At 62.9% G+C, this 55,418-nt stretch carries 55 protein-coding genes, 2 tRNA genes and 3 pseudogenes (1 of these 60 running past the window's edge); 20 read left to right on the top strand and 40 right to left on the bottom strand.

From position 1 onward, the window contains the following. From MESS2_RS08325 to msrB, 5 genes are all read left to right on the top strand, one after another. A protein-coding gene (locus tag MESS2_RS08325) for a GNAT family N-acetyltransferase (protein ID WP_008873736.1) crosses the window boundary here: on the top strand, positions 1–33 show its end. 414 nt of this gene lie to the left of the window's left edge; only the last 33 of its 447 coding nucleotides appear in the window; the start codon falls outside the window, past its left edge; it ends in the stop codon at positions 31–33. A gap of 21 nt (positions 34–54) precedes the next feature. Continuing rightward, positions 55–219, top strand: coding sequence for a type II toxin-antitoxin system HicA family toxin (locus tag MESS2_RS30765; RefSeq protein WP_083918433.1), 165 nt, complete (start codon positions 55–57; stop codon positions 217–219). Positions 220–230: 11 nt separating this feature from the next. Further along, on the top strand, positions 231–632 hold the full coding sequence (locus MESS2_RS08320) for a type II toxin-antitoxin system HicB family antitoxin (protein WP_008873735.1): 402 nt from the start codon (positions 231–233) through the stop codon (positions 630–632). 5 nt (positions 633–637) lie between these two features. Continuing rightward, positions 638–1,828: a vWA domain-containing protein gene (locus MESS2_RS08315; protein WP_008873734.1), complete on the top strand. Its 1,191-nt coding sequence runs from the start codon at positions 638–640 to the stop codon at positions 1,826–1,828. A gap of 199 nt (positions 1,829–2,027) precedes the next feature. Next, positions 2,028–2,432: a peptide-methionine (R)-S-oxide reductase MsrB gene (msrB, locus tag MESS2_RS08310; RefSeq protein ID WP_008873732.1), complete on the top strand. Its 405-nt coding sequence runs from the start codon at positions 2,028–2,030 to the stop codon at positions 2,430–2,432. Positions 2,433–2,505: 73 nt separating this feature from the next. Here msrB and MESS2_RS08305 read toward each other — a convergent pair whose 3' ends face one another. Further along, positions 2,506–2,847 (bottom strand): hypothetical protein, encoded by a 342-nt coding sequence (locus MESS2_RS08305; protein WP_008873731.1) that lies wholly within the window; start codon positions 2,845–2,847, stop codon positions 2,506–2,508. 183 nt (positions 2,848–3,030) lie between these two features. On the opposite strand from MESS2_RS08305, the pseudogene MESS2_RS08300 reads away from it, so the two are divergent. Beyond that, positions 3,031–3,539 (top strand): annotated as a pseudogene (locus MESS2_RS08300) (arsenate reductase ArsC). 51 nt (positions 3,540–3,590) lie between these two features. On the opposite strand, the gene MESS2_RS08295 reads toward MESS2_RS08300, so the two are convergent. The 12 genes and pseudogenes from MESS2_RS08295 to MESS2_RS08240 all read right to left on the bottom strand — a co-directional run bounded on the left by MESS2_RS08295 (position 3,591) and on the right by MESS2_RS08240 (position 18,125). Continuing rightward, entirely contained in the window at positions 3,591–4,040 is a 450-nt protein-coding gene (locus MESS2_RS08295) for a hypothetical protein (protein WP_008873729.1), read from the bottom strand. A gap of 51 nt (positions 4,041–4,091) precedes the next feature. Next, the gene (locus tag MESS2_RS08290; protein WP_006204859.1) at positions 4,092–4,352 is read right to left on the bottom strand and encodes a DUF2312 domain-containing protein; all 261 of its coding nucleotides are present in this window, start codon (positions 4,350–4,352) and stop codon (positions 4,092–4,094) included. A 156-nt stretch (positions 4,353–4,508) separates the two neighbouring features. After that, the gene (pyc, locus tag MESS2_RS08285; RefSeq protein ID WP_008873728.1) at positions 4,509–7,967 is read right to left on the bottom strand and encodes a pyruvate carboxylase; all 3,459 of its coding nucleotides are present in this window, start codon (positions 7,965–7,967) and stop codon (positions 4,509–4,511) included. Positions 7,968–8,142: 175 nt separating this feature from the next. Further along, the gene (locus tag MESS2_RS08280) at positions 8,143–9,261 is read right to left on the bottom strand and encodes a branched-chain amino acid ABC transporter substrate-binding protein (protein ID WP_008873727.1); all 1,119 of its coding nucleotides are present in this window, start codon (positions 9,259–9,261) and stop codon (positions 8,143–8,145) included. 139 nt (positions 9,262–9,400) lie between these two features. Then, positions 9,401–9,748 (bottom strand): DUF6867 family protein, encoded by a 348-nt coding sequence (locus tag MESS2_RS08275; protein ID WP_008873726.1) that lies wholly within the window; start codon positions 9,746–9,748, stop codon positions 9,401–9,403. A gap of 17 nt (positions 9,749–9,765) precedes the next feature. Next, positions 9,766–10,494 carry an ABC transporter ATP-binding protein gene (locus tag MESS2_RS08270; RefSeq protein ID WP_006327597.1) on the bottom strand — a complete coding sequence of 243 codons (729 nt, stop codon included), beginning with the start codon at positions 10,492–10,494 and terminating at the stop codon, positions 9,766–9,768. Next, a complete protein-coding gene (locus MESS2_RS08265) occupies positions 10,494–11,999 on the bottom strand; it encodes an ATP-binding cassette domain-containing protein (RefSeq protein WP_008873725.1) in 1,506 nt (501 codons plus the stop codon). The genes MESS2_RS08270 and MESS2_RS08265 overlap by 1 nt, the downstream gene beginning before the upstream one ends. Further along, positions 11,999–13,510, bottom strand: a pseudogene (gene livM / locus MESS2_RS08260) (high-affinity branched-chain amino acid ABC transporter permease LivM); the annotation flags it as partial. The gene MESS2_RS08265 and the pseudogene livM, both read right to left, overlap by 1 nt. Before the next feature lie 88 nt (positions 13,511–13,598). Further along, positions 13,599–14,501, bottom strand: a complete 903-nt coding sequence (locus MESS2_RS08255; protein ID WP_008873723.1) for a branched-chain amino acid ABC transporter permease — start codon at positions 14,499–14,501, stop codon at positions 13,599–13,601. 335 nt (positions 14,502–14,836) lie between these two features. Continuing rightward, positions 14,837–15,838, bottom strand: coding sequence for a 4-hydroxyproline epimerase (locus MESS2_RS08250; RefSeq protein WP_008873722.1), 1,002 nt, complete (start codon positions 15,836–15,838; stop codon positions 14,837–14,839). A 12-nt stretch (positions 15,839–15,850) separates the two neighbouring features. Beyond that, entirely contained in the window at positions 15,851–17,188 is a 1,338-nt protein-coding gene (locus MESS2_RS08245) for an NAD(P)/FAD-dependent oxidoreductase (protein WP_008873721.1), read from the bottom strand. 43 nt (positions 17,189–17,231) lie between these two features. After that, a complete protein-coding gene (locus tag MESS2_RS08240; RefSeq protein WP_008873720.1) occupies positions 17,232–18,125 on the bottom strand; it encodes a dihydrodipicolinate synthase family protein in 894 nt (297 codons plus the stop codon). Positions 18,126–18,194: 69 nt separating this feature from the next. On the opposite strand from MESS2_RS08240, the gene MESS2_RS08235 reads away from it, so the two are divergent. Further along, positions 18,195–18,881, top strand: coding sequence for a GntR family transcriptional regulator (locus MESS2_RS08235; protein ID WP_083918431.1), 687 nt, complete (start codon positions 18,195–18,197; stop codon positions 18,879–18,881). Positions 18,882–18,957: 76 nt separating this feature from the next. On the opposite strand, the gene MESS2_RS08230 is transcribed toward MESS2_RS08235, so the two are convergent. From MESS2_RS08230 to MESS2_RS08215, 4 genes are all read right to left on the bottom strand, one after another. Further along, positions 18,958–19,272 (bottom strand): hypothetical protein, encoded by a 315-nt coding sequence (locus MESS2_RS08230; protein WP_008873718.1) that lies wholly within the window; start codon positions 19,270–19,272, stop codon positions 18,958–18,960. Positions 19,273–19,508: 236 nt separating this feature from the next. After that, positions 19,509–19,925, bottom strand: coding sequence for a type II toxin-antitoxin system VapC family toxin (locus MESS2_RS08225; protein WP_008873717.1), 417 nt, complete (start codon positions 19,923–19,925; stop codon positions 19,509–19,511). Beyond that, on the bottom strand, positions 19,922–20,323 hold the full coding sequence (locus MESS2_RS08220) for a DUF7662 domain-containing protein (RefSeq protein WP_244439911.1): 402 nt from the start codon (positions 20,321–20,323) through the stop codon (positions 19,922–19,924). Before MESS2_RS08220 ends, MESS2_RS08225 begins: the two co-directional genes overlap by 4 nt. A 155-nt stretch (positions 20,324–20,478) precedes the next feature. Beyond that, positions 20,479–21,975: a CoA-acylating methylmalonate-semialdehyde dehydrogenase gene (locus tag MESS2_RS08215; RefSeq protein ID WP_008873715.1), complete on the bottom strand. Its 1,497-nt coding sequence runs from the start codon at positions 21,973–21,975 to the stop codon at positions 20,479–20,481. Between the two features lie 379 nt (positions 21,976–22,354). Here MESS2_RS08215 and MESS2_RS08210 point away from each other — a divergent pair, with 379 nt between their 5' ends. Continuing rightward, positions 22,355–23,236, top strand: a complete 882-nt coding sequence (locus MESS2_RS08210; RefSeq protein WP_008873713.1) for a LysR family transcriptional regulator — start codon at positions 22,355–22,357, stop codon at positions 23,234–23,236. Between the two features lie 417 nt (positions 23,237–23,653). Here MESS2_RS08210 and MESS2_RS08205 read toward each other — a convergent pair whose 3' ends face one another. The 8 genes from MESS2_RS08205 to rsfS form a co-directional block, all read right to left on the bottom strand. After that, the gene (locus tag MESS2_RS08205; RefSeq protein ID WP_341872352.1) at positions 23,654–24,982 is read right to left on the bottom strand and encodes a D-amino acid dehydrogenase; all 1,329 of its coding nucleotides are present in this window, start codon (positions 24,980–24,982) and stop codon (positions 23,654–23,656) included. 36 nt (positions 24,983–25,018) lie between these two features. Beyond that, positions 25,019–26,170, bottom strand: coding sequence for an alanine racemase (alr, locus tag MESS2_RS08200; RefSeq protein ID WP_008873711.1), 1,152 nt, complete (start codon positions 26,168–26,170; stop codon positions 25,019–25,021). 86 nt (positions 26,171–26,256) lie between these two features. After that, positions 26,257–26,781 (bottom strand): RNA pyrophosphohydrolase, encoded by a 525-nt coding sequence (locus tag MESS2_RS08195; protein WP_040592512.1) that lies wholly within the window; start codon positions 26,779–26,781, stop codon positions 26,257–26,259. A gap of 2 nt (positions 26,782–26,783) precedes the next feature. After that, positions 26,784–27,953 carry a divergent polysaccharide deacetylase family protein gene (locus MESS2_RS08190; RefSeq protein ID WP_040592522.1) on the bottom strand — a complete coding sequence of 390 codons (1,170 nt, stop codon included), beginning with the start codon at positions 27,951–27,953 and terminating at the stop codon, positions 26,784–26,786. 233 nt (positions 27,954–28,186) lie between these two features. After that, positions 28,187–29,512 (bottom strand): S41 family peptidase, encoded by a 1,326-nt coding sequence (locus MESS2_RS08185; RefSeq protein ID WP_008873708.1) that lies wholly within the window; start codon positions 29,510–29,512, stop codon positions 28,187–28,189. Position 29,513: 1 nt separating this feature from the next. Next, complete coding sequence (locus MESS2_RS08180; protein WP_008873707.1) at positions 29,514–30,842, bottom strand: murein hydrolase activator EnvC family protein; 1,329 nt, start codon at positions 30,840–30,842, stop codon at positions 29,514–29,516. A 130-nt stretch (positions 30,843–30,972) separates the two neighbouring features. Further along, positions 30,973–31,455, bottom strand: coding sequence for a 23S rRNA (pseudouridine(1915)-N(3))-methyltransferase RlmH (gene rlmH, locus MESS2_RS08175; protein ID WP_040592511.1), 483 nt, complete (start codon positions 31,453–31,455; stop codon positions 30,973–30,975). A gap of 106 nt (positions 31,456–31,561) precedes the next feature. Next, positions 31,562–31,939 (bottom strand): ribosome silencing factor, encoded by a 378-nt coding sequence (gene rsfS / locus MESS2_RS08170; RefSeq protein WP_023678068.1) that lies wholly within the window; start codon positions 31,937–31,939, stop codon positions 31,562–31,564. A gap of 241 nt (positions 31,940–32,180) precedes the next feature. On the opposite strand from rsfS, the gene MESS2_RS08165 reads away from it, so the two are divergent. Next, positions 32,181–33,038, top strand: a complete 858-nt coding sequence (locus MESS2_RS08165; RefSeq protein ID WP_008873704.1) for a mechanosensitive ion channel family protein — start codon at positions 32,181–32,183, stop codon at positions 33,036–33,038. Between the two features lie 9 nt (positions 33,039–33,047). On the opposite strand, the gene MESS2_RS08160 is transcribed toward MESS2_RS08165, so the two are convergent. The 5 genes from MESS2_RS08160 to obgE all read right to left on the bottom strand — a co-directional run bounded on the left by MESS2_RS08160 (position 33,048) and on the right by obgE (position 38,789). Then, a complete protein-coding gene (locus MESS2_RS08160) occupies positions 33,048–34,346 on the bottom strand; it encodes an MFS transporter (protein ID WP_008873703.1) in 1,299 nt (432 codons plus the stop codon). A 100-nt stretch (positions 34,347–34,446) separates the two neighbouring features. Next, positions 34,447–35,079 carry a nicotinate-nucleotide adenylyltransferase gene (locus MESS2_RS08155; protein ID WP_008873702.1) on the bottom strand — a complete coding sequence of 211 codons (633 nt, stop codon included), beginning with the start codon at positions 35,077–35,079 and terminating at the stop codon, positions 34,447–34,449. A 205-nt stretch (positions 35,080–35,284) separates the two neighbouring features. Next, on the bottom strand, positions 35,285–36,571 hold the full coding sequence (locus MESS2_RS08150; protein ID WP_008873701.1) for a glutamate-5-semialdehyde dehydrogenase: 1,287 nt from the start codon (positions 36,569–36,571) through the stop codon (positions 35,285–35,287). Between the two features lie 3 nt (positions 36,572–36,574). Then, on the bottom strand, positions 36,575–37,756 hold the full coding sequence (gene proB / locus MESS2_RS08145) for a glutamate 5-kinase (protein ID WP_008873700.1): 1,182 nt from the start codon (positions 37,754–37,756) through the stop codon (positions 36,575–36,577). Position 37,757: 1 nt separating this feature from the next. Next, entirely contained in the window at positions 37,758–38,789 is a 1,032-nt protein-coding gene (obgE, locus tag MESS2_RS08140; RefSeq protein ID WP_008873699.1) for a GTPase ObgE, read from the bottom strand. Positions 38,790–38,963: 174 nt separating this feature from the next. Here obgE and MESS2_RS08135 point away from each other — a divergent pair, with 174 nt between their 5' ends. Then, positions 38,964–39,833, top strand: coding sequence for an endonuclease/exonuclease/phosphatase family protein (locus tag MESS2_RS08135; protein WP_008873697.1), 870 nt, complete (start codon positions 38,964–38,966; stop codon positions 39,831–39,833). Between the two features lie 152 nt (positions 39,834–39,985). Here MESS2_RS08135 and MESS2_RS08130 read toward each other — a convergent pair whose 3' ends face one another. The 3 genes from MESS2_RS08130 to MESS2_RS08120 form a co-directional block, all read right to left on the bottom strand. After that, positions 39,986–40,573 (bottom strand): GNAT family N-acetyltransferase, encoded by a 588-nt coding sequence (locus MESS2_RS08130; protein WP_008873696.1) that lies wholly within the window; start codon positions 40,571–40,573, stop codon positions 39,986–39,988. A 116-nt stretch (positions 40,574–40,689) separates the two neighbouring features. Continuing rightward, positions 40,690–40,959: a 50S ribosomal protein L27 gene (gene rpmA / locus MESS2_RS08125; protein ID WP_006327539.1), complete on the bottom strand. Its 270-nt coding sequence runs from the start codon at positions 40,957–40,959 to the stop codon at positions 40,690–40,692. 100 nt (positions 40,960–41,059) lie between these two features. Further along, the gene (locus MESS2_RS08120) at positions 41,060–41,767 is read right to left on the bottom strand and encodes a 50S ribosomal protein L21 (RefSeq protein ID WP_008873695.1); all 708 of its coding nucleotides are present in this window, start codon (positions 41,765–41,767) and stop codon (positions 41,060–41,062) included. A 359-nt stretch (positions 41,768–42,126) separates the two neighbouring features. Here MESS2_RS08120 and MESS2_RS08115 point away from each other — a divergent pair. The 6 genes from MESS2_RS08115 to MESS2_RS32185 all read left to right on the top strand — a co-directional run bounded on the left by MESS2_RS08115 (position 42,127) and on the right by MESS2_RS32185 (position 48,759). Then, a tRNA-Ser gene (locus tag MESS2_RS08115) sits at positions 42,127–42,216 on the top strand. A 257-nt stretch (positions 42,217–42,473) separates the two neighbouring features. Continuing rightward, on the top strand, positions 42,474–44,249 hold the full coding sequence (locus tag MESS2_RS08110; protein ID WP_008873693.1) for a type I secretion system permease/ATPase: 1,776 nt from the start codon (positions 42,474–42,476) through the stop codon (positions 44,247–44,249). Further along, entirely contained in the window at positions 44,246–45,577 is a 1,332-nt protein-coding gene (locus MESS2_RS08105) for an HlyD family type I secretion periplasmic adaptor subunit (RefSeq protein ID WP_008873692.1), read from the top strand. The genes MESS2_RS08110 and MESS2_RS08105 overlap by 4 nt, the downstream gene beginning before the upstream one ends. A 94-nt stretch (positions 45,578–45,671) precedes the next feature. Beyond that, on the top strand, positions 45,672–46,967 hold the full coding sequence (locus tag MESS2_RS31945; protein ID WP_008873691.1) for a calcium-binding protein: 1,296 nt from the start codon (positions 45,672–45,674) through the stop codon (positions 46,965–46,967). A gap of 478 nt (positions 46,968–47,445) precedes the next feature. Next, positions 47,446–48,648, top strand: coding sequence for a calcium-binding protein (locus MESS2_RS30180; protein WP_008873689.1), 1,203 nt, complete (start codon positions 47,446–47,448; stop codon positions 48,646–48,648). Between the two features lie 8 nt (positions 48,649–48,656). Beyond that, positions 48,657–48,759 (top strand) — tRNA-Ser (locus MESS2_RS32185). 83 nt (positions 48,760–48,842) lie between these two features. Here the strand turns inward: MESS2_RS32185 and MESS2_RS08090 are convergent. The 4 genes from MESS2_RS08090 to MESS2_RS08070 form a co-directional block, all read right to left on the bottom strand. After that, positions 48,843–49,337 carry a hypothetical protein gene (locus tag MESS2_RS08090; RefSeq protein ID WP_157357646.1) on the bottom strand — a complete coding sequence of 165 codons (495 nt, stop codon included), beginning with the start codon at positions 49,335–49,337 and terminating at the stop codon, positions 48,843–48,845. 665 nt (positions 49,338–50,002) lie between these two features. Beyond that, positions 50,003–50,524: a DUF2726 domain-containing protein gene (locus tag MESS2_RS08080; protein WP_008873686.1), complete on the bottom strand. Its 522-nt coding sequence runs from the start codon at positions 50,522–50,524 to the stop codon at positions 50,003–50,005. Positions 50,525–50,725: 201 nt separating this feature from the next. Beyond that, positions 50,726–51,148: a type II toxin-antitoxin system VapC family toxin gene (locus MESS2_RS08075; protein WP_008873685.1), complete on the bottom strand. Its 423-nt coding sequence runs from the start codon at positions 51,146–51,148 to the stop codon at positions 50,726–50,728. Further along, positions 51,145–51,399, bottom strand: coding sequence for a FitA-like ribbon-helix-helix domain-containing protein (locus MESS2_RS08070; RefSeq protein ID WP_008873684.1), 255 nt, complete (start codon positions 51,397–51,399; stop codon positions 51,145–51,147). The genes MESS2_RS08075 and MESS2_RS08070 overlap by 4 nt, the downstream gene beginning before the upstream one ends. Before the next feature lie 134 nt (positions 51,400–51,533). On the opposite strand from MESS2_RS08070, the gene MESS2_RS32180 reads away from it, so the two are divergent. Then, entirely contained in the window at positions 51,534–51,671 is a 138-nt protein-coding gene (locus MESS2_RS32180; RefSeq protein WP_008873683.1) for a hypothetical protein, read from the top strand. 64 nt (positions 51,672–51,735) lie between these two features. On the opposite strand, the gene fhuF is transcribed toward MESS2_RS32180, so the two are convergent. Both fhuF and MESS2_RS08055 read right to left on the bottom strand, forming a co-directional pair. Then, the gene (gene fhuF, locus MESS2_RS08060; RefSeq protein WP_008873682.1) at positions 51,736–52,482 is read right to left on the bottom strand and encodes a siderophore-iron reductase FhuF; all 747 of its coding nucleotides are present in this window, start codon (positions 52,480–52,482) and stop codon (positions 51,736–51,738) included. After that, positions 52,479–52,835: an iron chelate uptake ABC transporter family permease subunit gene (locus MESS2_RS08055; RefSeq protein ID WP_008873681.1), complete on the bottom strand. Its 357-nt coding sequence runs from the start codon at positions 52,833–52,835 to the stop codon at positions 52,479–52,481. The genes fhuF and MESS2_RS08055 overlap by 4 nt, the downstream gene beginning before the upstream one ends. A 117-nt stretch (positions 52,836–52,952) precedes the next feature. Between MESS2_RS08055 and MESS2_RS08050 the strand changes: the two genes are divergently transcribed. From MESS2_RS08050 to MESS2_RS30735, 3 genes are read left to right on the top strand one after another with little or no spacing between them, the layout of a single operon-like run. Further along, positions 52,953–53,495, top strand: a complete 543-nt coding sequence (locus MESS2_RS08050) for a Chromate resistance protein ChrB (protein ID WP_040592509.1) — start codon at positions 52,953–52,955, stop codon at positions 53,493–53,495. A 1-nt stretch (position 53,496) separates the two neighbouring features. Then, the gene (locus MESS2_RS08045; RefSeq protein WP_008873679.1) at positions 53,497–54,765 is read left to right on the top strand and encodes an MFS transporter; all 1,269 of its coding nucleotides are present in this window, start codon (positions 53,497–53,499) and stop codon (positions 54,763–54,765) included. 54 nt (positions 54,766–54,819) lie between these two features. Further along, positions 54,820–54,981: a YodC family protein gene (locus tag MESS2_RS30735; protein WP_008873678.1), complete on the top strand. Its 162-nt coding sequence runs from the start codon at positions 54,820–54,822 to the stop codon at positions 54,979–54,981. A gap of 61 nt (positions 54,982–55,042) precedes the next feature. On the opposite strand, the pseudogene MESS2_RS08040 reads toward MESS2_RS30735, so the two are convergent. Then, positions 55,043–55,177: pseudogene (locus MESS2_RS08040) on the bottom strand (HRDC domain-containing protein); the annotation flags it as partial. Positions 55,178–55,418: the final 241 nt, after the last annotated feature.

The following is a 55,418-nucleotide window of genomic DNA, read 5'->3' as shown; positions in this document are numbered from 1 at the left end:
CGCACCGGCTTCATTGAGTATGATCTGCTGTAATGGCAAGCGCGGTCGCGCAAGATTGTCGCGAGGCTTTTACGCGACGGCTGGGCGAATACCGGCGGCGGTAAGCATGAGAAGTATGAGCATCCGGAAAGGCCGGAGGTGACGATCATTGTGCCGCGGCATCGCGAACAGTCTGCAGGCGTCGCGCGATCCATCGCGCGGCTTGCCGGATGGATTTGAGGACAAGCTGCATGACTCATTACGTGGGAATTCTCGACGGCGCCGATGATGTCTGGGGAGTGCGGGTTCCCGATCTCCCCGGTTGCCACGGTGGCGGCGCAAATCCTGAGGAGGCGATTGCCCGACCCGACGTCGGCCATGCGCGAATGGGCCGAGGCGCGGATGGCGAAACACTTGCCCTTGCCTGGCCCGCTACGGTAGCGGAACTGCTGCAACAGGGCGAAATCGACAGTGCCGCCGGCGAATCCGCAGTGATCCCCGTGCTGATCGATTCCGGGCGACCCGTTCGGGCCAATCTGTCGCTCGACGCGGGCCTCTTGGCAGCGATTGACGAAGAGGCAAGCAGGCGTGGTCTGACGCGTTCCGCCTTCATCGCAAGTGCCGCGCGAGAAAAGATCGAAGGGCATAGATAGCAGTCATGTTCATCCCGTTCTTCCTCGAACTGAAAGCAGCACGCGTTCCCGTTTCGCTGCGGGAATATCTGTCGCTGCTGGAAGGTCTGGAAGCCGGGCTGGTCGATTATGACGTCGAGGGTTTTTATTACCTCGCTCGCACCGCCCTGGTGAAGGACGAGCGCCACATCGACCGCTTCGATCAAGTGTTTGCGCACATCTTCCGGGGCGTAGAGGCTCTGGCCGGCGAAAACGCGGTCGATCTCGCCAACATCCCCGAGGAATGGCTCCGCCGGCTTGCCGAAAAGCACCTGACCGACGAGGAGAAAAAGCTGGTCGAGGCGCTCGGCGGCTTCGACAAGCTGATGGAGACGCTGAAGCAGCGGCTGGAGGAGCAAAAAGGCCGCCACCAGGGCGGCTCGAAATGGATCGGCACCGGCGGCACCTCGCCCTTCGGCGCCTATGGCTATAACCCCGAAGGCGTGCGCATCGGCCAGCACGAAAGCCGCCACCGCCGCGCCGTCAAAGTCTGGGACAAGCGCGAGTTCAGGAATTTCGACGACGCCGTCGAGCTCGGCACCCGCAACATCAAGATCGCGCTGAAGCGGCTGCGCCGCTGGGTGCGCGAGGGCGCCGAGGAAGAGTTCGATCTGCCCGGCACCATCCACGCCACCGCCGAGCATGGCTATCTCGACGTCAAGACGCGTCCCGAACGGCGCAACGCCGTGAAACTCCTGATGTTCTTCGATGTCGGCGGCTCGATGGACGACCACATCGGGAGCGTCGAGGAGCTGTTCTCGGCCGCCCGCGCCGAATTCCGCCAGCTCGAATATTTCTATTTCCACAACTGCCTCTACGAGGGCGTGTGGAAGGACAATCGCCGCCGCCATGCCGAGGTGATTCCAACCTTCGATCTCCTCCACAAATATGGTCCAGACTACAAGGTGATCGTCGTCGGCGACGCCTCGATGAGCCCCTATGAGATCGCGCATCCCGGCGGCTCGGTCGAGCACTGGAATCCTGAGGCCGGCGCCGTCTGGCTCGGCCGGCTGCTGCAGCAATGGCCGAATGCGGTATGGCTCAACCCGGAAAACCAGAAGAACTGGGGTTACGCCCATTCGATCGCCATGATCCGCGACATTTTTGGTGGCCGCATGTTTCCGCTGACGCTCGCCGGGCTCGAAGCCGCGACGAAGCAGTTGTCGAGGAAGCATTGAACATTGTTCAAAACCCCGTGCTGGGCAGGCGTGTAACAAATGCCTATGTTGGTACGAAAATGAGCTGCAACGCGCGCATGACCCGAGCCTCGGGTTCGGAAAGGATCATGCGCAAATTCAATGTACTACAGCGTCCTTTGCGCGTCCAAAGGACGCGCGGCGCTGTAGTAACGAGCCGCCAAGGCCGAGGAGATTCTTCATGGACACCCACACCTATCCCGTCACCCGCACAGACGCCGAATGGCGCGCCCGGCTGACACCGGAGCAATATGCGGTCATGCGCGGCCATGGCACCGAGCGGCCGGGAAGCTGCGCCCTGCTCTACGAGAAGCGCGCCGGCACCTTTTCCTGCGTCGGCTGCGACCAGCCGCTTTTCGAATCCAAGCTGAAGTTCGAAAGCGGCACCGGCTGGCCGAGTTTCAACGACCCGGTGCCCGGTTCGGTCGAAACCACAACCGACCGCGGCTACGGCATGGTCCGCACCGAATGCCACTGCGCCCGTTGCGGCAGCCATCTCGGCCATGTCTTCGAGGATGGCCCGCCGCCGACCGGCCTGCGCTACTGCATCAACGGAGTGGCGCTGAAATTCGAGCCGGCCGCCTGAGCATCGTTTTCGATCACCACTTTTGCAGGGGCGGCTTCGGCCGCCCTTTTTCATGCGCGACCGCATATCGTGGTCAGACCACGACAACCAGGATCAGCCACAGCACAGCCCCTATCATCATCAGCGAGGCCTTGAAGCCGCCGGATTTTTCCGCGGTTCGCCAGACGGCGAGAGTGAGAAAGATATTGTAGGGCACCGACGCGAAATGCACGGCGAGAACGAGAGCAAGCGGCATTTTAAGCCCGAGCAGGATAAGCGCCAGCGCTGACGCTGCAATGTTGATCACCGTGCCGACGATGACCAGGTCCCGCCAGAACAGCCGATCGAGCGGCGCCGCGCCCAGCCAGCGCGAACGGAAGAAGCCGGCTGGCTGGCTGGCCTTCTTCGCCGTTTCGGCCGGATCCGAATCGCCCATCGATTGAGCCTCGCTTGCGCTTGTGGAACGCCGAAAATGCCGAACCCTGCCGGTAAAGCAAGGCTCCGCGAAATATGACACGTGCATGACACAGAAATCTGCCAACAACACATTCGCGACACGGAACCTATGATCCGAATAGCCATTCAGTCATTTTGCAACGCCAGCATGGAGGAGTTCTGAATGAGCGATCATGTCTATAATGTTCTCTTTCTCTGCAAGCCAACTCGGCCCGGTCGATCATGGGCGAAGCCATTGTCAACCGCATCGGCGCCGGCCGCTTCAAGGGCTATTCCGCCGGCTCGCAGCCGAAGGGAACCGTCAATCCCTATGCGCTGCAGCTGCTGGAAAGCCTGAAATACGACACATCCTTCGCCCGGTCGAAAAGCTGGGACGAGTTTTCCAGACCCGGCGCACCGGAGATGAACTTCGTCTTCACCGTTTGCGACAGCACGGCAAACGAAAGCTGCCCGATCTGGCCCGGCCACCCGATGACAGCACTTTGGGCGGTGCCGGATCCCGCCAAAGCCGACGGCACCGAGGCTGAGCAGCATCTCGCCTTCGCCGAGGCCTACCGCATGCTCAACAACCGCATCGCGGTATTCACCAATTTGCCGATGGAGTCGCTTGATAACCTGGCACTGCAGCAACATCTCGACGAGATCGGCCGCGACGAACCGAAGCCAAACTGAGGGCGATGCGTTTCGACTGCCGTGCGGTCCGTGCATAAAGGGCGACCGAACTCACGATCGCGCTTCGTCTCCCAGAACCTCGACGACGGCGCGTTCGATGCGCGAAGCCTCCGTCACCAGCCAGTCAGCCATGGCCGGCCAATTGTCCTCGGCAAAGCAGTTCACCCGCCACAGCGAGTTTATGCCCAGCCCCTCGGAACGCTGCTCGGGCCTCAGTCCTAGCTTGGCCTCGATCGCCGGCTGGAACGGCCGCAAGCGCGTCCATGCTTCGGTGGCGCCAAGCTTCTCGTTGCGGCCGAAGAAGACGCCGACATGGTTCTGCGCCGGCGCGACATACATGGAAACGACCAATGCGAAGTCGGGCAGCCCGCGCTGCCAGAACCAGGGTCCTCGCCTCGCCAGCCGAGCCCTTTCCTCCGGATGCCGTTCCGCGAACAACGCCCAGAAGCCACGCTGGCGGAATTCAGAGGCGCGGCGGGCGCCAAAGTCGAATTCGCTCATGGTTCGACCTGTTGAGGGCGCCGCAACCGGCGCCCGGGGCTGTTACCGACCTTAGACCATGCCGAGAGCGGCCTTGTAGAGGTCGAGGATGGACTCTTCCTCCTGGCGCTCCGCCTGATCCTTCTTGCGCAGCCGGATGATCGACCGCATCGCCTTGGTGTCGAAGCCGGTGCCCTTGGCTTCGGCGAACACTTCCTTGATGTCGTCGGAGATGGTCTTCTTTTCCTCCTCGAGCCGCTCGATGCGCTCGATGAAGGCGCGCAACTGGCCGGCGGCAACAGTCTGGCTGGTCTCGGTGATGTCGTCGGCCATTTTCTCTCCGCTTCGTTTTCATGCCGCGACTCGGATGAACAGGCGGCAAATTTGAGCGGGTTCGATGCCCGACCGGACGCGGCGGGTCAAGCCGTTATCGACGCGGCATGAAGGACTGCTGCCAGCCGGAGACAACCTTCTCCCGTAAGGCCTGCCTCATCCAAATGCGATCAGCAGATCTTTCGCATCGATCTGGTCGCCGGCCTTGACCAGCACCTCGGCGATTGTTCCGTCGCGCTCGGCATGCAGCGCCGTTTCCATCTTCATCGCCTCGATCGACAAGAGCACGTCGCCGGCCTTGACCGCCTGGCCTGCGGCAACCGCAAGTGCGGAGACGACGCCCGGCATCGGCGCCCCGACATGCGCCTCGTTGCCAGGCTCTGCTTTGCGGCGCGCCTTGGCCGCGGAGGCGCCATGCGCGCGGTCCGGCACCTTCACGCGTCGCGGCTGGCCGTTGAGCTCGAAGAACACGGTGACCATGCCCTTATCGTCGACGTCGCCGATGGCGAGGCACCGCACCACCAGGGTCTTGCCCTTTTCGATGTCGACGAAGATCTCGTCTTCCGACTTCATGCCGTAGAAATAGGTCGGTGTCGGCAGCACGCTGACCGGTCCATAGGTCTCCTGCGCGGCGGCGAAGTCGGAGAAGACTTTCGGATACATCAGCCACGAGGCGAATTCGAACTCCGAAAGCTTGCGCTCCAGCTTCTCCTCGATCTCCTTGCGGCTCGCCTTGAGATCAGCGGGCTTCAGCAGTGAGCCCGGCCGCACGGTGATCGGCTTGTCGCCTTTCAGCACCTTTTTCTGTAACGCCTGCGGCCAGCCGCCGGGCGACTGGCCGAGATCGCCGCGCAGCATGGAGACGACCGAGTCCGGAAAGGCGATGTCCCGTGAAGGGTTCTCGACATCGGCGACGGTCAGGTCCTGGCTCACCATCATCAGCGCCATGTCGCCGACAACCTTCGACGACGGCGTCACCTTGACAATGTCGCCGAACATCAGATTGACGTCGTGATAGGTCTGCGCCACTTCGTGCCAGCGCGTCTCCAGCCCGAGCGAGCGCGCCTGTTCCTTGAGATTGGTGAACTGACCGCCCGGCATCTCGTGCAGATAGACTTCCGACGCCGGTCCTTTCAGGTCGCTCTCGAACGCGGAATACTGGTTGCGCACCGCTTCCCAGTAGAACGAGATCTTCCGGATCCATTGCGTGTCGAGGCCGGGATCCCGCTCCGTGCCCTTCAGCGCCTCGACGATCGAGCCAAGGCAAGGCTGCGACGTGTTGCCCGAGAAGGAGTCCATCGCCGCATCGATGGCGTCGACGCCGCTCTCGACCGCCGCCAGCACTGTCGCCGCCGACAGGCCCGACGTGTCATGCGTATGGAAATGGATCGGCAGATCGGTCGCCTCGCGCAGCGCCTTGAACAGCACTCTGGCCGCCGACGGCTTCAACAGCCCGGCCATGTCCTTGACCGCGATGATATGGGCGCCTGCCGCCTGCAACTCCTTGGCCAGACCGACATAGTATTTGAGATCGTACTTGGCCCGCGCCGGATCGAGTATGTCGCCGGTATAGCAGATCGCCGCCTCGATCAGCCTGCCCTCGGCGCCGACCGCGTCCATGGCGACGCGCATGTTGTCGACCCAGTTGAGGCAATCGAAGACGCGGAACAGGTCGATGCCGCCGCTTGCTGCCTGTCTGACGAAATGCTGGACGACATTGTCGGGATAATTGGTGTAGCCGACGCCGTTGGCGCCGCGCAGAAGCATCTGCAGCAGCAGATTGGGCGCGGCGTAGCGCACCAGCGACAGCCGCTCCCACGGATCCTCGGTGAGGAAGCGCATGGCGACGTCGAAAGTCGCCCCGCCCCAGCATTCGAGCGACAGCAGCTGCGGCAAGGCGCGCGCATAGGTGCCGGCAATGCCGGCGATGTCATGCGTGCGCATGCGCGTGGCGAGCAGCGACTGATGGCCGTCGCGCATCGTCGTGTCAGTGACCAGCACTTGGCTTTGCTCGCGCATCCAGGCCGCGAACTTCTCCGGCCCGAGCACGTCCAGCTTCTGCTTGCTGCCGCCAGGCACATTGCCGTTAAGGTAAGGCACGACGGGCGCCGCCGCATCGGCCTTCGGCTGCGGCCGGCCGCGCGTTTCGGGATGGCCGTTGACCGAAACGTCGGCCAGATAGTTGAGCAGCTTGGTCGCGCGGTCCTGCCGCTTCACGCTGGCAAACAGTTCCGGCGTCGTGTCGATGAACTTGGTCGTATAGGAATTGTCGGAAAAACTCGGATGGTTGATGATCGCTTCGAGGAAGGTGAGGTTGGTCGCCACGCCGCGGATGCGGAATTCGCGCAGCGCCCGGTTCATGCGGGCAATCGTCTCAGCCGGTGTCGGCGCCCACGCCGTTACCTTTTCCAGCAGCGGATCGTAGAAGCGGGTGATGACCGCGCCCGAATAAGCGGTGCCGCCGTCGAGGCGGATGCCGAAACCGGTGGCGCCGCGATAGGCGGTGATGCGGCCATAGTCGGGGATGAAATTGTGCTCGGGATCTTCGGTGGTGATCCGGCACTGCAGTGCATGGCCGTTCAGCCTGATGTCCTTCTGCGTCGGCACGCCCGATTGCGCCGTGCCGATGGCGAAGCCGTCGAGTATGTGGATCTGCGCCTTGACGATGTCGATGCCGGTCACCTGCTCGGTGACGGTGTGCTCGACCTGGATGCGCGGATTGACCTCGATGAAGTAGAATTTGCCGCTGTCGGCATCCTGCAGGAACTCGACCGTGCCGGCGCCGACATAGCTCGTCTCGCGGGCGATCTTCAGCGCGTAGCCGCAAAGCTCCTCGCGCAGTGACTGCTCGAGATAAGGCGCCGGCGCCCGCTCGACCACCTTCTGGTTGCGGCGCTGTATGGAACAGTCGCGCTCGAACAGATGCACGGCGTTGCCATGTGTGTCGCCAAGCACCTGCACCTCGACATGGCGGGCGCGCTCGATCAGCTTTTCGAGATAGACCTCGTCCTTGCCGAAGGCGGCTTTCGCCTCGCGTTTGCCTTCCGTGACTTCCCGGGCAAGGTCGGCTTCGGAGCCAATGGCGCGCATGCCGCGCCCGCCGCCACCCCAGGATGCCTTCAGCATCACCGGATAGCCGACCTCCTTGGCCAGTTTCTTGACCGCCTCCATGTCATCCGGCAACGGATCGGTGGCGGGGATCACCGGCACCCCGACCTCGATGGCGAGATTGCGCGCCGCGACCTTGTTGCCGAGCCGGCGCATCGTCTCCGGCTTGGGGCCGATGAAAATGATGCTGGCTTGCGCGCAGGCCTCGGCGAATTCGGGGCTTTCCGACAAAAGCCCATAGCCCGGATGGATGGCGTCGGCGCCCGAAAGCCTGGCGACGCGGATCACCTCCTCGATCGACAAATAGCTTTCGATCGGCCCCATGTCCCTGTTGAGGTGCGGCCCGCGCCCGACCTGATAGCTTTCGTCGGCCTTGAAGCGGTGCAGCGAGTATTTGTCTTCCTCGGCCCAGATCGCCACGGTTTTGAGGCCGAGTTCGTTGGCCGCGCGAAAGACGCGGATGGCGATTTCGGACCGGTTGGCGACAAGGATCTTAGTGATTGCCAAGGACAAGGCTCCAGAGATGGAGAGGATGGGGGCTGAGGCAATGATTAGCGTGAAAATGCTGCGGTGCAAACAAAATCGCGCGACATCTAAACCGATTTAAATTGATTGTTTGCGCCACCAACGAAAAATGCCCGGCGCAAGGCGCCGGGCATTCGAATTGTCGTCGCCGACAGGCTTACATCTTCTGGATGTAGGTGTACTTGCCGTCGTCGCCCTTCTTCCATTCGTACATGACATAGCCCGGCAGCTTCGGATCGCCCTTCTCGTCGTAGGAAAGATCGCCAAGCACGGTCTTGAACGGGCCGTTGGCCTTGAGAGCCTTGGCGACTTCCTGCGGGTCGTTCGACTTGGCGGCCGTCGCGGCTGCCGCGATGACCTGCATGGCGGCGTAGGAGTAGAGCGTGTACGCCTCGGGTTCGAAGCCCTGGGCGCGGAACTTCTCGACGAGTTCCTTGTTGGCGGGGATCAGGCGCGGATCGGGGCCGAACGTGTTCAGCGTACCCGCGACCGCATCACCCGCGATCGAGGCCAATTCGTTCGACACGATGCCGTCGCCGGAAACCAGCGTGGCCTTGAGGCCCTGGTCGGCCGCCTGGCGGATGATCAGGCCGGCTTCGGTGTGCAGGCCGCCCCAGTAGATGATGGAAACGCCGGCTTCCTTCATCTTGGCGATCAGCGCCGAGAAGTCCTTGTCGCCGACATTGACGCCTTCGTACATGACTTCCGTCACGCCCGCCGCGTTCATCGCCTTCTTGGTCTCGTCGGCGAGGCCCTGACCATAGGTCGTCTTGTCGTGGATAACCGCGATCTTGGCGTCCTTGAAGTTCGCCGCCAGATAGGCGCCGGCGATGCTGCCCTGCTGGTCGTCGCGTCCGCAGGTACGGAACGTGTTCCACAAGCCACGCTCGGTGAACTTCGGGTTGGTCGCGGACGGCGTGATTTCGAGGATGCCGTTCTCGGCGTAGACTTCCGACGCCGGGATCGAGACGCCCGAGTTGAAGTGGCCGACCACGAACTTGACGCCGTCGCCGACGAACTTGTTGGCGACCGAGATGCCCTGCTTCGGATCGGAGACGTCGTCGCCGACCGAAAGCTTGATCTGCTCGCCATTGATGCCGCCGGCCGCATTGATGTCGGCGGCGGCCGCCTCGGTGCCCTTCTGCAGCTGCGCGCCGAAGGCGGCGTTCGGACCGGTGATCGGACCGGCGACGCCGATCAGTACGTCAGCCCACGCGCTGCCGCCGAACGCGACAAGCGCGGTCAGGGCGACGGCGGACAAAAGTGATTTTCTCATGTAGAACGCTCCCATTTACGGAGTGGGCGTGAATGATGCTTTCATGCGATGCCCACTCTTACTCGCAGAAAGCGTACTTTGCCGATTTTCAGGCACTTGTCACGCCGATTCATTTCCGAAACGGCGTTAATGATGAACGTCAACCTTTTGGTTTCCAGCTCAAAAGCGAGGCTCTTTCGTAGAGCCAATTATACTGTGTCACCATCTGGTTGGTGCGCGTGTATTGATAGCCGATGAAGCCAAATATCATCAGCACGATAGTGTCGACGATATAGTAATGCAGCGAGAACATCGTGCCGCCGAACAGCGCGTGATGGATGAACCTTATGCCGAGGCCGAGGCCGAGCATGTAGGCGAACAGTTGGAGGAAGCTGCGCCATGTCTCGGCGCTGGCCTTGCCCGTCATCCATGCCGCCCAGCCGCCAAGCAGGCAGGTGACGAAGAAGAACTGCCAGATCGAGGGTTCCTCGTAGAGAATGCCCTGCATGACTTAGACTCCTGAACTCAGTGATGGCCGCCTTCGAGATAGGCGGCGCGCACTTCCGGATTGGCGAGCAGCTCCTTGCCGGTGCCGCTCATCGTCACATTGCCGTTGACCATGACATAGCCGCGCGTGGCGAGCTTCAGCGCGCCGAAGGCGTTCTGCTCGACCAGGAACACGGTCAGCCCCTGCGTGCGGTTCAGCTCGCGGATTGCGTCGAATATCTGCTTGACGATCAGCGGCGCCAGGCCGAGCGACGGCTCGTCGAGCAGGAGCAGCTTCGGCCGCGCCATCAGTGCGCGCCCGATCGACAGCATCTGCTGCTCGCCGCCCGACAGCGTGCCGCCGCGCTGGGCGATACGTTCCTTCAGGCGCGGGAACAGCGTGAACACCTTTTCGACGTCCTCGTCATAGTGCTCGAGGTTGTCGAGGCTGGCGCCCATCTGCAGGTTTTCCATCACCGTCATGCGCGGGAAGATGCGCCGGCCCTCGGGCGACTGGGCGATCCGCATCCGCGCGATCTCGTGGGTCGGCAACTGCGTGATGTCGGTGCCGGCGAAGGTGATCGTGCCCGCGCGGGCACGTGGCGCACCGAATATGGTCATCATCAGCGTCGACTTGCCGGCGCCGTTGGCGCCGATCAGCGCCACGATCTCGCCCTGCTTGACGGTGACATCGACGCCGTTCAGCGCCCGGATGTTGCCGTAATAGGTCTGGACGCCCCTGATATCGAGCAGCGTTGTCCCGGCCATCACTTGCGCCCTCCGCGCTTGCTTGCCGCGGGCTTGGCAGCAGTCTTCCCGGAGGCATGACTTGTTTCCACCTTGCCCGCATCGACGCGCCGCGAGAATTCCGTCTCCTTGCCCCGGCTGAGAAGCTTGGCCTGCTTGACCCATTCCTCACGCGCGATGCGCCCGTCGAAGGCGAGATAGGCTTCTGCCGCTTCGACGTCGGATTTTTTCCATGCCGCGATCTGGTCGAAATGGAAGATGCCGTGCTGGTTGAGCTTCTGCTCATTGACCGTGCCGATGCCCTTGATCCGGGTCAGATTGTCGGCTGTGCCGCCGCGGGGCGCCGCGAGCCGGTTCGAAATCCCTGATGTCTTCGGCGTCGCCGGCGCCTTGGCGGGCGACTTTGCCGGGGGTCTCGCGGCGGAAGATTTTGCGGTCGGTTTGGCTGCCGGAACGGTGGCCAGCGAGGCGGGCTGGCTTGCCGCCGCCTTCGCGCGGGCGTCGAACTGGCCGGCCTTGGACGCGCCTTTCGACACCGTGACGCGTTCGCCCTCGCTGTGGCCGACCGTTTCGGTCACCGGCCCGGCGAGATAGGAAGACGATGTGCCCGGACCATGCGCCGAGTCCGGACCGGTATCCAGCTGCTCGATCACGTCTTCGTCGCCGACCTCGGTCAGCACGGTCTCGACCTCCTCGTCGTCGACGCCGAGATAGGCGGCGATGACGCGCGGGTCGGTGCGCACCGACTGCGGATTGCCGTCGGAGATCTTGCGCCCGTATTCGAGCACGACGACGTGGTCGGAAATCTGCATGACCACCGACATGTCGTGTTCGATCAAAAGGATCGATGTGCCAGTCGTGTTCTTGATGTCCATCAACAGCGCATTGAGCGCCATCGATTCCTTCGGATTGAGGCCGGCGGCCGGCTCGTCGAGACAGAGCAGCTCCGGCCCGGTGCACATGGCCCGCGCGATCTCCAGGCGCCGCTGCGCGCCATAGGGCAGGTCGCCGGCCGGATCGTCGGCGCGGTCGACAATATCGGCCTTCTCCAGCCAATGCTTGGCGAGCTCGATCGATTCGGCCGATGCCTTGCGGTAGCCGCTGAAGCCGAACAGGCCGAGCACCGTATAGCCCGACGCCTTCATCAGCTTGTTGTGCTGGGCGACCAGAAGGTTCTCCAAAAGCGTCATGCCCGAGAACAGGCGGATGTTCTGGAAGGTGCGCGCCACCTTGGCGCGCGCCGGGATTTCATGGTTCGGCAGGCGTTCGAGCAGATAGGTGCTTCCATCCTGCCGGTTGAGCGTGATCATGCCTTCCGACGGTTTGTAGAAACCGGTGATGCAGTTGAACACGGTGGTCTTGCCGGCGCCGTTCGGCCCGATCAGCGCGGTGATCTCGCCGCGCCGGGCCTGGAAGGAGAGATCGCCGATGGCGACCAGGCCGCCGAACTTCATCGACAGATGCTCGACCTGCAGGATGGCGTCGTTCATGCCCGGGTTGGCTTTCTGAATCGAACTCGCATTCATCAGCCGTGTCCCTCCTTGGTGAAGGAACCGGAAACAGCCCTTCGTTCCTTCAGGAAGGCGGTGGGCTCACGGCTGCCGACGAAGCCGCGCGGCTTCCATAGCATGACGATGACCATGGCCATGCCGAACAACAGCATGCGGTAGAGTTCCGGCGTGAAGTCGGGACCGAAGACCTGCTTGAGGAAATCGAGTTCACGCAACACCTCCGTGCCGCCGATCATCACCAGCGCGGCAACGGCAATGCCGACCAGCGAACCCATGCCGCCGAGCACGACGATGGCAAGGATGATCGCCGATTCCAGGAAGACGAAGGATTCGGGGCTGACGAAGCCCTGCCGGGCCGCGAAGAACGAGCCGGCGAAACCGCCGAACATGGCGCCGGTGGCGAAGGCGGTGAGCTTGGTGGTGGTGGTGTTGATGCCGAGCGAGCGGCAGGCGATCTCATCCTCGCGCAGCGCTTCCCAGGCGCGGCCGACCGGCATGCGCCGCAGCCTGACGGTGACGAAAGCGGTGAGCAGGCAAAGCCCGAGGATCAAATAGTAGAGGAATATCTTGTAGTAGGCGCTCGACGTGGCGATGTTCAGCACCTTGGCGATATAGTTCGGATCCGAGACGTTGAACGTCATCAGGCCGAAGAAGGTGACCTTGGGAATGCCGGAAATGCCGGCCGAGCCGTTGGTGACCTCACGCCAGTTGATCAATACGAGGCGGATGATCTCGCCGAAGGCCAGCGTCACGATCGCCAGATAGTCGCCGCGCAGGCGCAGCACCGGAAAGCCGAGCAGCACGCCCCAGAAGGCGGCCATGGCGCCGGCGGCCGGCAGCAGGATCCAGAACGACAGGCCGTATTGCGTGCCGAGCAGCGCATAGGCATAGGCGCCGACAGCGTAGAAGGCGACATAGCCGAGGTCGAGCAGGCCGGCGAGGCCGACGACGATGTTCAGGCCCCAGGCCAGCATCACATAGATCAGGATCTGGATGCCGAAATTGTCGACCCATTTCAGTGAGCCCTGGAAACCGGCCGCTATCGACCCGCCGTAGAGAGCGAGCGACACCACGACGATGATCGGGTAGAGGGCCAGCGCGGCTATGCCGAGTGCCGAGAAATGGGCGTGGATGAAGGCCCGGAAATAAAACAGCACCGAGGCCAGGGCATAGATGATCGCCAGCGCCCGCACGAAGCGGGCATAGCCGGCAAGACCGGGTCCCAGCAGCCCGTCAAGCGAACTGGCCAGGACCAGCAGCAGGGCCGCGATCACAAGGGCCGCGATGAAATAGGGCAACCGGAAGAACCGCATCGCCACGCTGTCCGGCAGCAGGCCGGTGGCGACATCGGCGATCTTCTGGCTGGCCAGGAAGGGCTGGCCATAGGCGACATAGAGGAAGCGCCCGACGGCCGTGGCGATCACCACGGCGGCGAGCAGGCCCCAGCGCGTAGTCAGGACCAGTTCATTGGAAATGTTCTGACCGGTCTTCAGCCCGATGAACAGCACGAACAGGCCGAGCGCGATGGCGCCGGCATAGAACGCCTCGCGAACAGCGCGCTGCACGGGAGTGGCGATGACATCGCGCTCCGGGGATACGGTAACCGCCATGATCTCAGACCTTTTCGACTTCTGGCCGGCCCAGAATGCCGGAAGGCAGGAAGATCAGCACGATCGCCAGGATGGAGAAGGCGGCGACGTCCTTGTAGTCGATCGAGAAATAGGCCGACCACATGCTTTCGATGAAGCCGATCATCAGCCCGCCGAGCACCGCACCGGGCAGCGAGCCGATGCCGCCGAGCACCGCCGCGGTGAATGCCTTCACGCCGGGAACGAAACCGTCGGAGAAGGCGATGACGCCGTAATACATCAGGAACAGCGTGCCGGCGACGGCGGCAAGCGCGGCGCCCATGATGAAGGTGATCGAGATGGTGCGGTCGACATCGATGCCGAGCAGCGCCGCCATCTTGCGGTCCTGCTCGCACGCTCTTTGCGCTCGACCGAGCGAGGTTTTGTTGACGAGGTACCAGAACAGCGCCAGCAGCAGCGCGGTGACGACGACGATGATGATCTGCTTCAGCGACACGCTGATGCCTTCGATGTTGTAGACCTTGGACACCATCGGCGGGATCGGCTTGTTGCGCGGGCCTTGCGTCACCTGGACGAAGTTCGACAGCGCGATGGACATGCCGATCGCGGTAATCAGCGGCGCCAGCCGGAACGAACCGCGCAGCGGCCGGTAGGCCACCTTCTCGATTGTCCAGTTATAGAGGCTGGTCAACAGCATCGCCACGATCATCATGACCAGGAGCGCCACGACCACCGGAACCGAATAGAACATCGCGCCGAGGATTAGGAAAACGATCAGCGCCGTGAAAGCACCGACCATAAAGATGTCGCCATGGGCGAAATTGATCATGCCGATGATGCCGTAGACCATCGTGTAGCCGATTGCGATCAGCCCGTAGATAGATCCCAGCGTCAGCCCGTTGATAAGCTGCTGGACGAAGTACTGCATACTACCGTGGCTCCCCTGGAATGTCGCCCATGCAGACGCATTCCTTTTCGTATTTCCCCTAGTCGTAAAGTTTCGAGCCCGGATTGCAACGTGATTTTTCAATCGTCATGCGTGTTTTGCCGACACGCCACCGGATTGCTCCGTTTTTTCCAACCCAGCCTCTGGACTATCGCGGACCCTATCATTGGCATAACGCAATGTCTTTGACGAATCAGCCGCATCATGCACCTCGTTTCGAAGAAATCGCCGTCAAAATAAGTTGATGAGAGGGATCGTTGCGCCGGCGAACGCAATCCTTTTCGCGCCTCCTTGCTTCCCTTAGGTCAGGATTCTCCTTATTTGACGACGAATCCATGCGCGAACGGATCGCGTTCGTCGATGAAGATCGTGTTCAATCCGGTCATGCGCGCCCAGCCGCCGATCGAGGGAATGATCGCCGGCTTGCCCGCCACCTGGACCTCTTTCTCGACCCTGCCCTTGAACAGCGAGCCGATGATCGATTCATGGACGAAATCGTCGCCAGCCCTGAGCTTGCCCTTCGCATGAAGCTGCGCCATCCGCGCCGAGGTGCCGGTGCCGCAAGGCGAGCGGTCGATCGCCTTGTCGCCGTAGAAGACCGCGTTGCGGGCATGCGCCTCGCCGTTGGTCGGCTTGCCCGTCCACAGCATATGCGACAGCCGGTTGATGCCGGGGTTTTCGGGATGCACGAAGGAATATTTCTCGTTGAGCCGTTGCCGCACCACCGGGCTCCAGGCGATCAGGTCGCCCGCCGAATGATCGGCCATGTCGCGAAAATTCTTCTGTGGCTCGACGATGGCGTAGAAATTGCCGCCATAGGCGACATCGACGCTGATCTCGCCAAGCCCCGGGCATTCGACCGTCAGCCCTTCGGCATGGAGGAAGGACGGCACATTGGTGATGCGCACCTCCTCGACATATTCGCCGACCTGTTTGTACTCGGCGACAACCAGGCCGGCGGGCGTGTCCAACCTGAGCACCCCCGGCGTCTTCGGCTTGATCAGCCCGTGCTCGATGGCAAAAGTCACCGTCCCGATCGTGCCGTGGCCGCACATCGGCAGGCAGCCCGAGGTTTCGATGAACAGAATGGCGATGTCGCAATCGTCGCGCGTCGGCGGATAGAGGATCGAGCCGGACATCACGTCATGGCCGCGCGGCTCGAACATCAGCCCGGTGCGGATCCAGTCATATTCGGCCAGGAAATGCGCCCGCCGCTCCATCATCGTCGAGCCATCGAGCAGCGGTCCGCCGCCTGCGACCAGCCGCACGGGATTGCCGCAGGTGTGGCCGTCGATGCAGAAGAAGGAATGGCGCGCCATGTTTGGACCTTATCAAAAACGGTTCGGAGAGAAGGAAGAAAGATCAAGCGCCGGATTTTGCCCGAGAACGAGCTCGCGGATCAAGCGCGCGGTAGCCGCCGCCTGGGTCAGGCCGAGATGGCCATGGCCGAAGGCATAGACGATATTGCCGCCCTGGCTGGCGCGACCGATCACCGGCAGCGAATCCGGCAGCGACGGCCTAAACCCCATCCATTCGCGGCCGCCCGAGGGATCGAGCCCCGGCAGGAAGTTTTGCGCCTTCCGCAGCAGCGCCTTCGATCTGTTGTAGTTGGGCGGCCGCTCGATACCGCCGAGTTCGACGGCGCCGCCGACACGCAGACCCGTTTCGAGCGGCGTGACGACGAAGCCGTGCCCGGAGAAGATCAGCATCCGCTTCACATCGAAGGCACTCTTCGGCAACGTCGTGTTGTAGCCGCGCTCGGTCTCCAGCGGGATACGGTCGCCGAGATCTTTCGCCAGGAGATGCGACCATGCCCCGACCGCGACGACCAGGTGCCTTGCCTGCCGCGCGCTGCCGTCGGCCAGCGTCAATGTCACGCCATCCTGGCCCGCTTCGATATGGTCGATTCGCGCTTTTTCGAAACACGCGTCTTTGGTCTCGGCATAGGCCCAGACCGCCTTGCCCAGTAATTTCGGATCGGCAACCGTCTTCCACCCCGGCACAAATGTGCCCTTGACGAAGCGTGGCGACAGGCCGGGCTGCAAGGCGGCGAGAGCATCGCCTTCGACATGATTGAAGCCGATGCCGAAGCGTTGCCTGGCCGCCCAGCCCGGCAGCGACGCCCTGAACTCGGCCTCGCTCTCGTAGAGTTCGAGCGAGCCGTCCTCGCGCAGCATATCTGTCGTACCCGAACGTGTCATCAGCCCGGCCCATTCGGCCTCGGCGAGCCGCATCAGCCCGGCTTGCGCCGCGAGGCTGGCCTCATAGCGGTCGCTGCGCCCGGCACGCCAGAAGCGGGCCAGCCAGGGTAGGAGTGTCGGCAGATAGGCCGGCGGAATGCTGAGCGGGCCGAGCGGGTCGGCAAGCCATCTCGGCAATTGCCTGATCATGCCCTTGTGAGCCAGCGGCAAGACGTCGGAAAACGCAAAGGCCGCGGCATTGCCGGAACTCGTTTCCTCGCAAATGCCTGTCCGATCGAAGATCGTGACGTTTCGTCCGGCCTCAGCCAGATAGGCGGCGGCGCAAATACCGATGATGCCACCACCGATGACGGCGATGTCTTCACCTTCTCCCCGTTCACGGGGAGAAGGTGCCCGAAGGGCGGATGAGGGGCGGCGCCCCGCTTCTGTCGGCCTGGAATTTCCTTGCACGTCGGCGCTGCCCCTCATCTGGCTGCCGCTCTCTTCTCCCCGTGAACGGGGAGAAGAGAGCCTAGAACTGCGGCAGCTTCTGCCTCGCCGCCAATGCATCCCGCACGATCTTCTCGACCGCCTTGCGGCGCTCGCCCGACAGCGGCTGGCGCGGCATGCGCACGCGGTCGTTGGTGTCGATGGCAAGAACCTCGGCAAGCTTGATGTTCTGCACCAGATAGGTCGACACGTCGAGGTCGAGCAGCGGCCGGAACCAGCGGTAGATATCCAGCGCCTCCTCGCGGCGGCCCTGCTTCATCAGCTGGTAGATGGCGACGGTCTCGCGTGGAAACGCGGTGACCAGTCCGGCCACCCAGCCAATGGCGCCGACCGACAGCGCCTCGAACGCCAGATTGTCGACGCCGGTGAAGAGGTCGTAGCGGTCGCCGAAGCGGTTGATGATCTCGGTCGAGCGGCGGATGTCGTCGGAAGATTCCTTGATGGCGACAAAACGCTTGTCCGAGGCCAGTTCCTCCATCTGGTCGACGGTGACGTCGACGCGGTAGGCAAGCCGGTTTGAGTAGATCATGATGGGCAGGTCGCCTGCCTCGGCGACGGCCCGCAGCGCGGCAACCGTTTCCTGCGGATTGGTATGATAGATCGGGCTCGGCACCACCATCAGTCCATTGGCGCCTGCCTTCGCCGCACGGCGCGCAATGCTTGCGGCCTCGCGGGTGCCGGCTTCGTTGACCGTCAGCAGAACCGGCTTCTTGCCGGCAACCTTCTGTGCGGTCTTCAGCACCTCGATCTTCTCGTCATGCGACAGCATCGGGCCTTCGCCGAGCGAGCCGCAGACGATGATGCCGTCGCAGCCGGCCTCCATCTGCAAGCCAAAGCAGCGCTCCATTTCGGCATGGTCGAGGCTGTCGTCCTCGGTGAATTTGGTCGTGACGGCGGGGAAAACTCCGGTCCACATAGCTATCGCTCCATCTGATATATCAGTGATATATTTGCTCGGGGAGCGACTGTCAATGTTGAATCTGCTATGATATATCAAAAATATATCAGGAGACGCGCATTGGTATATGAGAATTCAAGCTCGGAGCCGGCCGCAGCGAAAGCCTACCGCGCGCTCGAGCATATGATCGTGACGCTCGAACTGGCGCCGGCAAGCTTCGTGACCGAGGGCGCGCTGATTGACAGGCTCGGGCTTGGCCGCACGCCGGTGCGCGAGGCGATCCAGCGGCTGGCCTGGGAAGGCCTGCTCGATGTCCGCCCGCGGGCCGGCATCGCCATCGCCCCGCTTCATCCCGGCGACTGGCTGCGCGTCCTCGATGCCCGCCGCGGCGTCGAGGTGGTCCTGGCCCGCTCGGCCGCCCGCTTCGTCACCCGCGAGGCCGCCGACCTGTTTCACGACGCCGCGCTCGCCATGCAGAGGGCGGTGATCTCAGGCAATGTGCTGGCTTTCATCCAGGCCGACAAGGCGCTCGACGAAGCACTTGCGCTGGCCGCCGACAACCCCTTCGCCGCCCGGCTGGCGGCGCCCTTGCAGACCCACAGCCGCCGCTTCTGGTTCCGCTACAAGGCCGACACCGGTCTCGCCGAATCGGCCGAGCACCATGTCGCGCTGATCCGCTCGATCCTCGCCGGCGACGAGGAGACCGCCGTCAAGGACGCCAAGCGGCTGATGACACTGCTGCGCGGCCACGCCGAGGCTGCCGCCACGCGCTAGATCACGATTCGAGCGAGCCTTCGACTGGCTGCTTCTGCGCCGCCCATTCCGCCAAATTCGCTCATGCGTTCCGCCGTCATGCGTCATGACCGACTGGGGCCACCAGGCTTTCCCAATTGTCGCCGGCAGCGATGATGCAGCTTCTGCCGGCGACATCGGTGACGGCGATGGTCCAGCTTCCCGTCTCTGCGACAAAGACTTCCATGATCGCCACCTGACCGATCAGCCCGAAAGCAAACTGTCTTTCCTGATACTTCTCGCTCAGTTGGGCGACAAGCTGGCCATGCTCGACGCAGAATTGGTTCTGGGCGCCGGCCGCGTTCGTACCCGCCGCCAAGGCGCCGGCAAGAATCAGGGCTTTCACCCAACCCAACAGAGATTTGCGTGCCATAGGGCACCTCCTTTGCCGTTCCGGCAAGGGAGAAGCCCAAGAGTGAGGTGCCTGACGGCCTCATTTTGCCGGAGCGGTCCAGGCCGGTTCCGACGTCATCATCGCGTCGCTCCTTTCCGTGTTCCGGTCTGCCATCCAGCGGATGTTCCCGCTATGTTCCATATATGGTGTCGGCAGGAGCAAATAACAAGCGGCAGACCCGTTTCGAACCTGCTGAGAAAAATGAAGCCTCGCGCTCAGCAACCGAGAGCGGCTACATGGCCTAGCTCCGCGTAGTCGAGAATAGGCCTGTCGCGCGTAACAATCGTCAAGCCGAACTGGCGGGCCGTCGCCACGACAATCCGGTCGGCGGGATCGCCGGGAGGGTCGGCGGGAAGGAAAGAGGACTCGATCAGGATGTCGTGATGCAGACTCGCCAAGGTAATTGCGGGATGATCCACGACTTTGGAGAACCATAGTGCTGGCGGCATGGTAAGAGCGATCTTTCTCTTGCGGACCAGCATTCCGATTTCCCAGCCGGAAAACGGTGAGATATAGAGCTGACCTGCCGTAGCAGCCTCCGCAATGGCTGTCCGCGAGCTTTCAGCGAGCGGCGACCTGTTGAACAACCAGATCACCGCGCACGTATCGAGAAGCAACGGGTTGGAGTTCATGCGTCACCGTCTTCGGCGTCCCAAATTTCTTCAGCCGGAGACGTCAGTGCATTTTCATCGTGAATAGTCACAGTGCCTGCGAGGGCGCCCCATGGGTCAAGAGAAAGTGGGGCCGTTGGCGGAGTAGCCAGCACGATCTGCGTTGCTTCCGAAACGCGAGTGAACGTGACGCTACGACCGGTTAGGTTGAGGTTTTCCGTCTTCCATCCGGCGTCGAGCCATGATTTGCCTTGGCTATGACTGAGATCGTTCGCCCACCAAGCCTGATAGTCGTAGGCGCTTCGGGGAAGCGGCGCGCCCAAAATTTCTTCTATTTTCTCAAAATCGAGACTTAACTCATCCAGAGCCTGCCTCTGCAGGAAATCAGAAATCGGAGCATACTTTGTCACGGAGGGCATCCTTTCCTTCAGTAGGATATCCTTAGTATATTCCATTCACCCAACAAGACAAGTGAAATCTGAGCGCAAATGAAGAGGGCGGAGCCAATGCCCCGCCCTCTTCATTGTTCGACCGTCGCCAGGCGGCGAGGACGCGCAACCATGAAATCGTCCGGCTAGTTCATCGTCGGAATGACGAACTCTGCGCCGTCCTTGACGCCGGACGGCCAGCGCGAGGTCACCGTCTTGGTTTTGGTGTAGAAGCGGAACGCGTCCGGGCCGTGCTGGTTGAGGTCGCCGAAGGAAGACGCCTTCCAGCCGCCGAAGGTGTAATAGGCGATCGGCACCGGGATCGGCACATTGACGCCCACCATGCCGACCTGCACCCGCGAGGCGAAGTCGCGCGCCGCATCGCCATCGCGGGTGAAGATGGCGACGCCATTGCCCATCTCATGGTCGTTCGCGAGCTTGATCGCATTCTCGTAGGTCGGTGCACGCACCACCGAGAGCACCGGCCCAAAGATCTCCTCCTTGTAGATGCGCATATCGGCGGTCACGTTGTCGAACAGGCAGCCGCCCATGTAATAGCCCTTCTCGTAGCCCTGCATCGAGAAGCCGCGACCGTCGACCACCAGCTTGGCGCCTTCCTTGACGCCGGTGTCGACATAGCCCTTGACCCGCTCCAGCGCCTGCGCCGTCACCAGCGGACCGAAGTCGGCCGACGAATCCGTCGACGGACCGACCTTCAGGCTTTCGACGCGCGGGATCAGCTTTTCCATCAGCCGGTTGGCGGTGTCATTGCCGACCGGGACGGCGACCGAGATCGCCATGCAGCGCTCGCCGGCCGAGCCGTAGCCGGCGCCGATCAGCGCGTCGACGGCCTGGTCCATGTCGGCGTCGGGCATGATGATCATGTGGTTCTTGGCGCCGCCGAAGCACTGCACGCGCTTGCCCGACGCGGTACCGCGCGAATAAATATAGTGGGCGATCGGTGTCGAGCCGACAAAGCCGATGGCCTTGATATCAGGATCGTCGAGGATGGCGTCGACCACGTCCTTGTCGCCATTGACGACGTTGAGGATACCCGCCGGCAGGCCGGCCTCGATGAACAGTTCGGCAATGCGCATCGGTACGCCCGGATCGCGCTCCGACGGCTTCAGGATGAAGGCGTTGCCGCAAGCGATCGCCGGCGCGATCTTCCACAGCGGGATCATCGCCGGAAAATTGAACGGCGTGATGCCGGCAACTACGCCGAGCGGCTGGCGCATCGAATAGACGTCGATGCCGGGGCCGGCGCCGTCGGTGAATTCGCCCTTCATCATATGCGGCGCGCCGATGCAGACCTCGACCACTTCGAGGCCGCGCTGGATATCGCCCTTGGCGTCGGCGATGGTCTTGCCATGTTCGCGCGCCAGGATGTCGGCCAGTTCGTCATAGTCCCTGGCGACCAGTTCAAGGAACTTCATCAGCACGCGCACGCGCCGCTGCGGATTGGTCGCCGCCCATTTGGGCTGCGCTTCCTTGGCATTGGCGACCGCCGCGCGCAGCTCAGCCTGCGAAGCCAGCGCCACCGTGCCGCGCACCGAGCCGTCCATCGGCTGCATGACATCCTGCTTGCGGCCGCTGGTCCCGGCGACACGCTTGCCGCCAATGAAATGACCGTACTCGATCATGGTTTCTCTCCCTGGATTTGTGATGAACCATTGTCCGCCTTTGTGCGCACGATGGCAACGCGAGCCAGAACGCAACCGTTGTGCGGAAAATAGATAGCGATTGACGACTGCGCATCAATCCTCGCAAATGGTAGGTGCGCGGGCCCCTGCCTAAGGATTGAGAAATTGAGTTCCTTCACCGCCCCCCTCTGTCCTGCCGGACATCTCCCCCTCAAGGGGGGAGATCGGCTGTCACGCCCGCCTTCGCAAACCTTCACTACAGTAGAAGAAATGCCAGCGGCGAAATTGCCAATCTCCCCCCTTGAGGGGGAGATGTCCGGCAGGACAGAGGGGGGCGCCGTAGAGCGCTGCCGTAACCGTCATTGCCCGGACCATCCTCATGAACTGGGATGACGTCCGCATCTTTCTCGCCGTGGCGCGAGCCGGCCAGATCCTTGGCGCGGCCAGGCGCCTGGAGCTCAACCACGCCACCGTCTCGCGCCGCATCGCCGCGCTCGAGGAAGCGCTCCGGACGAAACTCTTTCGCCGGCTCACCACCGGCAGCGAGCTGACGCCGGCGGGCGAGCGCTTCCTCGACATCGCCGAGCGCATGGAGGGCGACATGATCGCCGCGCGCTCCACGGTTGCCGGCGAAGGCGACGACGTCTCGGGCACCGTGCGCATCGGCGCGCCGGACGGTTTCGGAGTCGCTTTCCTGGCCGGGCGTCTCGGCGCGCTGACGGCCCTGCACCGCGAACTCACCATCCAGTTGGTGCCGGTGCCGCGCTCCTTCTCGCTGTCCAGGCGCGAAGCCGACATCGCCATCACCGTGGAGCGGCCGACGGAAGGCAGGCTGGTGGCGGGAAAGCTGGTCGACTACACGCTCGGCCTGTTCGCGTCCAAGGCCTATGCCGAAGCGCATGGCTTGCCGCAGACGCCTGCCGAGCTCGGCCGGCACAGCCTGATCGGCTATGTGCCGGACCTCATCGTCAGCCCCTCGCTCGACTATGCCGCCGAATTCAGCGCGGCATGGCGCACCAGCTTCGCCATTTCCTCCGCGCTCGGCCAGGCCGAGGCTGTGCGTTCCGGCGCCGGCATCGGCATCCTGCACACCTTCATCGCCCGCTCAATGCCGGAACTGGTGCCCGTCGACATCGTCGCGCCCATCCGCCGTGCCTACTGGCTGGTCTATCACGAATCGGTCAGGCCGCTTCGCCGCGTCCAGCTTGTCGCCAGCTTCATCACCAAGGCAGTGGAAAAAGAACGGGGATTGTTTGCGTGATGCATGCCGCCCGTAAGGGGAACCAGTTTTGGGACAACGACATGCATCAAGAGCAACCGAACCTTTTCCTCGCCACAAAGTCGGCGAGTGTGGCGATGCGCTGTTGCCGACGCCTTGTTTGTGCCGCCGCGCCGGACAGGGCATTTCTGGGGAAAGCTGGCGCGGGTAGACATGCGAGCCGTTCTTGCGATCCTCTTGCTGGCGCTTTCCGCCTGCGCCAACTCATGGACGAAGGTGCCGGAAGCGGAGCTGCCCAGATCCGTCCGCTATGCAATGGCGCGTCCATCGCCTTTCGTCTTCGGCGTTGGCGAAAACCAAGGTGACATCCGATCTCCCCCCTTGCGGGGGAGATGTCCGGCAGGACAGAGGGGGTGCTGTCCCGCCAGCCTCGGAAAGCTCTGGACCACTGCCCAGGCTCTACTTCACGTATCGTTCCGGTCCGAGATCCCGGACATCGATGTCCGGCACGCGGCTGGAGATGATGTCGGCCAGCACCTTGGCCGAGCCGCAGGCCATCGTCCAGCCGAGCGTGCCGTGGCCGGTGTTGAGATAGAGGTTGGAGAATTCGGTGCGGCCGATCAGCGGCGGCCCGTCGGGCGTCATCGGCCGCAGCCCGCACCAGAAGGTCGCCGCTCGCATGTCGCCGCTGCCTGGAAAAAGATCGCCGACCGAGTGTTCGAGGGTGCGGCGCCGCGATTCATGCAGTTCGAGGTCGAAGCCGGAAATCTCCGCCGTGCCACCGACCCTGATGCGGTCGCCAAGCCTGGTGATCGCCACCTTGTAGGTTTCGTCCATCACCGTCGACACCGGCGCGACGGCGGCATCCTTGATCGGCACGGTGATCGAATAGCCCTTGACCGGATAGACCGGGATCGGCCGCTTCAGCTGGCGCATGAACCCGGCCGAATAGCTGCCCATCGCCATCACATAGGCATCGGCGGCTCTCCAGCCCTTGCTTGTGCTGATGTTGGCGATGCGGTTGCGGTTCCTGATGATGCGCCTGATCGATACGTCGTATTCGAAGGTGACGCCGCGCGCCACGCAGAGCTCGGCCATGCGGTCGGTGAACATCTTGCAGTCGCCGGTTTCGTCGCCCGGCAACCGCAGGCCGCCGACGAACTTTTCGCGCACCCCCGCCAGCCCCGGCTCGGCCGCGATGCAGCCGTCGGGATCGAGGATCTCGTAGGAGACGCCATAGCTCTTCAGCACTTCGACATCGCCTGATGTGCCGTCGAGCTGCTGTTGCGTGCGGAACAGCTGCAGCGTCCCCTTGGCGCGCTCGTCATAGGCGATGCCGGTCGCCTCGCGCAGCGCCTTCAGCGTATCGCGGCTGTACTCCGCCAGCGGTACCATACGCGCCTTGTTCAGCGCATAGCGCTCGGTGGTGCAGTTGCGCAGCATCTTGACCAGCCATATCCACATATGCGGGTCCAGCGTCGGCCGCACCACCAGCGGGCCATGCTTCATCAAGAGCCACTTGATCGCCTTCAGCGGAACGCCAGGCCCGGCCCATGGCGAGGCGTAGCCCGGCGAGATCTCGCCGGCATTGGCGAAGCTGGTTTCGAGCGCTGGACCTTTCTGGCGGTCGATCACCGTCACCTGATGGCCGGCCTCGGCCAGGAAATAGGCAGTGGTGACCCCGATCACGCCACCGCCCAGCACGAAGATCTTCATCGCATAACTCTCCGCAACGACATTCTGTCCGGGTTTGAGGCGCGGGCCATCATCATGTTCTGTCTGCCGGATTTTACAGCGCCCGCCAAGGGGGCCGCGTGTCGCGCTTTAGCCGTTCAGGTAGCGCCGGTGGAAGCGATGGCCGAGACTGGTCAGGATTTCGTAGCCGATGGTGCCGGCATGGCCGGCCGCCTGGTCCACCGTCCGCGATGGCCCGATCAGTTCGACCAGATTGCCCGCCTTCAGTCTGCCGGGCGGCAGCGCCGAAATGTCGAGGATGATCGAATCCATCGACACGCGTCCGAGGAAAGGCAGCCGCACGCCTTCGAACCAGGCGGCCGAGGCGGCACGTCGATGCCAGCCGTCGGCATAGCCGAATGAGATCGTCGCGGCAGCCAGCGGAGCCGGCGTATGGAAACTATGGCCGTAGCCGACACCGGCACCCGCCTCCAGCATTCGCGTCTGGATGACCTTGGCCTGCAATCGCACTACTGGCAGCATCGGGTTCGGCTCGGCCGGCGTCGGATTGATGCCGTAGAGCGCAGCACCTGGACGAGCGAGGTCATAGTGAAAGCGCGGTTCAAGAAAGATCCCGGAGGAGTTGGCAAGCGAAGCCGGCGCCTTCGGCAGCTTTTTACGCAGCCGCTCGAATTCCAGCCGCTGCTGCTCATTGGCCGGATGCGCGGGTTCATCGGCGCAAGCCAGATGGCTCATCACCAAGGTCATGTCGATACCATCGAAAGCCTGCGGATCGCCCGCGATGGCCTCCACTTCCACCGCCGCCATGCCGAGCCGCGCCATGCCGCTGTCGACCTGGATCGCCGCGGGCAATTTCCTACCGGCGCGCCGCGCCGCCGCGCGCCAAGCCGCCAGCTGCTCCACACTGTTGATGACGGCGGTGAGCCTAGCCGCCTCCGCTTCGCCTTCCGCGCCGGGCGCTACGCCGTTCAGCACATGGATGGCGGGCACAGAACCCAGCACGCGGCGCAGGACGATCCCTTCGCTCACAAATGCGACAAAGAATATGTCGCAGCCTTCCCTGGCCAGCGCCGCCGCCACTTGCCCGGCGCCGAGCCCGTAGCCATCGGCCTTGACGACGCCGGCGCAGCGGGGGCCGTCCAGCCGTGCCTTCAGCCGCCGGTAATTCTCACGGATCGCACCGAGATCGATGGTCAGGATCGCGCCGGCCGCCGGATCGCTAACCGTGGCGCCTTCGCCAGCGGCCCCTTCCGGAACGGATTTCTTTCGAACGTCGTTCATGCCGACCTCGCTCGCAGCGGATCGGCCATCAATAAGGCGATGCTGCCGACGCATCAACCATGGCCGGCACGGCAGATCACAGGCGGCTACGTCACCAGATGCCGGAACGCCGCCACCACGTCCTCATAGACCTTGCGCTTGAATGGCACGACCAGGTCGGGCAGTTCCTGCATCGGCCGCCACGCCCATTTGTCGAACTCGGCGGTGTGGCCGCCCGGCGGCGGATTGATCTGGACTTCGCTTGCGTCGCCATGGAAGCGGAAGGCAAACCATTTTTGCGTCTGACCGCGATATCGGCCCTTGAAGGCGATGCCGACCAGATGCGCAGGCAGATCGTAATTGATCCAGCGCGGCGCCTCTGCCAGCAGCGAGACCGAGCGCATGCCGGTCTCTTCATACAGTTCGCGCTCCGCCGCCTGCAGCGGCTCCTCGCCCTTGTCGATGCCGCCTTGCGGCATTTGCCAGAGCTGAGTCGTGCCAGCGAATTCGCTGTCCGGTTCGGCAATACGGTGGCCGACCCAGACCAGACCCTCGGCATTTAGGATCATCAGCCCAACGCAAGGGCGATAAGGCAGCGTCTCGGGGTCGATCTTCTTTTTTGCCTTCGCCATGCTCAACCTTTTTGCGGATCTATCGCCACTGCCGAAATCGGCACGATTTCGATACCGCGCTTCCTGGCCTCGATCACCCAGGACGCCACCGTGTCGACCGTGATGTCGAAGGCCGAGCCGATGCCGACGGCCGAGCCCTTCGCGCGGGCGGTCGCTTCGAGTTGGTCCAGCTTCTTGAGAATGGCGCCACGATCCTGCACGGCGTCGATCGCCGTATCGCCTGCCACGAACGGCACGCCGTCCTTCAGCGCCAGTTCGGGGGCGAGGCTGCGTGCTGACGAACCGTCGTCGACATAGGCCAGGCCGCGCTTGCCGAGCTCGGCCATGAACGGACCCATCGCCATCGCGTCGGCCGAGAAACGCGCGCCCATATAGTTCATCACGCCGGTATAGTTGGTCGTCCGCGACAGCGCCCAGCGCAGGCTCTTCAAATTCTCGTCCGGGCTCGCCGTGATCGTCAGCGTGTTGCGGCCGGGATTGACGTTCGGATAGTCGAATGGCTCGAGCGGCACCTGCATGACGATCTCATGGCCGCCCTGCCGCGCCGCCTGCATCCAGCGGCCGATGCTGTTGCCTTGCGGCGCGAACGCCAGCGTCACCTCCGCCGGCAGCTTGGCGATGGCTGCCTGCGTACCGGTCTGCGACACGGCGAGCCCGCCGATGACGATCGCAACACGTGCGCCGCGCGCCCCGGACCACGGCCGCGCATAGACATCGAACGGCCGCCTGCCATCGGCGGCGCGGACCGGCAACGGGCCGGTATCGCTGGCTTCGATCAGCGCCCTGTCGGGAAGATGCGCGATTTTCAGGTTCTGGCCGATGGCCGAAGGGTCACGGATGACGATCGCGGCTTTAGGAGGAGTATCGCCCTCTTCGGTCTCGACATGGATGATCTGCGGGCCGCCGGTCTTGGGCGCTGCTTCCGCTTTCGGCGCCGGCGCTGGCTCGGTCGCCGGCGCGGCGGCGTCCGTCACCTTCGGCGTCGAAACAGCGACGACCTCCGGCTTTCGAAACGGCTTCTCGCGCAGCGCGATGGCGCCGGAGACGCCGATCACCGCCAGTACGACAAGCGCAGCCGCAACCGCGGGGCCGCTGATCTTGCTGCTGGCCGCGCGTGTCGGCCGGATAGCCTGTCCGAGCGGGCGTTCGATATCCTTGCCGATGTCAGCCAAGCCGCATCCCCCGCGCATGACCCCGAAAAGCGGGGCCCACTTTTCGGAAAGGATCATGCGCAATCAAAAAAATGTTGCCGCAATCCCCGAATCAAACTGCCGGAACCTCGCGGCCCCGGCAGCATCGCATTGCTTCGATCAGGCGGCCAGACCTCCAATGCATGTCGCCCAAAAGTGGTCCCGGTTTCGGGACAACGACATGCATCCAAACAAAGGGCCCGGCCGGTCGACCTTTACTGGTTCAGCACAGCCTTGTCCGGATTCGGCGGGAACGCCGGATCGGTCTTTTCGCCGCGCAGAAGCTGCTCGGCATAGATGAGTTGCAGGTCGTCCTTCGGCTCCGGTGGCACATAGGCTGCCGAGCCCGAACCGGTCGTGCCTTCATCAGCGCCCTTGATATGACCCTTGAGGTCCGATTCGCCGCGCGTCAGGTCCCTGCCCTGCAGTTCCGCCGGCAGCGGCTGGTCGACCTTGATGTCGGGCGTGATGCCCTTGCCCTGGATCGACTTGCCTGACGGCGTGTAATAGAGCGCCGTCGTCAGGCGCAGCGCGCCGTTCTCGCCAAGCGGGATGATGGTCTGCACCGAGCCCTTGCCGAAGGATTGCGTTCCGACCACCGTGGCACGGCGCAAATCCTGCAGCGCGCCGGCGACGATTTCGGACGCACTGGCCGAGCCGCCATTGACAAGCACGATCAGCGGCTTGCCGCCGATGTCGTCGCCCGGCCGCGCGTCGAAGCGGGTAACGTCCTTCGGATCGCGGCCGCGCGTCGAGACGATCTCGCCGCGGTCGAGGAAGGCGTCGGACACGCTCACCGCCTGGTCGAGCAGGCCACCGGGGTTGAGCCTGAGATCGAGCACATAGCCCTTGAGCTTGTCGTTCGGCACCTGCTTCTTGATGGTGTCGATGGCGTTCTCGAGGTCGTCATAGGTCTTTTCGGTGAAGGAGGTGATCTTCATGTAGCCGATGTCGTTCTCGACCCGGAACTTGACCGCCTTGACCTTGATGATGTCGCGCACCACCGTCAGCTCGATCGGCTTGTCGGCGCCCTGGCGCAGGATGGTGAGCTTGATCGGCGTGTTGACCGGCCCACGCATCTTCTCAACCGCGTCGTTGAGGGTCAGGCCGCGAACCTCGTCGCCGTCGATCTTGGCAATGTAATCGCCGGCCAGCACACCCGCCTTGGCGGCAGGCGTGTCGTCGATCGGCGTGATCACCTTGACCAGGTCGTTCTCCATGGTGACCTCGATGCCGAGGCCGCCGAACTCACCCTTGGTCTGCACGCGCATGTCCTGCGCTTCTTCCGAATTCATGTAGGAGGAGTGCGGGTCGAGCGACGTAAGCATGCCGTTGATGGCGTTCTCGACCAGCGACTTGTCGTCGGGCGGCGTCACATATTGCGCCCGCACCCGCTCGAAGATGTCGCCGAAGATCGCCAGTTGCTTGTAGGTCTCGGAGCCCGCAGCGTTCGCCGTCGAGCTTGGCGCGCCATAGACCAGGCTCATCGCGGATGCGCCCATCAGCGCACCGGCAAACAGAAGCGACAGTTTCCGCATCATCTCACGTCCTTCCAGAGAAACGGTCCGCCCACCATGGGGTCGGATCGACGGGTTTTCCATCCTTGCGGAACTCGACGTAGAGCTCCGGCGTGGCATTTCCATTCTTCGAGGCCGAGGTGCTTGCCACCCGGGCCTCTCCCATCGCGCCGACCGGCTCTCCTGCGAGCACCGACTGGCCAGACGCGACGCTGATTCTGCTCATCCCCGCCAGAACGACATGATAGCCGTCACCCGCGTTCAGGATCAAGAGTTGACCATAGGAGCGAAAAGGCCCCGCATAAAGCACATTTCCGTCCGCCGGCGCCGTGACGATGGCTCCCGATTGTGTCGCAACCATGTCGCCGAGCATCACCGCACCGTTACCGTCATCGGCGCCGTAACGTCGCTTGATCTTGCCGATGACCGGCAGCGCGATCTGCCCCTGGAGCGCCGAAAACGGCGCGGCGGCGGCAAGCTGGTTGGCTTCCGGCACCGGCAGGGACGCCAGCTCCGGCTGCGCCGAGACCTTGTCGGCGTCCGCCGGCTTCTGCTCGGCGGCCTTGGCCGCGTCCGCCGCCTTGCGCTCCTTGTCGGCCTCGAGCGAGGCGATCAGTTCCTTCAGGCTGCCGGCCTTGGCCGCAAGTGCCTGGGATCGCTGCTTTTCGGCGGCCAGCGCGGTCTGCGTGTCGGCCTCGAGTTTCTGCTTGGCTTCGAGCAGCATGCTTAGCCGCTTCTTCTCCGCCGTCTGCTCGCCGACCGCCGCCGTCAGCCGTGTCCGCTCGGCCTCGATCGAGGCCGTCACCCGCGACTGCTCCTTGAGGTCGGCCAGCAGGATCTCGGTCTGCTGGCGCAATTCCGGCACCACCGCGCCGAGCAGGATGGCACTGCGCACCGACGACAGCGCGTCCTCCGGCTTGACCAGGATCGCCGGCGGCGGATTGAGCCCCATGCGCTGCAGCGCGCCCAGCACCTCGGCCAGGACGTCGCGTCTAGCGGCCAGCGAGGCGCGGATCTTCTGCTCCTCGCCCTTCAGCCCTTCCAGCTTGGCGCCGATGTCCTCGATATCCTGACCGAGCTTCTGCTCGGTCATCGCCGACTGGATCAGCGCCGCGGTGATCGAGGCATGGTCTTTCTTGATCGTCGCTATGTCGGCGGCGAGCTTGGCCAGCCGCTCGGACGACAGCGTGATATCCTTCGACACCTGTTCGTATTCGGCCCGGCTCTGATCCGGATCGGGCGCCATGTCGAGCGTGTTTTCGGCCCTGGCGGCACTGAGCGACAGCACGAATGCCACCGCCGCAATGCCGCAGCCGCGCAGAATGCTCGCTCTGGTCCGTCCAATTTCAGACATTGAAGCCCGACTCTATGCGTGGCTTCGTTAACGAACAATCAACCATGTTCGATAGGCTTGCCAACGTAGCACAGTCTCACGGTGCATTGGGGCGGAAATCCGTGTGATTCGCAACGATTTGCGGTCAGGCTCACGACCGATGATAGGGATGGCCGGACAGGATAGTGGCCGCCCGGTAGAGCTGCTCGCCGAGCATCACGCGGACCAATTGGTGCGGCCAGGTCGGCGCGCCGAATGACACCATCAGATCGGCCTGATCGCGCAACGACTGGTCGTGGCCGTCGGCGCCGCCGATGGCAATTACCAGTGCCTTGCGCCCACCATCGCGCAGCAGGCCGATGCGGCCGGCGAAATCGTCAGAGGAGAGGTTTCTGCCGCGCTCGTCGAGCAGCATCAGCGCGGCGCCAGGCAGCAGATACGTCTGCAACCTCTGGCCTTCCTCGCGCCGCCGCTCGGTGGCGGTCTGGGCGCGGCCTTCCACGATCTCGGCAATGCCGGCAAATTCGAGCCCTACCGCGGGGCCACTTTTGGCGAAGCGCTCGAAATAGCGGTCGGCGAGCTGCTTCTCGGGGCCGGCTTTCATCCGGCCCACGGCATGAACTGATATCTTCATCCTACCTCAAGGGCCGCTAATGCATGTCGCCCAAAGCCTGCCCTCGGGCTTGAACCGAAGGTGCGCACCGGTTTGGCACAACGACATGCATCAAGACAAATACGGCTCAGTGCAAGGTCTCTTCCTCGAGATCCGGCGCCTGCCACATCTTTTCGAGATTGTAGAAGTCGCGGACTTCGGGACGGAAGACATGGACGATGATGTCGCCCGAATCGATCAGGACCCAGTCGGCGCCAGCCAACCCCTCGACGCGCGCCGTGCCGAGCCCGGCATCCTTGAGCGCTTTGAGGAGATGATCGGCAACTGCCGAGACGTGACGGTGCGATCGGCCCGACGCGACGACCATATAGTCGCCGAGGCTCGATTTTCCCTGAATGTCGATTGAGACGATGTTTTCGGCCTTGGAGTCTTCCAGACTGGCAAGGACTGTCTTGATGGCGCGGGACACGGCGTCGTTTACGCTGATCCCGGCCGGCGAAGGCACGATATCGGCCCTCTTCCGCAGTGCTGTTCTCAGTGTATTTCCTTTCGCAGCAAGAACAACCAAATCACCCGTGAAATCAGGTGACACCGCTTAAATAGGCAGAGTTCCGTTGCAGTTTCAAGACGGCAATCCCTGCCGTCGCCAACGCAGTGGCCTTCTTCCGGTTCCGCAGCACAAGAAAAATCGGAACTCTTGCCGCCCTGCAGGGGTTATCGACGCATCGACCAACCGGATTTCCGTCATGCCGATCGATCCCCAGAACGCCCTCCTCAGCGTGCAGGCCGGCCTTGCGCAGCTCAGCACCCTGATCGTCTCCTATTCATTCTCGGCCATCGGCGCCGTCATCCTGCTGGTCGTCGGCTATATCGTCGCAGGCCTCGCCGAGCGCTCGCTCTACGCCGGCCTCGGCCATATCAGCGGCTTTGACGCGACGCTGCGCCACTTCTTCTCGAAGATCGCCCGCTACGCCATCCTGATCCTCGTCGTCATCATGGTGCTCGGCCAGTTCGGCGTGCAGACGGCCTCGATCATTGCCGCCATCGGCGCCATTGGTCTCGCCATCGGCCTGGCGCTGCAGGGCACGCTGCAGAACATTGCCGCCGGCATCATGCTCTTGGCGCTACGGCCATTCCGCATCGGCGAATATGCAGAAGTCGGCGCCATTTCCGGGACCATCGAGGAAATCGGCCTGTTCGCCACCAGGTTGAGGATGCTCGACGGCGTCTACATCCTTGCGCCCAATTCGACACTGTGGAACCAGCCTGTCCGCAACTATTCGCGCAACGGCGTCCGCCGCGGCGACATCACGCTCACCATCGGCTCCTGGAACGACATCGATCTCGCGCAAAAGACGATGCTCGGCGTCGCCGCCGCGGAGCGGCGCGTCAGGCGTGAACCGGCGCCGATCGCCTTCGTCGCCACCGTCGGCGACAGCACTGTCGCCATCACCTTGCGCTACTGGACCTCGGCCGCGGATTTCTTCGCCACCCAGATCGACCTCACCAAACGCGCCAAGCAGTCTTTCGACACCGAAGGCATTTCGGTTCCGGCACCACCGCCGGAAGCGCCCCGGCAGGAAGCCTCCGCCACACGGCAATAGCCTGAGATCTCAATCCTCAGTACGACCGCGCTGCTCCTCCGGTGCAAAGGCCAGTTCCACCGGCAGCGGCGCTTGCGCGCTCATCGGCGCGAAATTGCCGGTTTCGGTGGCTGGAACGGCCCGCGTCGTCATCACCCGCCACAGCACGAACAGGCAGAACGCAGCGGCGATTACGATGGCCACATAGATGAAGGTCTGCGTGCCATAGAAGGCGGAAAGCCCGGTCACGATGCCTGGCACGATGAAGCCCGCCAGCGACCATGCAAACAGAAGCGAACTGGACAGCGCCACCATGTCATCCTTGCTGGCGCGGTCGGCGGCATGTGCGCTGGCCAGCGAATAGATCGATTCCGAGGCGCCGTCCCAGACTATGTAGATGACAACGAGCGCCGCCAGCGCACCGCCGTCGAAGCCCAGCGCAAACAGGCCCGCCGCCAGGGCCAGCGCCGAGGCGGCGATCAGCACATAGCGCCGGTCGGTGCGGTCGGAAATCCAGCCAAGCGGGATCTGCAGGATCAGTGTGCCGACCGGCATCGCCGACAAAAGCAGCGCCACATCCGCCTGGCTGTACCCCTTGGCCGTGGCATGGATCGGCGCGAAGCCCGAAATCGCCATCGACAGGCCGCCGACGGCAAGCATGCCGGCAACGCCCACCGGCGAAATCCGCCAGGCCAGGCCGAGCGCGACCGATGCAGCCTGCGGCGGCGGCGGCTGGGCGAGCCGAGTCAGCCCCACGGGCAGGATCGACAGCGCCGTGAAGGCGATGCCGATCAGCGGCGCCTGCGCAGTCCCGATATCGACCGCCGCCAGCGCGGCGTAACCGACGCCGAGCCCCGCGACATAGGAGACGTAGAACACCGCCATGACTCGGCCGCGTATGGCGTTGGCGACGGCATCGTTCAGCCAGCTCTGCGCGACGATGAACAGCCCGCATATGGCAAAGCCATAGAGTGCGCGTGCCGCGATCCATAGCAGCGGGATCGTTCCGGCCCCGACGGCCGCATTGGACAACACGATCAGCGCCGAAAGCACCATGAACGCGCGGGCATGGCCAACGCGCCGCACCAGCGGTCCGGTCAGGATGCAGCCGGCGAGGCCGCCGGCCGAAAGGCCGGTGATGATCAGCCCGGCCCAGGTCGGATCGAAACGCTCGGCGCCAAGCCGGACCGGGATATAGGCGAACATCAGCCCATTGCCGACCGCGACCAGCGCCATCGACAGGATGACGCTGGCAATGGCGATCGCCGGCGCCGACGGGCTGCCCTGCCGCGGGTCGTGTCTGGTCTGGTTTCGCTCGATTGTCGTCATCTTGGCGCAGGATCGCCTAAGGATCGGGCAAAGGCCGCTGCAAAAGCGACATCGCCGGACGTGCCTTCTCCCCTCTAGGAGAAAGGGAGTTCGTGCAGGCTCAGCCCTGCGCCATCTTTCGGATGGCGCTCGACGACAGCGACGAGCGCGGGCCGTGGATGAAGGTCCAGGCCGGCGCCCTCATCCGGGCGAGACGCGGCGCGTCGCCCTCGTCGACGCGGGCGTAGTCGAAGGTCTTGGCGACGACCGACGACAGGAAGGACAGCGTCGCGCCCGGGCGATCGATCACCGCGATCGGGAACGTCATGACGATCTGGCGCCAGCGCTGCCAGCGATGGAAGTCGCGCAGTGAGTCCGCGCCCATGATCCAGACGAAGTCGACGCCGGGATTGCGCGCCTTGACCAGCGCCAGCGTGTCGGCTGTGAAGCGGACATGATGCGTGGCCTCGAAGGCGGTGACCTTGATCTTCGGGTTCCTGGCGATCTGCTCGGACAGGTTGAGCCGCTCCGTCAGCGGCGCCAGTTCCCGCGTGTTCTTCAGCGGATTGCCGGGCGTCACCATCCACCACAACTGGTCGAGCGCCAGGCGTCTCAGCGCGATCTCGGCGACCAGCGCATGGCCGGCATGCGGCGGATTGAACGAACCGCCGAACAGGCCGACGGCCAGGCCTTTTTCGGCATGCGGCATCTTGAGGTAGCGGGAGGAGACGGCGGGCTGAGGGGACGACAGCATGGTGCTAGGCACCCCCCTCTGCCCTGCCGGGCATCTCCCCCTCAAGGGGGAAGATTGGCAGCTTCGTCGCAGGCGCAAATTCTGCAAGGCTGACAATTGGAGAAAGCGGAGATGACAGCCAATCTCCCCCCTTGAGGGGGAGATGCCCGGCAGGGCAGAGGGGGGTCGACGCGCGCAACGCCTCAGGCTCTAACGGCGAATAGCGTCAAGGCCGCACCTGCCCCGACCCGCGCACGCGGTATTTGAACGAGGTCAGCTGCTCGACGCCGACCGGGCCGCGCGCATGCATCTTGCCGGTGGCGATGCCGATTTCGGCGCCCATGCCGAACTCGCCGCCATCGGCGAATTGCGTCGAGGCATTGTGCAGAAGGATCGCTGAATCGATCTCGTTGAAGAACCGCTCGACGGTATTCGCGTCCTCGGCGACGATCGCCTCGGTGTGGTGCGAGGAAAACGTCTCGATATGCTCGATCGCACCGGCAACGCCGTCGACCAGCTTCACCGCGATGATGGCGTCGAGATATTCGGTGACCCAGTCGGCGTCGGTGGCAGGCTTGGCATCGAAAAACCCCTTCAATACCTCGGCATCGGCGTGGATTTCACAGCCCGCCGCGCGCAACGCTTCAAGGATCGGCACCAGATGGGAGGGCGCAACGGCGCGGTCGACGAGCAGCGTTTCGGCCGCACCGCAGACGCCGGTGCGCCGCATCTTGGCGTTGACCGCGATCTTCACCGCCATGTCGAGATCGGCCGAACGGTCGATATAGAGATGGCAGATGCCTTCGAGATGGGCAAAGACCGGCACCCGCGCCTCGCTCTGCACCCGCCCGACGAGGCTCTTGCCGCCGCGCGGAATGATGACGTCGAGATTGCCGGAGAGGCCTTTCAGCATCTCCCCGACAGCGGCGCGGTCGGCGGTCGGCACCAACTGGATGGCATCTTCCGGCAGACCGGCGGCCTTCAGCCCCTCGACCAGACAGGCATGGATCGCGGCGGATGAATTGAGCGAATCCGAACCGCCGCGCAGGATCACCGGATTGCCGGCCTTGAGGCAGAGAGCGCCGGCATCCGCAGTCACGTTCGGCCGGCTCTCATAGATGACGCCGACGACGCCGAGCGGCGTGCGCACGCGCTCGATATGCAAACCGTTCGGCCGGTCCCATGCGGCGATGACGTCGCCGACCGGGTCGCTGAGTTCGGCGATCTCCTTGACGCCGTCGGCCATGGCCCGGATGCGGGCGGGATCGAGCTTCAGCCGATCCATGAAGGAGGCGGAAAGCCCGGATTCGTGGCCATTCGAGATGTCGATGGCATTGGCGTCGAGAATGTCCTGCTCACGACCGATAATGGCGTCGGCCATGGCGAGGAGCGCTGCATTCTTGACGGCGGTCGTGGCGATGGCCAGCGGTCGGGCAGCGGCACGGGCGCGGCGGCCAATGTCGGCCATCAGCGCCACGGTGTCTTCCCGGGATTTTTCATGCAGCTTCAGCATGGCTCATCCTCCGCTCGTCACCTGGTCACCCGCCCGTGCCTGGTCACCCACCCCTACTTGGTCACCAGCATGGCTCACCACAAGGTCGTCGCGGTGGATCATGGCCGAGCGCGCTTCGTAACCGAGCACCGTTTCGATCTCCGCCGTCTTCAGGCCTGCGATCCTTACGGCATCGGCGGCATCATAGGCAACCAGCCCGCGCGCGATCTCGCGGCCCTCGGGCGACAGGATCGCCACCGTGTCGCCGCGCGAGAAGTTGCCGCTGACCAGTTTGACGCCGGCCGGCAGCAGCGACTTGCCCGACTTGAGCGCGCCGATGGCGCCGGCATCGACGGTCAGCCGTCCCGCCGGTTCGAGCTGCCCGGCGATCCAGGTCTTGTAGCCTTTGACCGGATTGGCGCTCGGCTTGAAGAAGGTCGCCCGCTCGCCACGCTCGATCGCCATCAGCGGCGACAGCCGCGTTCCTGCGGTGATGATCATGGCGGTGCCGGCGGCGGTGGCGATCTTGCCGGCGTCGAGTTTTGTCCGCATGCCGCCGCGCGACAATTCGGATGCCGCCGCACCCGCCATCGCCTCGATGTCGGGGGTGATGCGGTCGACCACCGGAATGAACCTGGCGCCGGGATCCCTGGCCGGCGGCGCCGTGTAGAGCCCGTCAATATCGGAGAGCAGCACCAGCAGGTCAGCGCCCATCATCGTCGCCACCCGCGCCGCCAGCCGGTCATTGTCGCCATAGCGGATTTCGGAGGTCGCCACCGTATCGTTCTCGTTGATGACCGGCACCGCCTTCATCTTCAGCAGCGTCGAGATCGTGGCGCGCGCGTTGAGATAGCGGCGGCGCTCCTCGGTGTCGCCGAGCGTCAGCAGGATCTGACCTGATTTCAGGCCGCCCTTGCCGAGCGCATCCGACCAGGCGCCGGCCAGCGCGATCTGCCCGACGGCGGCAGCCGCCTGGCTTTCCTCGAGCTTCAGCGCCCGCCTGCCGAGGCCGAGAATGGTGCGGCCGAGCGCAATCGCCCCCGATGACACGACAAGGATTTCAGCGCCGCCCGAGGCCAGCACCGCAATGTCGTCAGCCAGCGAGGCCAGCCAGTCGCGCTTCAGGCCCGATGAGCGGTCGACAAGCAGCGCCGAGCCGATCTTGACGGTGATGCGCCGGTACTTTTTCAGCGATTGCGCGGCCATGCTATTTTTCCCAGCGCGTCTCGACCGGAGCCGCGACGGCGTTGCGCGCCTCGGCCACTATCGCCATAAGGGCGCGCAGCACCGCCTCGACGCCTTCGCCGGTGACGGCCGAAAGCAGCATCGGCGCACGGCCGGCGGCGCGCTTCAGCGAGGCAACCTTCTTCTTGCGCTGATCGGCATCGAGGATGTCGACCTGGGAAAGCGCGACGATCTCGACCTTCTCGGTCAAGCCGTTGCCATAGGCGTCGAGCTCGGCGCGCACGGTCTTGTAGGCCTTGCCCGGATTCTCCTCCTGCGCCGAGACGAGGTGCAACAGCACGCGCGTGCGCTCGACATGGCCGAGGAAACGGTCACCGATGCCGACGCCCTCATGCGCGCCCTCGATCAGCCCGGGAATGTCGGCGATGACGAATTCGCGCCCGTCGATGCGAGCGACGCCGAGGCCGGGATGCAGCGTGGTGAAGGGATAGTCGGCGATCTTCGGCTTGGCGGCCGTGACCGCCGCCAAAAAAGTCGACTTGCCGGCATTGGGCAGGCCGACCAGGCCGGCATCGGCGATCAGCTTGAGCCTGAGCCAGATATTCATCTCCTCGCCCGGCAGGCCGGGATTGGCGCGGCGCGGCGCCTGGTTGGTCGAGGTCTTGAAATGCTGGTTGCCGAAACCGCCATTGCCGCCCTTGGCCAAAAGGAAGCGCTGGCCGACCACGGTCAGGTCGCAGATCAGCGTCTCATTGTCCTCGGCAAAGACCTGGGTGCCGGCCGGCACTTTCAGCGTCACGTCGGCGCCCTTGGCGCCGGTCATGTTGCGGCCCATGCCATGTATGCCCGTCTTGGCCTTGAAATGCTGCTGGTAGCGATAGTCGATCAGCGTGTTCAGCCCATCGACTGCCTGCAGCCAGACATCGCCGCCACGGCCGCCGTCACCGCCGTCGGGTCCGCCGAACTCGATGAACTTCTCGCGCCGGAACGACACCGAACCGGCGCCGCCGTCGCCGGAGCGGATATAAACCTTGGCCTGATCGAGAAATTTCATCGGATTGTGGTGTTTCTGCTATTGGCTTTGCGGGATTGCTCTAAACCAAGGCGGGGCGGAGGGCGAGGCTGTTTTACCACGAAAGCGCCGGGTGCCCTTTTGCAAACGACGCTATAGTGAGCTTGCGCGCACGCCGAAATCGATTTCGCGACGGCGAGCCGGGGGAATGCCGGAATGAAGCTTGTAACGTACAACATCCAGTACGGCATTGGCCTCGATGCCCGTTACGATGTCGGGCGCATTGCCGATGCCGTGCGCGGCGCCGACGTGATCGCGCTGCAGGAGGTTACTCGCAACAACCCCAAGAATGGTGGCCGCGACATGGTCGCAGAACTCGGTGACGCCTTGCTCGACTACTTTGCCGTCTATGGCAGCAATTTCGAGGCCAACATCGGCTCCGCCATCGAGAATGGCCGTGCCGTCACGAGAACCTTCCAGCTCGGCAACATGGTGCTGTCGAAAACGCCCATCCATCTGTCGCGCAATCTGCTTTTGCCGCGCAGCCGCTCCTTCGAGGCGATGAACTTCCAGCGCGGCGCGCTGGAAGCCCTGATCGAGACGCCGCTTGGCTTCGTCAGATTCTATTCCATCCATCTCGATCACCGCAGCCCCGTCGAACGCGTGAGCCAGATACAGTTCCTGCGCCAGCGCCTGTTGAATTACGCGCTCGAAGGGGGCGCTTTGTCCGGCGTCGCCGAGATTGGCCTGCCGGAATTGCCCCACCCAGAAGCCTTTGTCGCCATGGGCGATTTCAACATGCTGGCCGGATCTCCCGAATATGTCGAACTCGCCGGCCGGCCGGACCATGAATTCGGCATGCCGCTGACCGCCGACTTTGCGGTCGATGCCGCCATGCGCCTCAACGTGGCCGGCGACGATCTCGTTACCTGGGTCGACCCCAAGCGGCCCGACGATGCCAGCCGCCACAAGCGCATCGACTATGTCTTTTCCAGCGCCTCGCTCGCCGGATCGCTGAAGCGGCTTTGGGTCGACCGGCAAGCGGTCGGTTCGGACCACTTGCCGGTCTGGGTCGAGATGGTTTGACCGGAGCCGCTCAGGCAATCACATAAGGGCAAGAGCCCCCTCACCCGGTCGCTAACGTTGATGCCAGCCTCTTCTCCCCAGCGGGAGAAGGTGGACGCGAAGCGGCCGGATGAGGGGGCCTCTCATAAGCGATTGCCCTGCAGGACAGCTCATCAAAAATGCACCCAGTTCCTGAGGCTGGTCCAGGTCTTGCGGTCGAGACGGTAGCGCTCGACCGGCACCTGGCCGGCGACGATCGAGTTCAGCATGCCTTGGCCGGCATACTGGAAGCCGCATTTGTGGATAACCCGGCGCGAGGCCGGATTGATGACCCGGGTCGAGGCATGCAGCACCTGGATCGATGTCTTCTGGAAGGCGAGGTCGACCAGCGCGTGCGCGGCCTCGGTCGCATAGCCGTGCTTCCAGTAGGGCTCGCCGATCCAGTAGCCGAGTTCCAGCCCGCGGTCGGTGGTGTTGAGGCCGGCGCAACCGACGAAGATTTCGGTGCCGGCCAGCGCCAATGCATAAGCGATCCCGGCCCGGCGCGATGCCGCCATGGCGAGGAAGGCGCGGGCCTCGGCCTCGCCATAGGGGTGCGGCATGCGGGCCAGCATTTCGGCGACATGGCGGTTGTCCGCAAGCGCCACCAATTGCCCGATATCGCTTTCACGCGGCGGCCGCATGACCAGCCGCTCGGTCGCGAGCACCGGGCAATCGATCGCGTAACTTTCGTCATCCGTGTCTTCCGCTTCGGCAACCATGTCAGTCCTCCAGGCACAAGAAAAAGGGGAGATGGAAACCCATCTCCCCTGATCCTTTTCCTGGCTGGCCAGACACCGGTCCCGAGATGGGTGCCGGTGTCGTGGTGCGGAACCGGCTACTCCGCTGCTTTGGTAATCGGATTGACCGATACGTAGGTTCGGCCGTTGGCTTTTTTGTTGAAGGTGACTGCGCCGGCTTCGAGCGCAAACAGGGTGTGGTCCGTGCCCATGCCGACATTGACGCCCGGATGCCACGAGGTACCGCGCTGACGAATGATGATGTTGCCCGGGATCACGGCTTCGCCGCCGAACTTCTTCACGCCGAGCCGCTTGGAATGGGAGTCGCGACCATTGCGCGACGAACCGCCAGCTTTCTTGTGTGCCATCTAACTAACTCCGATGCGCCGCAAGGCGCCTAAAGGATCTTATGAACGCGTTCGCGTTCCGTTTCAAGTCCGATCCGGCGACGATTGCGCCGGCTCGTTTTTACTTCTTCGCCAATTCCTTGGCCTGCTCGCGCCAGTCCTTGATCTGGTCGGCGCTGAACGGCATGTGCTCGTCGATCTTGGCGACATCCTTGTCGGTGAGCTTGGCGATCTGGGCGAAGGTGGTGATGCCCTGTTCGTTCAACTGGCCGGCCGCAACCGGGCCGATGCCCTTGATCACGGTCAGGTCGTCCGGCTCGCCCTTCGGCGCCTTGAACAGCGCAGCAGTGGCGGTCTCGGCCTTGGCTTCTTCCTTCGGGGCAGCCTCTGCCTTGGCTTCCTTCTTGGCCTTGGCCTCCTTCGGCGCGGCCTCGGCCTTCGCCTCGGGCGCTACTTCTGCCTTCGCTTCGGCCTTCGCCTCGGGCTTGGCGGCGGCCTTCTTCGACGGCGTGGCGCCACCCAAAAGGATCTCGGCGATCCGCACCGTGGTCAAAAGCTGGCGATGGCCGATCTTGCGGCGCGAATTCTGCCGGCGGCGCTTCTTGAAGGCGATGACGGTGCGGTTCTTGCCCTGCTCGACGACTTCGGCAGTGACCAATGCGCCGTCGACGAACGGCGCGCCGAACGTCACATTCTCGCCCTCGCCATGCGCAAGCACATGGCCAATCTCGACGATATCGCCGACCTGGCCTTCGACTTTTTCGATCTTCAGGAGATCGTTGGCGGCGACGCGATACTGCTTGCCGCCCGTTTTGATGACTGCGAACATTTTTTGCCTTTCGCTGTTCGGTCGGCCTTGATGAGCCGCATCACGCGGTTCGGCCGTCTTTTTGTCAGTCTGCGGGTTCAAAAAACAAGCGGCGCGGAAGAACCCTCCACGCCGATTGCGCGCTGTCCCTAACCGAAGGTTGGGTCGAAGTCAAGGCAAACGGCGACAGGCAAACGGCGCAAAGCAAGCCGACGGTATTGCCCAAGGCAAGTCAGTGACCTTGGCATAGGCGCCGCAGGTATCGAAGGACGAACCTTACGGCCCGTAGAGATGCCCGATATCAGGCAGATTGGGCCTTGTAACCTGCCGGTCCAGCCGTTATCTAGTGCGCCGCGCCGGCAACGGCGGACCATGACCGCGGAGAGGTGGCAGAGTGGTCGAATGCACCGCACTCGAAATGCGGCATGGGTGCAAGCCCATCGGGGGTTCGAATCCCTCCCTCTCCGCCACAAAATCTTTAAGAACCGCAGAAATCCGTGGCTTTTTAGATGAGTTTGTCAACTCATCCCCACCTCTTCCCCACTTCTGTTGACCGGTCTATCTCGCTATCGCGGAGACCAAAGTGGGAATGGCCGGGCGCCGGTCAGGCAAACACCTCGCGAAAGGCGGGCTGCTTTCGTTATCGCCGCATCATCCCTTTGAGGGATTTCAGAGACTGAAATGCGAGATAGCGTGCGCGCGCCGGAGAGCGGGCGCGATTGCCATCATGAAAACAAGCAACCAACAGACTCCCGCTCTGCAAGCGGTGATGAAAGAGGCCAAACGCGCAATCAAACCGCTTGTCTGGTTCAGCGCCGGCATCAACATACTGATGCTCACCAGCGCGTTCTACATGCTCCAAGTCTACCACCGCGTGCTGTCCAGCCACAGCGTGGAAACGTTGGTAGCGTTGTCGTTAATGGCCGGCGCGGCTATCGCGACAATGGCCGGGCTCGAAGTAGTACGCGCCCGCCTGCTGTCAACCGTCGGCGCGTGGATGAACGCGAGGCTGGCCCCAGTCCTGTTAACCGCGTCGGTAGAGCAGGCGGCCGCCGCGCCGGGTCAAGGTAGCGCGCGATCTCTCCGCGATCTCGATCAAGTGCGGAGTTTCTTCACCAGCCCGAGCATCTACCCGATCCTTGACGCACCGTGGGCACCAATCTTCTTCATCGCCATCTTCTTCATGCACCCGTGGCTCGGTTGGTTGGCGCTGTCGGGCGGGGCTGTGTTGTTTGCGCTGGCATGGCTCAACGAACTCACCACCCGCAAGCCGCTGACGGAGGCCGGCAACGCGCAGGCACGGGTTTTCAGCCAAGCTGAGTCGGCAGTCCGCAACGCCGAGGTCGTCCAGGCCATGGGTATGCTGCGGCCATTGCTCGACCGTTGGCAAGAGCAGCAAGATGAAGCGAGCGCCGGACAAGCCACCGCCGGCAACCGCGCCAGCGCCATCGCGTCTGTCGCCCGTTTCTGGCGGATGGCCTTGCAAATGGCAGTCCTCGGCCTGGGCGCTTACCTAGTTTTGCAAAACGAGGCCTCTCCCGGCGTCATGATCGCATCCTCAATCTTGATGGGTCGCGCGTTGGCTCCGGTGGAGCAAGCAATCAGCACGTGGAAAGCGACACTCGGGGCACGTGCCGCTTACAAGCGTCTCACCGCGTTCGTCGGCCAGCGACCCGAGGCCAAAGCAGTGATGTCGTTGCCACGCCCACAAGGAAAGCTTGAGGCGGAGAGTATCATCCTCGCCCGGCAGGGTGGCGGCGAGCATGTTTTGAAAGGTGTGAGTTTCCAACTCAAGCCCGGTGAAGTGATGGCGCTAATCGGCCCGAGCGCATCCGGCAAGACAAGTCTGGCACGTGTGCTCGCCGGCGCTTGGCGCCCGTCAGCCGGTCGCGCTTTGCTCGACGGTATGGACGTCGCCGAGTGGGCCGCCGAGGACCGTGGTCGGCACGTCGGGTATTTGCCGCAGGACATCGAGTTGTTCGCCGGCACAATCGCCGAGAACATCGCTCGCTTCACGAAGCTCAGCCCCGCGGTCTTCAACAACGTAGTCAAGGCCGCGCAACTGGCGGGCGTTCACGAATTGATCAAGGGCCTGCCGAAAGGTTACGAAACTCAAGTCGGTGAGTCAGGCGCATCGTTATCAGGCGGACAGCGCCAACGAATTGGGTTGGCGCGGGCACTCTACGGCGACCCGACACTCGTCATCTTGGACGAACCGAACTCCAACCTCGACCGCGAGGGCGAAGACGCCCTGATGGCCGTCATCGGCGCACTCAAGGCGACGGGCGCCACAATTATCCTGATCGCACACCGCCCGGGTATTATGGAGAAAGTCGACAAGGTGCTGGTCCTCAACGGGGGTAAACAAGAATTATTCGGGGCGCGTGACACAGTCTTCAACGAACTCACCGCCCGCGCCAGGAGAGTGGCCCAACTGCCCAACACCAATCACGTCTCGGCAGTCACGTCATGGCCCGCACAAACTCAGGAGACAAAGATATGAACATCGTCTCTCTCCCCGCGCCATTACCACCCACGCCGACATTGCAACCGCTCCGTCTCAGAGCCGTCACCTACACCGGTTTCTCGATCATGTTCCTGTTCTTCGGCGTGGCCGGCGGGTGGGCGGCCTTGGCACCGCTCGACAGCGCCGCAGTGACGACCGGGGTGGTCAAGGTTGACGGTGACCGCAAACTCATCCAGCACCTCGAGGGCGGCATTATCGCAAAACTGAACGCCGTCAATGGCGATATCGTCAAGAGGGGTAAAGTACTCATCCGCCTCGACAACACGCAAGCCAAGGCTCAACTTGACTCGATCCAAAACAAAATCGCCACACGCGAGGCACTCGTCGCCCGTCTCCGGGCCGAACGTGACGGTAAGGGCACAATCGAGTTCGACCAAGCATTGCTCGACAACCCGGACCCGGCCGTCAAGGACGCGGTGGCCACCCAACGTGACGTCTTCAACGCGAAGCACCGTAACCTGAAAGACGAGAAGGGCATCCTCGACGAACGCCGTCAGCAGATCGCTGAGCAAATAACCGGACTGCGACAGCTTATCGCCACTGAGGACAAGCAGATCGCGGCATTCGAGAACGAGAACAAAGACCTCGCGACGTTGCTCGGCAAGGGGCTCACCACCCGCGAACGAAGCTTGGCGCTCAACCAGCAACAACGAGAGATCGAGGGAGAACGCGCCACGAATGTTGCGTCGATCGCCCGCGCCAGCAGCTCTATCGCCGAAATCGACATGCAAATCCTCAACCTCACAACTCAACAATTGAACGAGTCAGTTGACGAATTGAGCAAGGTCGAGGCGGAACTGTTCGACTTCCGACAGCAAGCGCGCGCGGCCGGGGATGTCCTCAAGCGCACCGACATCACCGCCCCCGTCGACGGAATCGTGATGGACGTGAAAGTTCACACGGCAGGCGGTGTGGTGAAACCCGGTGACACGCTGATGACCGTCGTGCCGCTCGGAGAGAAGCTGGTAATCGAGACTATGGTCAAGCCCGAAGACGTCGAGACGATCGCCCCCGGCCAGACCGCGTATGTCAGCTTCCCGGCCTTCGCCAAATACAACCTGCCACAGCTCGATGGAGTCGTGGAAACGGTGTCGGCCGACCGATTGGTGGACGAGCGCACCAACGCTCCTTACTTCTCCGCGACAGTGGTAATCAACAAGAGCGAACTAGCCAAGCTCGACGGTCGCAAGCTGCTGCCTGGTATGTCGAGCGAGGCCATGATCAAGACCGGCACCCGCACGGTCCTGGCTTATCTCGCCGAACCGCTCACGCAGAACATCCGTCGCTCATTGCGCGAGAAATAATCACAACCAGGGAGGGCCAAGATTAGAGAAGCACGTCTATACTCAGACTATGGAGTTAAATCTCGCACAATTGTGTGCGAATGGAGGTAATATCATGGCAAAGCCAGTAGTAAACCCAGTATTGATCGGTCCAGATTTCTCGTTGTTGTCCGCAAGTCTCGACCTGAACTTGCACAACCACACAGTGCAACTCGAGGAGAACCCCCCGAGCGCGACAGTCTCCAACGAGGCCGGTTACTTCGCAGGTAGTAACGGGGTCGCATACACCACCGACTTCACCAACCCCACCGGGGATTATCTCCGTGTTTACACCGGCTCGGAATTCTCAGACCGAATGATCGGCGACGATCTCCTCAACCATCTTCTCGGCGGCGGCGGCAACGATTTCATGCACGGCGGCGGCGGTAACGATTGGATTGAAGGCGGTGACGGTAACGATTCTATTGCCGGTGACGCCGGCGACGATTCCCTTTACGGCAACGCTGGCGACGACACCATCAAAGGTGGTGACGGTAACGACTTTATCAGAGCCGGTGACGGTAACGATATCATCAACGGTGGGGCCGGAGACGACGCCATCTATACCAGTGACGACAGCCAGGCCCGCTACTCCCCCGGCGTCGACATAGCCAACGGCGGTGACGGCAACGACTTTATCCGAGCCGGCCGTGACGGCGGCATATTCAACGGTGACGGGGGCAACGACACCATCACCGGCAGCGAGGGTCGGGACACTATCAACGGCGGTGCGGGGAATGACAGTTTATACGGCGACAACGGCGGTATGAACAGCAACAGCATCGACACCATCCACGGCGGTGCCGGTGATGACTATATCCAAGGTGACGTCATGTTTCTCCCATCCGGCAGAGCCAATTTTCTCTACGGCGACGGCGGCAACGACACCATCATCGGGTTCTACGGTGACGACACCATCGAGGGTGGGTCCGGCAACGACATTATCGACGGCGGTAAAGCGAACATATACGGAAATTCCGGGAGCGACACCATGACGGGAGGTGCCGGCAACGACACCTTCGTCTTCCACTCGGAAACCTTCCAAGGTCGCAACTATGGGGCGCTCGTCGACGGGCAACATGACATCATCACAGATTTCAAGCACGGTCAGGACAAAATCGACTTAAGGGACACCAACGACACCACATTTCTGCAAGGTGTCAACTTCAACTCGGCACAGTCGGCTATCGATTATCTCCACGCGCACAATCTCTCTGTCGAGAGTACAGTAGTAAAGGTCATCGACGGTTCTGCCGTCGACCTCGTCAGTTTTAGCGACGACGCCGGAACGCTCGACCTCAACGTGTCGGTAAGCGCGTCAGCGGCGGCGCATATCACACAGGCGGACTTCCTCTTCGGCGCTCTGGTGTAACCCACAGTGAGGGGCGGCGCACAAGTCGCCCCTCACACCTGATAATGAGATACACGTATGCGGACAGAGGTAGGGAGTGCGCGGTTTAGGGGGCGCCCGAAGCGGTATCAGAGCCGACCTGACCGCCTCCACACACCTCGGCCTCGGGCGGCGATAATACAGACGGCTTCCAAATCTCCGACGGGCTCGGCGGCGTGGACAAAGTCTGCTGCCTGGTATGTCGAGCGAGGCCATGATCAAGACCGGCACCCGCACGGTCCTGGCTTATCTCGCCGAACCGCTCACGCAGAACATCCGTCGCTCATTGCGCGAGAAATAGTGTAAACTAGCGTAAACATCTGTGATCACGTGCGTATCCTTCTCACAACAAGGGAGGACTCAGGTTAAAGACACATGTCTATACCAACACTCACATGTCTATACCACACCATAGAGATATAACGCGCACAATCGTGTGCACAGTATGGAGGGTAATACCATGACTAAAAAGCCAGCATTAGTTTCGGTCGGCCCGGATTTTTCGCTGTCGGCGGCAAGCGTCGACCTGAACCTGCGCGTCCACACAGTCCAATTCGAAGAGAACGTCCCGCCGAGCGCGACAGTCACCGACGAGGCCGCTTATTTCGCCGACGGGACCGCGGTGACGACAGATTTCACCTACACCGGTGTCTACACCGGTTCGAACTTCTCAGACCGAATGATCGGTGACGACCTCACTAACCTATTTTCCGGTGGCCACGGCAACGACTTCCTGTACGGCCGTGCCGGTGTCGACGCCCTCAACGGCGATGACGGCAACGACTTTATCGCCGGCGGGGCCGGGGATGATCTTCTCGCCGGCGGCGCCGGCAACGACACCATCAATGGCGGCGCTGACAACGACACACTCCGAGGCGGGATCGACAGTGACGTGATTCACGGCGGCACCGGGGACGACCTCATCTATGGCGGTAGCGGGATCAGAGACAGTGATGGTCAAGATCACACTCCCGGCGACACGAACGACGCGCTCTACGGCGGTGCCGGCAACGACACGATCTACGGCAACGCCGGCGACGATTATCTCGAGGGCGGCGCCGGCAACGATCGTCTCTTCGGCAACGACACCGCTACCTCCCCCACTGTCGGTAACGACACCATCCACGGCGGTGCCGGCGATGACATAATAGGAGGTTTCGGCGGTACCAGCACCCTATATGGCGACGCCGGGAACGACACCATATTGGGTGGAGACCAGAACGACACCATCTACGGCGGTAGGGGCGCTGACATTATCCTCGCCAGCACAGGTGCGGACTGGATGTCGGCGAACAACGGTATCACTACCGGGGACGGCGCCCGAGACACCTTCGTCTTCTTCTCCGGTCACTCACCGGCGAGCGTGCAGGACACCATCCAGGGGTTCAAGCATGGCGAGGATATAATCGATCTAGAGGAATCTCACGTCGCATTGATCCTCAACGACGCTCCCGGCAGTAGTGGAACTTTCGTTTCGTCTGAGGCAGCTCTCGGCTATCTTCAGGCCCACAGCATATCCGCCGAGGGAGCAGTGGTGAAGGTTGACACCGGTAGCAGCGGGCTCATTGTCGGTTTCAGCGACGCCGCCGGAACAATCGACCTCAACGTGTCGGTAGGCGAGACGGCGGCGGCTCAGATGACCCAATCAGACTTCCTCTTCTAACCAACATGGGGGCGGCGGACAAAGTCGCCCCTCACAATATATTGAGATACACCGCACTCGAAATGCGGCATGGGTGCAAGCCCATCGGGGGTTCGAATCCCTCCCTCTCCGCCGATTGCCGCCGTTCGTGCGCTATGGCCCTCTAGACGAAGCGTTGAGGCAGCGATTGTGCGTTTCGCTATCGGCCATAGGCACTAGTTGACGTCGCGCATCAGTGGGGCGCCAGCGCCTTGAACCAACTCCACCAATCGCTTTGCCTCAACGGCGACGGCGGCGAGGCGATACCATGGAGCCTCTTCAGCGGCATCGTGCTGGCACACGCCACCTATCCAACGCGCGGCTAAAGCTCTGACCACGGCATTTTCGTCGCCTCTAAGCGCCGCAAGGCGGATATCCTCTGGCAGGGAAGCCAGGGCCTTGCGCATGTCCAGATCGACGTCCCGTTCCTCGATCTCCTGACGCGACAGGTTGTTCTCGTCCCAGAGACCGCTCATCTGCATTGCGGGGCCAATCTTGTCCGTCCATTTGAACGAACTGCCGAGTGCCTTGGCGTAGCCCGAAGCGGCAAGCGCATCCATCACGGGCCGGATATCGTCATACGGGACAAATGGCACTCGCCGTGCCGATGCATGACCGAAATGGCCCGCGCACCAAATCCATGTCGCAAACACATCGTCGATGGGCGGCAACGCGATTGCCGCCCGCGATCGATTCGTGACGAACTAAACAACTTGGACAGCGTCGATCGCGAGTTTGTCGTCAGCAGTGGCCAATCCGAAGTGTTTGAGCATAAGCCGAGCGGCTTCGAATGCAGACTGGGACCCACCAGCGTTGAGTCTCGCCCCCGCGCGGGCGGAAGCCGCGCCCCACGCCCAACCATCCGTGGTGGCGCGCACAAGCGAAGCGGCAAGCTCGCCATAAAGTCCGTGAATAGCCATGACTCTAGTAATAGCAGAAGCGATATAGACGAATCGTAAAGAGGACTGACACTGTTTAAGAGAGGGCGATAGCGTAGACGAATTGCCCGTCATCATCGTTCACGGTCCGCCATCAAAGCCTAGCGTAATATGGCATAGCGCCGGTGGTCTCGGTGTAGAACTGGCGTCGCCTATGCCGCGTGTTGACGGGCGCAAGGCAATCCGGTCCCGCCGCAGCGGTGATCGGGGACGGCCCGCCGTTGTTCCGCTATCTGAAGGTTCATAGGATCCGCGGCCGATTGCCCGTGTCGGCGATCAGGGCCGAATGGTGAAAACGTGCTCGTGGGCGTGGTTCCAGCGACCAAGAGCGCGGCCCGATGGGCAAAGGCCCCTGCTGTCTTCTCTTCGTGCTCTGCTTTGTCAGGCTTGAGAGAATTTCACGGAAGGGCGGAAGGCTGGGTCGGTGATAACGCGCCCGTGGCGAGCCTTTCGGCCACCATGCGCAGAATGTTCGACTTGGAAGCCTTCGCAGGGATTTCGACCAGCGGAATCCCGGCGCGTTGGAGCGCGAGGCACTTGACCTCCATGCGATCGGGTGCGTCATCGGAGAGATCATGCCCGGTGCCGTGATATTCGACCGCCAGCATGGGGTGGCCGAACCTGTCGATCAGCAGGAAATCGACGCGCTTGCTGTTGTAGGAACTGAACGCCGCCTTCTGCATCCGATCCTCGAGGTCGTAGGAGGTCTTGATAAAGGCTCCCATGGAAACCTCGAACGACATCCGCCAATCGGGCTGATTGGCGACGATCCACTCGTCGAGCGCGTAAAGGACGCGCACCGCCTCCTTGTTGACCGGGCGAACGGCGCGTAGTTCGGCCTGATTGACAAACCTGATCTGGTTCTCGGTGTCGGAGACGTCGTTTTCCTCGAAAATGGCGCTTGCGGCGGGCAAGCTCATCCAGCCGCTGGGATTCGGCGTTGTGCATCGCGACGATTTCCTGGCGAAGCGTACCGATCTGCTGGTTGAGCGCCTCGGCGTGCCGCGCTGCCGTCGCGGCTTCGGTCTTTGCGCAGTCTCCTGTAGTAAAATCCGGCACCGAAGCCGAGTAACAGCAAGAGGAACGTCGTCATCGTTACACCGTCAATGCAAGCGTGGCCCTCAGAGGCCGGTCTTCCATGGGTCGATCACGGGGACACTTGCCGCGCCGAAGGCACTGGTGTCGCGGGTGGCCACTGCAAAGCCCCGGGAGGCCGCAATCGCGGCGATATATCCGTCCGGGGTCGGAAAGCCCTTGCCCGCGTTGCGGGCTGCAACGGCTAGATCGGCATAGTGGCGGGCGGCATCGGTATCGAAGGGAAGGATTCTGCCGTCGAACAGGCCCAGAAGGCCGTCCAACGTCATGGCGAGCCTCTGCTTGCGCCTCCCATCGGGAAGCGCACCGATGCCGAACAGCAGTTCGGCGATGGTCACGCTGGAGAGATAGAGCGTTTCGGCGGCCTGTTCATCAAGCCAGTTGCGAACGGCAGGGTTCGGTTCGGGTTTCATCGCCTCGGAGACAACATTCGTGTCGAGGACGATCATTCGAAGCTCATAGGATCGGCAGGCTTCTTGTCACGAGCTTGTTCGATCACCTCGAAATCGGCGCTGGTCAGCCCTGCGCTCCGGCCTAACGCTGCCAACGCGGAGCCGAGCCGGATGCGGTTCACGGGGCGAACTGCCGCCTCCAGAATATCGCGCATTTCGGCTTCGGTACTGCGGCCGTGATGGGCCGCGCGCACCTTGAGGGCGCGGTGCACCTCCTCGGAGAGGTTACGAATGGTGACGGCGGGCATTTGATATCCTCTTATAACAACTGATGGCGTTGCTATCAATATATATAACTGACATCATATCGCAAGGTACCCAGCCGCATTTAATCCGGGCGTCCGGCGACATCGTCTGCGAACCGTGTCGCGCGGACAGGCCGATGACGCTGCCGCCGATCAGGGACAAGACGATGCACCACGACACGGTAAGTGCCATTCAATGCGAGCGTCGCCTGGCCGGCAACACTGTGCTTGAGCAACTGGCGCCGGACGACCGAGCGCTGGTTCAAGGGGACTGAACCGATATCGTTTTCACGGCCAAGGCCTAATTCTGCCGTTGTGCAGCCTGAGGCGGAACGAAATTCATTCTGCCGTTCCCGGTTGTTCCTCCCCGCCGTGACGGCCTCTCGGCGGTACTTTGTCCAGTGGGCATGACTTGCACAGGGCCAGCGACGCCATGCGGTATCTGAGGCAGCAGATCCGGCGGCGGCGCCGGCCTTCGCGGTAGCGGACGGGCTCGAACAGTTCGTTCCTGCGGCCGTCGGGCCACAGGCGCGCCGCAAGCAGCGCCCTGGCATCGGCGACGCCGGGATGCGCTTCGCCGAGAAAAGCCGCGCATTCGCTCGCGATGGTCTCCGCGACATTGCCGGCATTGCTCCACAAGGTCTTGGCCGGCAGGCCGCTGGCGCGCGAGATCGCGGCGATCAACGGCGCCAGATGATCCTCGACGAGCGGCGAAAACCTCTGGACACCCGAAACAGGCAGACGCGCGCCTTCGCCGGGCAGGCGAATGGCCAATGTCCTGCTGTCCGGCGAAAGCACGATGCCAATACGATCGATGGCAGTCGGCAGCAGCCAATCTCCCGCGATATTGGCAATCAGGACCGGCGGCAGGAATTGCGAGAAATGCCATTTCGACCATTGCGTCGCCACCGCCTGCGCATCCGGCTCCGCATAACTCGCCGAGAAGGCGCCAAGCACCTGCCGCAGCCTGTCTCGGTCCAGGAGTGCGGCCCCCGGAACATGCGGCCGGGGGTCGTCCTCCAGTACAAGGGACTCAGCAATCCCGGCAAGCTTGCGGGGAAAGAACGCGGCCAGTGCCGGGATCATCGGCGTGCAAGCAGCGCCGCGTAGAACGCCCCTCCGATCACGGTCGAGAACAGGCCGGCCGGCACCTGCCACGGAAAGGCGATCGTCCTGCCGATCCAGTCCGCCAGCACCATCAGCGCCGCGCCGATGAGGGCGGCGGCATAGGCCTGCGCGACCGGCTTCCTGAAACCGCCGAGCCGGGCGAGATGCGGCCCCATCAGGCCGACGAAACTCAATGGTCTCGCGAGCACGGTGGCTGCACCTGTCAAGATCGCCGCAACCAGAAGCAGCAGGACCCGGCTCTGCCACTCCGACACGCCGAGCCCGATGCTGGCAGCACGGCCGAGGGCGCAGCGGACGTATCGCGCTATCAAACATGTATCAAAAGGTCACTTATCGACTCTCAAGTGGCCGGCCATAACCGTGATGGCAGGCTGGCATTGCAGGGTTTTCTATTTGATTTGTTACGGCCGTTGCAATAAACAGAAACGATGGTTTTTCCATCGTGGCTTCTCCTGACCTATAAAGTCCCGCCTGAACCTGCCGCCAGGCGCATCGCGCTGTGGCGGCGATTGAAGGGCATGGGCGCGATCTATCTGCAGAATGGGGTCTGCCTGCTGCCAAAAACCGACGATCATGTCCGCCGGCTGAAGATGCTGGAGAACGACATTTCGGAGATGGGCGGCGAGTCCGTCATTCTGGACACTGTCGCTTTCGATCGGGGCCAGGAAGACAAGGTCGTCGCTCGCTTCAAGGCCGACCGGGACGAGCAATACCGGGAGTTTCTTGGACGGTGTGCCGATTTTGAGAAGGAGATCGCCAAGGAGATCGCGATCAACAAGTTCACCTATGCCGAACTCGAAGAGGAAGACACCGATCTGAAGAAACTTCAGGGGTGGCTGGAGAAGATCAAAAAGCTCGATTTCTACGGTGCGACCTTGGCCGAGGAGGCCGCCGAACGGCTGCGCGCTTGCGAGGCTTTGCTCGACGGCTACGCGCAACGGGTCTTCGATGCCCATGACGAGAACCGCTGAGATGGGCGGCGCGCGTGACGGAACAGGCGCGGCAACAACCGGGACAGCCGGTCCCTCCGGAGCTCGACGAGGCATTCCGGCCGGTGTTTGGATCCTCGGCTTCGTCTCGATGCTGATGGACATCTCGTCGGAGATGATCCACGCGCTCCTGCCCATTTATATGGTGACAGTGCTCGGCGCCTCGGCCCTGGCTGTCGGGCTGATCGAAGGCATCGCCGAAGCAACCGCCTCGACCACCAAGGTTTTCTCCGGCGCGCTCAGCGACTGGCTCGGCAGGCGCAAATTCCTGGCCGCGTTCGGCTATGGCCTGGCGGCTCTGACAAAGCCGATCTTTCCGCTGGCGCCCTCGATCGAATGGCTCATCGCCGCCCGCTTCATCGATCGTGTCGGCAAGGGCATTCGCGGGGCGCCGCGTGACGCCCTTGTCGCCGACATCGCCCCGCCGCATCTTCGTGGCGCGAGCTTCGGCTTGCGCCAGTCGCTCGATACCATCGGCGCCTTTCTTGGGCCGCTTCTCGCGATCGGCCTGATGTGGCTGACGGCGGATCATTTTCAAGCAGTGTTCTGGATCGCGGTCATTCCGGCACTCCTGTCCGTCGGCTTGATCGTGATTGCAGTGAAGGAACCGGAGCGGCCGAAGCAGGAGCGCCGTGTCCGCATGCCGCTGCACCGCGATGAACTGCGTCGCCTGGGCGCAACCTATTGGTGGGTCGTGGTGGTCGCCGCGGTTTTCACGCTTGCCCGTTTCAGCGAAGCCTTCCTTATCCTGCGGGCGCAGTCGATCGGGCTGCCGGTGGCATTGATCCCGATTGTCCTGGTAATCATGAGCCTCGCTTATTCGCTCTCGGCCTATCCGATTGGGATTCTGTCCGACCGCGTCAATCGCCTGACCCTTTTGGCCGTTGGCCTCATCCTTCTGCTCGCGGCCGACCTCGCGCTCGCCTTCGCGTCAAATCTTGCCTGGGTCGGCATCGGCGTCATGTTCTGGGGCCTCCATATGGGTTTCACGCAGGGCCTGCTGGCAACCCTGATCGCCGAGACCTCGCCGGCCGAGTTGCGCGGAACCGCATTCGGCATGTTCAATCTGATCACCGGCGTCGCGCTGCTTGTCGCCAGCGTCATCGCCGGAGCGCTGTGGGACATGGCCGGCCCGCAAGGCACATTCCTGGCGGGCGCTGCCTTCGCGCTGCTCACCCTCGCAGGATTGTTTACCATCCGCGAGCGACTGAGAGGCCAGGCAGTCTTGGATAGGGATGCTGCTTGTCGATAGGCGCCATTGGTGGTTACCTCTCGATGTTTATTCCGAACTCCCGGGAGGAACATCATGGCGGACAGCTTCAAAACCGGAGATGTCGTCAAACTGAAGTCCGGCGGCCCGAACATGACGATCAACGATCATGCTGCCTCCGGCATGTATCTTTGCAATTGGTTCAATCGTGAGGGTGACATCTGGACCCCTCAGCACGCCGCTTTCAAGCCGGACTAGCTGATGGCGGTCGATCGATCTCAATGACTTGAAGCCGCAGCGGTTTGGGTTGATTGAATCTTCAGCCCGCGGCGCCAGCTTGGCACGCGGCGATTGCGCTGAGGAATATCTCGCCGAATTCCCTGAGCTTCGCGGCGCCAACGCCATTCACTTCGGCGAAGGCATCGAGGTCGCACGGGCAGCGCTCGGCCATGTCGGCCGCCGCCGCGACTCGCCCAACCGCCACGCCATCAAGCACTTCCATGGACGCGCTCAATGACTCTTGTTCTGTTCGTACAAACGGCGCGACCATGTGCGACAGTATCGGCCTGACCATCAGGCATCGGCCCTGATGCGGTGCGGCCCGTCATCGACGCCAATCGTAATACGAAAGAGCAGCCGCGGAAGTATTCAGGAGCGCCGGGCGATCCGAACCGGCTGCCTCCCTGATTATCCAG

The sequence above is a fragment of the Mesorhizobium metallidurans STM 2683 genome, from assembly GCF_000350085.1.
Classification (GTDB): Bacteria; Pseudomonadota; Alphaproteobacteria; order Rhizobiales; family Rhizobiaceae; genus Mesorhizobium; species Mesorhizobium metallidurans.
The sequence above is the reverse complement of the archived record's forward strand: the minus strand, read 5'-3'. Positions and strand labels throughout refer to the sequence as shown.

Coding starts and splice junctions, on each gene's coding strand:
- MESS2_RS08320 (WP_008873735.1), top strand. CDS start 231: ATGACTCATTACGTGGGAATTCTCGACGGCGCCGATGATGTCTGGGGA.
- MESS2_RS08315 (WP_008873734.1), top strand. CDS start 638: ATGTTCATCCCGTTCTTCCTCGAACTGAAAGCAGCACGCGTTCCCGTT.
- msrB (WP_008873732.1), top strand. CDS start 2,028: ATGGACACCCACACCTATCCCGTCACCCGCACAGACGCCGAATGGCGC.
- MESS2_RS08305 (WP_008873731.1), bottom strand. CDS start 2,847: ATGGGCGATTCGGATCCGGCCGAAACGGCGAAGAAGGCCAGCCAGCCA.
- MESS2_RS08295 (WP_008873729.1), bottom strand. CDS start 4,040: ATGAGCGAATTCGACTTTGGCGCCCGCCGCGCCTCTGAATTCCGCCAG.
- MESS2_RS08290 (WP_006204859.1), bottom strand. CDS start 4,352: ATGGCCGACGACATCACCGAGACCAGCCAGACTGTTGCCGCCGGCCAG.
- MESS2_RS08280 (WP_008873727.1), bottom strand. CDS start 9,261: ATGAGAAAATCACTTTTGTCCGCCGTCGCCCTGACCGCGCTTGTCGCG.
- MESS2_RS08275 (WP_008873726.1), bottom strand. CDS start 9,748: ATGCAGGGCATTCTCTACGAGGAACCCTCGATCTGGCAGTTCTTCTTC.
- MESS2_RS08270 (WP_006327597.1), bottom strand. CDS start 10,494: ATGGCCGGGACAACGCTGCTCGATATCAGGGGCGTCCAGACCTATTAC.
- MESS2_RS08265 (WP_008873725.1), bottom strand. CDS start 11,999: ATGAATGCGAGTTCGATTCAGAAAGCCAACCCGGGCATGAACGACGCC.
- MESS2_RS08255 (WP_008873723.1), bottom strand. CDS start 14,501: ATGCAGTACTTCGTCCAGCAGCTTATCAACGGGCTGACGCTGGGATCT.
- MESS2_RS08250 (WP_008873722.1), bottom strand. CDS start 15,838: ATGGCGCGCCATTCCTTCTTCTGCATCGACGGCCACACCTGCGGCAAT.
- MESS2_RS08245 (WP_008873721.1), bottom strand. CDS start 17,188: ATGAGGGGCAGCGCCGACGTGCAAGGAAATTCCAGGCCGACAGAAGCG.
- MESS2_RS08240 (WP_008873720.1), bottom strand. CDS start 18,125: ATGTGGACCGGAGTTTTCCCCGCCGTCACGACCAAATTCACCGAGGAC.
- MESS2_RS08235 (WP_083918431.1), top strand. CDS start 18,195: ATGATATATCAAAAATATATCAGGAGACGCGCATTGGTATATGAGAAT.
- MESS2_RS08230 (WP_008873718.1), bottom strand. CDS start 19,272: ATGGCACGCAAATCTCTGTTGGGTTGGGTGAAAGCCCTGATTCTTGCC.
- MESS2_RS08225 (WP_008873717.1), bottom strand. CDS start 19,925: ATGAACTCCAACCCGTTGCTTCTCGATACGTGCGCGGTGATCTGGTTG.
- MESS2_RS08220 (WP_244439911.1), bottom strand. CDS start 20,323: ATGCCCTCCGTGACAAAGTATGCTCCGATTTCTGATTTCCTGCAGAGG.
- MESS2_RS08215 (WP_008873715.1), bottom strand. CDS start 21,975: ATGATCGAGTACGGTCATTTCATTGGCGGCAAGCGTGTCGCCGGGACC.
- MESS2_RS08210 (WP_008873713.1), top strand. CDS start 22,355: ATGAACTGGGATGACGTCCGCATCTTTCTCGCCGTGGCGCGAGCCGGC.
- alr (WP_008873711.1), bottom strand. CDS start 26,170: ATGAACGACGTTCGAAAGAAATCCGTTCCGGAAGGGGCCGCTGGCGAA.
- MESS2_RS08195 (WP_040592512.1), bottom strand. CDS start 26,781: ATGGCGAAGGCAAAAAAGAAGATCGACCCCGAGACGCTGCCTTATCGC.
- MESS2_RS08185 (WP_008873708.1), bottom strand. CDS start 29,512: ATGATGCGGAAACTGTCGCTTCTGTTTGCCGGTGCGCTGATGGGCGCA.
- MESS2_RS08180 (WP_008873707.1), bottom strand. CDS start 30,842: ATGTCTGAAATTGGACGGACCAGAGCGAGCATTCTGCGCGGCTGCGGC.
- rlmH (WP_040592511.1), bottom strand. CDS start 31,455: ATGAAGATATCAGTTCATGCCGTGGGCCGGATGAAAGCCGGCCCCGAG.
- MESS2_RS08165 (WP_008873704.1), top strand. CDS start 32,181: ATGCCGATCGATCCCCAGAACGCCCTCCTCAGCGTGCAGGCCGGCCTT.
- MESS2_RS08160 (WP_008873703.1), bottom strand. CDS start 34,346: ATGACGACAATCGAGCGAAACCAGACCAGACACGACCCGCGGCAGGGC.
- MESS2_RS08155 (WP_008873702.1), bottom strand. CDS start 35,079: ATGCTGTCGTCCCCTCAGCCCGCCGTCTCCTCCCGCTACCTCAAGATG.
- MESS2_RS08150 (WP_008873701.1), bottom strand. CDS start 36,571: ATGCTGAAGCTGCATGAAAAATCCCGGGAAGACACCGTGGCGCTGATG.
- proB (WP_008873700.1), bottom strand. CDS start 37,756: ATGGCCGCGCAATCGCTGAAAAAGTACCGGCGCATCACCGTCAAGATC.
- obgE (WP_008873699.1), bottom strand. CDS start 38,789: ATGAAATTTCTCGATCAGGCCAAGGTTTATATCCGCTCCGGCGACGGC.
- MESS2_RS08135 (WP_008873697.1), top strand. CDS start 38,964: ATGAAGCTTGTAACGTACAACATCCAGTACGGCATTGGCCTCGATGCC.
- MESS2_RS08130 (WP_008873696.1), bottom strand. CDS start 40,573: ATGGTTGCCGAAGCGGAAGACACGGATGACGAAAGTTACGCGATCGAT.
- rpmA (WP_006327539.1), bottom strand. CDS start 40,959: ATGGCACACAAGAAAGCTGGCGGTTCGTCGCGCAATGGTCGCGACTCC.
- MESS2_RS08120 (WP_008873695.1), bottom strand. CDS start 41,767: ATGTTCGCAGTCATCAAAACGGGCGGCAAGCAGTATCGCGTCGCCGCC.
- MESS2_RS08110 (WP_008873693.1), top strand. CDS start 42,474: ATGAAAACAAGCAACCAACAGACTCCCGCTCTGCAAGCGGTGATGAAA.
- MESS2_RS08105 (WP_008873692.1), top strand. CDS start 44,246: ATGAACATCGTCTCTCTCCCCGCGCCATTACCACCCACGCCGACATTG.
- MESS2_RS31945 (WP_008873691.1), top strand. CDS start 45,672: ATGGCAAAGCCAGTAGTAAACCCAGTATTGATCGGTCCAGATTTCTCG.
- MESS2_RS30180 (WP_008873689.1), top strand. CDS start 47,446: ATGACTAAAAAGCCAGCATTAGTTTCGGTCGGCCCGGATTTTTCGCTG.
- MESS2_RS08080 (WP_008873686.1), bottom strand. CDS start 50,524: ATGAGCTTGCCCGCCGCAAGCGCCATTTTCGAGGAAAACGACGTCTCC.
- MESS2_RS08075 (WP_008873685.1), bottom strand. CDS start 51,148: ATGATCGTCCTCGACACGAATGTTGTCTCCGAGGCGATGAAACCCGAA.
- MESS2_RS08070 (WP_008873684.1), bottom strand. CDS start 51,399: ATGCCCGCCGTCACCATTCGTAACCTCTCCGAGGAGGTGCACCGCGCC.
- MESS2_RS32180 (WP_008873683.1), top strand. CDS start 51,534: ATGACGCTGCCGCCGATCAGGGACAAGACGATGCACCACGACACGGTA.
- fhuF (WP_008873682.1), bottom strand. CDS start 52,482: ATGATCCCGGCACTGGCCGCGTTCTTTCCCCGCAAGCTTGCCGGGATT.
- MESS2_RS08050 (WP_040592509.1), top strand. CDS start 52,953: ATGGTTTTTCCATCGTGGCTTCTCCTGACCTATAAAGTCCCGCCTGAA.
- MESS2_RS08045 (WP_008873679.1), top strand. CDS start 53,497: ATGGGCGGCGCGCGTGACGGAACAGGCGCGGCAACAACCGGGACAGCC.
- MESS2_RS30735 (WP_008873678.1), top strand. CDS start 54,820: ATGGCGGACAGCTTCAAAACCGGAGATGTCGTCAAACTGAAGTCCGGC.